This is a genomic window from Arthrobacter sp. UYP6 (assembly GCF_040547315.1).
Classification (GTDB): domain Bacteria; phylum Actinomycetota; class Actinomycetes; order Actinomycetales; family Micrococcaceae; genus Arthrobacter_B.
Genome location: NZ_JBEPPM010000002.1, coordinates 56276 through 111889 on the forward strand (window position 1 = coordinate 56276; position 55614 = coordinate 111889).

At 63.8% G+C, this 55614-nt stretch carries 57 protein-coding genes, 1 pseudogene and 1 riboswitch (2 of these 59 only partly in view); of the genes and pseudogenes, 33 read left to right on the forward strand and 25 right to left on the reverse strand.

The window, feature by feature from the left end:
* Both ABIB35_RS02055 and ABIB35_RS02060 read left to right on the forward strand, forming a co-directional pair.
* Nucleotides 1-660: the 3' portion of a zinc-dependent alcohol dehydrogenase family protein gene (locus ABIB35_RS02055; RefSeq protein ID WP_354178476.1), read on the forward strand. It extends 396 nt beyond the left edge of the window; 660 of the gene's 1056 nt are visible here — the last part of the coding sequence; the start codon falls outside the window, past its left edge; the stop codon is at nt 658-660.
* Nucleotides 661-828: 168 nt separating this feature from the next.
* Nucleotides 829-1845: a zinc-binding dehydrogenase gene (locus ABIB35_RS02060; RefSeq protein WP_354178477.1), complete on the forward strand. Its 1017-nt coding sequence runs from the start codon at nt 829-831 to the stop codon at nt 1843-1845.
* Between the two features lie 73 nt (nt 1846-1918).
* On the opposite strand, the gene ABIB35_RS02065 is transcribed toward ABIB35_RS02060, so the two are convergent.
* Complete coding sequence (locus ABIB35_RS02065) at nt 1919-2533, reverse strand: NADPH-dependent F420 reductase (RefSeq protein ID WP_354178479.1); 615 nt, start codon at nt 2531-2533, stop codon at nt 1919-1921.
* Between the two features lie 150 nt (nt 2534-2683).
* Between ABIB35_RS02065 and ABIB35_RS02070 the strand changes: the two genes are divergently transcribed.
* The 4 genes from ABIB35_RS02070 to ABIB35_RS02085 are packed head-to-tail and all read left to right on the forward strand — an operon-like array spanning nt 2684 to nt 6349.
* Nucleotides 2684-3325: an ABC transporter permease gene (locus ABIB35_RS02070; RefSeq protein ID WP_354178480.1), complete on the forward strand. Its 642-nt coding sequence runs from the start codon at nt 2684-2686 to the stop codon at nt 3323-3325.
* Nucleotides 3318-4541 (forward strand): ABC transporter ATP-binding protein, encoded by a 1224-nt coding sequence (locus tag ABIB35_RS02075; RefSeq protein WP_354178482.1) that lies wholly within the window; start codon nt 3318-3320, stop codon nt 4539-4541. Before ABIB35_RS02070 ends, ABIB35_RS02075 begins: the two co-directional genes overlap by 8 nt.
* Nucleotides 4538-5350 carry an ABC transporter permease gene (locus ABIB35_RS02080; protein WP_354178484.1) on the forward strand — a complete coding sequence of 271 codons (813 nt, stop codon included), beginning with the start codon at nt 4538-4540 and terminating at the stop codon, nt 5348-5350. The genes ABIB35_RS02075 and ABIB35_RS02080 overlap by 4 nt, the downstream gene beginning before the upstream one ends.
* Nucleotides 5351-6349, forward strand: a complete 999-nt coding sequence (locus ABIB35_RS02085; RefSeq protein ID WP_354178485.1) for a glycine betaine ABC transporter substrate-binding protein — start codon at nt 5351-5353, stop codon at nt 6347-6349.
* A gap of 140 nt (nt 6350-6489) precedes the next feature.
* Here the strand turns inward: ABIB35_RS02085 and ABIB35_RS02090 are convergent, their stop codons facing one another.
* Complete coding sequence (locus ABIB35_RS02090) at nt 6490-7449, reverse strand: alpha/beta fold hydrolase (protein WP_354178487.1); 960 nt, start codon at nt 7447-7449, stop codon at nt 6490-6492.
* Nucleotides 7450-7713: 264 nt separating this feature from the next.
* Nucleotides 7714-8256: a hypothetical protein gene (locus ABIB35_RS02095; protein WP_354178489.1), complete on the reverse strand. Its 543-nt coding sequence runs from the start codon at nt 8254-8256 to the stop codon at nt 7714-7716.
* Nucleotides 8257-8498: 242 nt separating this feature from the next.
* Between ABIB35_RS02095 and ABIB35_RS02100 the strand changes: the two genes are divergently transcribed.
* On the forward strand, nt 8499-9395 hold the full coding sequence (locus ABIB35_RS02100; RefSeq protein WP_354178491.1) for a phosphodiesterase: 897 nt from the start codon (nt 8499-8501) through the stop codon (nt 9393-9395).
* Nucleotides 9396-9443: 48 nt separating this feature from the next.
* Here ABIB35_RS02100 and ABIB35_RS02105 read toward each other — a convergent pair whose 3' ends face one another.
* Nucleotides 9444-9881, reverse strand: a complete 438-nt coding sequence (locus ABIB35_RS02105; protein ID WP_354178494.1) for a pyridoxamine 5'-phosphate oxidase family protein — start codon at nt 9879-9881, stop codon at nt 9444-9446.
* A gap of 150 nt (nt 9882-10031) precedes the next feature.
* Here ABIB35_RS02105 and ABIB35_RS02110 point away from each other — a divergent pair, with 150 nt between their 5' ends.
* Nucleotides 10032-11705, forward strand: coding sequence for a catalase (locus ABIB35_RS02110; RefSeq protein WP_354178496.1), 1674 nt, complete (start codon nt 10032-10034; stop codon nt 11703-11705).
* 82 nt (nt 11706-11787) lie between these two features.
* Here ABIB35_RS02110 and ABIB35_RS02115 read toward each other — a convergent pair whose 3' ends face one another.
* Entirely contained in the window at nt 11788-13356 is a 1569-nt protein-coding gene (locus tag ABIB35_RS02115) for a stealth family protein (protein WP_502915705.1), read from the reverse strand.
* A 234-nt stretch (nt 13357-13590) separates the two neighbouring features.
* Between ABIB35_RS02115 and ABIB35_RS02120 the strand changes: the two genes are divergently transcribed.
* The 4 genes from ABIB35_RS02120 (at nt 13591) to ABIB35_RS02135 (ending at nt 16719) form a co-directional block, all read left to right on the forward strand.
* Nucleotides 13591-14238, forward strand: a complete 648-nt coding sequence (locus tag ABIB35_RS02120) for a hypothetical protein (RefSeq protein WP_354178498.1) — start codon at nt 13591-13593, stop codon at nt 14236-14238.
* A gap of 137 nt (nt 14239-14375) precedes the next feature.
* Nucleotides 14376-14885 carry a DUF6318 family protein gene (locus tag ABIB35_RS02125; RefSeq protein WP_354178499.1) on the forward strand — a complete coding sequence of 170 codons (510 nt, stop codon included), beginning with the start codon at nt 14376-14378 and terminating at the stop codon, nt 14883-14885.
* A 58-nt stretch (nt 14886-14943) separates the two neighbouring features.
* Nucleotides 14944-15840 (forward strand): hypothetical protein, encoded by an 897-nt coding sequence (locus ABIB35_RS02130; RefSeq protein WP_354178501.1) that lies wholly within the window; start codon nt 14944-14946, stop codon nt 15838-15840.
* A gap of 195 nt (nt 15841-16035) precedes the next feature.
* On the forward strand, nt 16036-16719 hold the full coding sequence (locus tag ABIB35_RS02135; protein ID WP_354178503.1) for a DUF6318 family protein: 684 nt from the start codon (nt 16036-16038) through the stop codon (nt 16717-16719).
* 53 nt (nt 16720-16772) lie between these two features.
* Here the strand turns inward: ABIB35_RS02135 and ABIB35_RS02140 are convergent, their stop codons facing one another.
* The 3 genes from ABIB35_RS02140 to ABIB35_RS02150 form a co-directional block, all read right to left on the reverse strand.
* Nucleotides 16773-17567, reverse strand: coding sequence for an MSMEG_6728 family protein (locus ABIB35_RS02140; protein WP_354178505.1), 795 nt, complete (start codon nt 17565-17567; stop codon nt 16773-16775).
* Between the two features lie 12 nt (nt 17568-17579).
* Entirely contained in the window at nt 17580-18131 is a 552-nt protein-coding gene (locus ABIB35_RS02145) for a GNAT family N-acetyltransferase (RefSeq protein ID WP_354178507.1), read from the reverse strand.
* Between the two features lie 266 nt (nt 18132-18397).
* Nucleotides 18398-19033, reverse strand: coding sequence for a DUF1684 domain-containing protein (locus tag ABIB35_RS02150; RefSeq protein WP_354178509.1), 636 nt, complete (start codon nt 19031-19033; stop codon nt 18398-18400).
* Between the two features lie 22 nt (nt 19034-19055).
* Between ABIB35_RS02150 and ABIB35_RS02155 the strand changes: the two genes are divergently transcribed.
* Nucleotides 19056-19808, forward strand: coding sequence for a TSUP family transporter (locus ABIB35_RS02155; protein ID WP_354178511.1), 753 nt, complete (start codon nt 19056-19058; stop codon nt 19806-19808).
* A 134-nt stretch (nt 19809-19942) separates the two neighbouring features.
* Nucleotides 19943-21229 (forward strand): cell division protein PerM, encoded by a 1287-nt coding sequence (locus ABIB35_RS02160; RefSeq protein ID WP_354178513.1) that lies wholly within the window; start codon nt 19943-19945, stop codon nt 21227-21229.
* Here the strand turns inward: ABIB35_RS02160 and ABIB35_RS02165 are convergent.
* A complete protein-coding gene (locus ABIB35_RS02165; protein WP_354178515.1) occupies nt 21187-21702 on the reverse strand; it encodes a signal peptidase I in 516 nt (171 codons plus the stop codon). The two genes, ABIB35_RS02160 and ABIB35_RS02165, sit on opposite strands and share 43 nt — an antisense overlap.
* Before the next feature lie 26 nt (nt 21703-21728).
* Nucleotides 21729-22166 (reverse strand): hypothetical protein, encoded by a 438-nt coding sequence (locus tag ABIB35_RS02170; RefSeq protein WP_354178517.1) that lies wholly within the window; start codon nt 22164-22166, stop codon nt 21729-21731.
* Nucleotides 22167-22205: 39 nt separating this feature from the next.
* Here ABIB35_RS02170 and purN point away from each other — a divergent pair, with 39 nt between their 5' ends.
* Nucleotides 22206-22790 carry a phosphoribosylglycinamide formyltransferase gene (gene purN / locus ABIB35_RS02175; RefSeq protein ID WP_354178518.1) on the forward strand — a complete coding sequence of 195 codons (585 nt, stop codon included), beginning with the start codon at nt 22206-22208 and terminating at the stop codon, nt 22788-22790.
* 14 nt (nt 22791-22804) lie between these two features.
* Here the strand turns inward: purN and ABIB35_RS02180 are convergent, their stop codons facing one another.
* Nucleotides 22805-24157 carry an MFS transporter gene (locus tag ABIB35_RS02180; RefSeq protein ID WP_354178519.1) on the reverse strand — a complete coding sequence of 451 codons (1353 nt, stop codon included), beginning with the start codon at nt 24155-24157 and terminating at the stop codon, nt 22805-22807.
* A 407-nt stretch (nt 24158-24564) separates the two neighbouring features.
* Between ABIB35_RS02180 and ABIB35_RS02185 the strand changes: the two genes are divergently transcribed.
* From ABIB35_RS02185 to ABIB35_RS02195, 3 genes are all read left to right on the forward strand, one after another.
* Nucleotides 24565-26049, forward strand: coding sequence for an HNH endonuclease (locus ABIB35_RS02185; RefSeq protein ID WP_502915713.1), 1485 nt, complete (start codon nt 24565-24567; stop codon nt 26047-26049).
* Between the two features lie 152 nt (nt 26050-26201).
* Nucleotides 26202-27815, forward strand: coding sequence for a bifunctional phosphoribosylaminoimidazolecarboxamide formyltransferase/IMP cyclohydrolase (gene purH, locus ABIB35_RS02190; RefSeq protein WP_354178523.1), 1614 nt, complete (start codon nt 26202-26204; stop codon nt 27813-27815).
* Nucleotides 27816-28012: 197 nt separating this feature from the next.
* Entirely contained in the window at nt 28013-29233 is a 1221-nt protein-coding gene (locus ABIB35_RS02195; protein ID WP_354178525.1) for an NADP-dependent isocitrate dehydrogenase, read from the forward strand.
* A gap of 230 nt (nt 29234-29463) precedes the next feature.
* On the opposite strand, the pseudogene ABIB35_RS02200 reads toward ABIB35_RS02195, so the two are convergent.
* The 3 genes and pseudogenes from ABIB35_RS02200 to ABIB35_RS02210 form a co-directional block, all read right to left on the reverse strand.
* Nucleotides 29464-29871: pseudogene (locus tag ABIB35_RS02200) on the reverse strand (Hsp20/alpha crystallin family protein); the annotation flags it as partial.
* 193 nt (nt 29872-30064) lie between these two features.
* Entirely contained in the window at nt 30065-31522 is a 1458-nt protein-coding gene (locus ABIB35_RS02205; protein ID WP_354178528.1) for a glutamate-cysteine ligase family protein, read from the reverse strand.
* 108 nt (nt 31523-31630) lie between these two features.
* On the reverse strand, nt 31631-32170 hold the full coding sequence (locus tag ABIB35_RS02210; protein WP_354178530.1) for a hypothetical protein: 540 nt from the start codon (nt 32168-32170) through the stop codon (nt 31631-31633).
* A 267-nt stretch (nt 32171-32437) separates the two neighbouring features.
* On the opposite strand from ABIB35_RS02210, the gene ABIB35_RS02215 reads away from it, so the two are divergent.
* Genes ABIB35_RS02215 through ABIB35_RS02225 form a run of 3 tightly spaced genes read left to right on the forward strand, consistent with a single transcriptional unit; the run spans nt 32438 to nt 34250 of the window.
* A complete protein-coding gene (locus tag ABIB35_RS02215; RefSeq protein WP_354178532.1) occupies nt 32438-33238 on the forward strand; it encodes a hypothetical protein in 801 nt (266 codons plus the stop codon).
* The gene (locus tag ABIB35_RS02220; protein ID WP_354178534.1) at nt 33238-33657 is read left to right on the forward strand and encodes a phage holin family protein; all 420 of its coding nucleotides are present in this window, start codon (nt 33238-33240) and stop codon (nt 33655-33657) included. The genes ABIB35_RS02215 and ABIB35_RS02220 overlap by 1 nt, the downstream gene beginning before the upstream one ends.
* Nucleotides 33654-34250, forward strand: coding sequence for a DUF3618 domain-containing protein (locus tag ABIB35_RS02225; protein ID WP_354178536.1), 597 nt, complete (start codon nt 33654-33656; stop codon nt 34248-34250). Before ABIB35_RS02220 ends, ABIB35_RS02225 begins: the two co-directional genes overlap by 4 nt.
* A gap of 106 nt (nt 34251-34356) precedes the next feature.
* Here the strand turns inward: ABIB35_RS02225 and ABIB35_RS02230 are convergent, their stop codons facing one another.
* From ABIB35_RS02230 to purU, 6 genes are all read right to left on the reverse strand, one after another.
* Complete coding sequence (locus ABIB35_RS02230) at nt 34357-35352, reverse strand: Gfo/Idh/MocA family protein (protein WP_354178538.1); 996 nt, start codon at nt 35350-35352, stop codon at nt 34357-34359.
* A gap of 120 nt (nt 35353-35472) precedes the next feature.
* The gene (locus tag ABIB35_RS02235) at nt 35473-36552 is read right to left on the reverse strand and encodes a substrate-binding domain-containing protein (protein ID WP_354178539.1); all 1080 of its coding nucleotides are present in this window, start codon (nt 36550-36552) and stop codon (nt 35473-35475) included.
* A 68-nt stretch (nt 36553-36620) separates the two neighbouring features.
* Nucleotides 36621-37913, reverse strand: a complete 1293-nt coding sequence (gene mmsB / locus ABIB35_RS02240) for a multiple monosaccharide ABC transporter permease (protein ID WP_354178541.1) — start codon at nt 37911-37913, stop codon at nt 36621-36623.
* Between the two features lie 13 nt (nt 37914-37926).
* Nucleotides 37927-39570: a multiple monosaccharide ABC transporter ATP-binding protein gene (gene mmsA, locus ABIB35_RS02245; protein WP_502915706.1), complete on the reverse strand. Its 1644-nt coding sequence runs from the start codon at nt 39568-39570 to the stop codon at nt 37927-37929.
* Nucleotides 39571-39660: 90 nt separating this feature from the next.
* Nucleotides 39661-40185, reverse strand: a complete 525-nt coding sequence (locus tag ABIB35_RS02250; protein WP_354178544.1) for a gamma carbonic anhydrase family protein — start codon at nt 40183-40185, stop codon at nt 39661-39663.
* Between the two features lie 43 nt (nt 40186-40228).
* Nucleotides 40229-41116, reverse strand: a complete 888-nt coding sequence (purU, locus tag ABIB35_RS02255) for a formyltetrahydrofolate deformylase (RefSeq protein WP_354178545.1) — start codon at nt 41114-41116, stop codon at nt 40229-40231.
* A 46-nt stretch (nt 41117-41162) separates the two neighbouring features.
* Between purU and ABIB35_RS02260 the strand changes: the two genes are divergently transcribed.
* A complete protein-coding gene (locus tag ABIB35_RS02260) occupies nt 41163-41705 on the forward strand; it encodes a GNAT family N-acetyltransferase (protein ID WP_354178547.1) in 543 nt (180 codons plus the stop codon).
* Here ABIB35_RS02260 and ABIB35_RS02265 read toward each other — a convergent pair.
* Nucleotides 41630-42745: an NAD(P)-binding domain-containing protein gene (locus ABIB35_RS02265; protein WP_354178773.1), complete on the reverse strand. Its 1116-nt coding sequence runs from the start codon at nt 42743-42745 to the stop codon at nt 41630-41632. The two genes, ABIB35_RS02260 and ABIB35_RS02265, sit on opposite strands and share 76 nt — an antisense overlap.
* 152 nt (nt 42746-42897) lie before the next feature.
* Nucleotides 42898-42985: riboswitch (ZMP/ZTP riboswitch) on the forward strand.
* Between the two features lie 105 nt (nt 42986-43090).
* On the opposite strand from ABIB35_RS02265, the gene glyA reads away from it, so the two are divergent.
* From glyA to ABIB35_RS02290, 5 genes are all read left to right on the forward strand, one after another.
* A complete protein-coding gene (glyA, locus tag ABIB35_RS02270) occupies nt 43091-44374 on the forward strand; it encodes a serine hydroxymethyltransferase (protein WP_502915707.1) in 1284 nt (427 codons plus the stop codon).
* A gap of 110 nt (nt 44375-44484) precedes the next feature.
* Entirely contained in the window at nt 44485-45378 is an 894-nt protein-coding gene (locus tag ABIB35_RS02275) for a bifunctional methylenetetrahydrofolate dehydrogenase/methenyltetrahydrofolate cyclohydrolase (RefSeq protein WP_354178776.1), read from the forward strand.
* Nucleotides 45379-45456: 78 nt separating this feature from the next.
* A complete protein-coding gene (locus ABIB35_RS02280; protein WP_354178548.1) occupies nt 45457-46422 on the forward strand; it encodes an ABC transporter ATP-binding protein in 966 nt (321 codons plus the stop codon).
* Nucleotides 46415-47314 carry an ABC transporter permease gene (locus ABIB35_RS02285; RefSeq protein WP_354178549.1) on the forward strand — a complete coding sequence of 300 codons (900 nt, stop codon included), beginning with the start codon at nt 46415-46417 and terminating at the stop codon, nt 47312-47314. The genes ABIB35_RS02280 and ABIB35_RS02285 overlap by 8 nt, the downstream gene beginning before the upstream one ends.
* A 2-nt stretch (nt 47315-47316) precedes the next feature.
* Entirely contained in the window at nt 47317-48144 is an 828-nt protein-coding gene (locus ABIB35_RS02290; RefSeq protein ID WP_502915714.1) for an ABC transporter permease, read from the forward strand.
* On the opposite strand, the gene ABIB35_RS02295 is transcribed toward ABIB35_RS02290, so the two are convergent.
* A complete protein-coding gene (locus ABIB35_RS02295; protein ID WP_354178551.1) occupies nt 48110-48691 on the reverse strand; it encodes an O-acetyl-ADP-ribose deacetylase in 582 nt (193 codons plus the stop codon). The genes ABIB35_RS02290 and ABIB35_RS02295 overlap by 35 nt on opposite strands.
* Nucleotides 48692-48876: 185 nt before the next feature.
* On the opposite strand from ABIB35_RS02295, the gene ABIB35_RS02300 reads away from it, so the two are divergent.
* The 6 genes from ABIB35_RS02300 (at nt 48877) to ABIB35_RS02325 (ending at nt 53216) form a co-directional block, all read left to right on the forward strand.
* A complete protein-coding gene (locus ABIB35_RS02300) occupies nt 48877-49629 on the forward strand; it encodes an SDR family NAD(P)-dependent oxidoreductase (protein WP_354178552.1) in 753 nt (250 codons plus the stop codon).
* Nucleotides 49630-49690: 61 nt separating this feature from the next.
* Nucleotides 49691-50053: a VOC family protein gene (locus ABIB35_RS02305; protein ID WP_354178554.1), complete on the forward strand. Its 363-nt coding sequence runs from the start codon at nt 49691-49693 to the stop codon at nt 50051-50053.
* An 84-nt stretch (nt 50054-50137) separates the two neighbouring features.
* Nucleotides 50138-50653 carry a hypothetical protein gene (locus ABIB35_RS02310; protein WP_354178555.1) on the forward strand — a complete coding sequence of 172 codons (516 nt, stop codon included), beginning with the start codon at nt 50138-50140 and terminating at the stop codon, nt 50651-50653.
* A gap of 91 nt (nt 50654-50744) precedes the next feature.
* Nucleotides 50745-51593, forward strand: coding sequence for an exodeoxyribonuclease III (locus ABIB35_RS02315; RefSeq protein WP_354178557.1), 849 nt, complete (start codon nt 50745-50747; stop codon nt 51591-51593).
* A gap of 11 nt (nt 51594-51604) precedes the next feature.
* Nucleotides 51605-52636, forward strand: a complete 1032-nt coding sequence (gene trpS / locus ABIB35_RS02320) for a tryptophan--tRNA ligase (RefSeq protein WP_354178559.1) — start codon at nt 51605-51607, stop codon at nt 52634-52636.
* A gap of 4 nt (nt 52637-52640) precedes the next feature.
* Entirely contained in the window at nt 52641-53216 is a 576-nt protein-coding gene (locus ABIB35_RS02325) for a 2'-5' RNA ligase family protein (RefSeq protein WP_354178560.1), read from the forward strand.
* Here ABIB35_RS02325 and ABIB35_RS02330 read toward each other — a convergent pair.
* The 3 genes from ABIB35_RS02330 to sdhA form a co-directional block, all read right to left on the reverse strand.
* Nucleotides 53213-53998 (reverse strand): alpha/beta hydrolase family protein, encoded by a 786-nt coding sequence (locus ABIB35_RS02330; RefSeq protein WP_354178562.1) that lies wholly within the window; start codon nt 53996-53998, stop codon nt 53213-53215. The two genes, ABIB35_RS02325 and ABIB35_RS02330, sit on opposite strands and share 4 nt — an antisense overlap.
* A gap of 91 nt (nt 53999-54089) precedes the next feature.
* On the reverse strand, nt 54090-54866 hold the full coding sequence (locus tag ABIB35_RS02335) for a succinate dehydrogenase iron-sulfur subunit (protein WP_354178563.1): 777 nt from the start codon (nt 54864-54866) through the stop codon (nt 54090-54092).
* A protein-coding gene (gene sdhA, locus ABIB35_RS02340; RefSeq protein ID WP_354178565.1) for a succinate dehydrogenase flavoprotein subunit crosses the window boundary here: on the reverse strand, nt 54866-55614 show its final stretch. 1018 nt of this gene lie beyond the right edge of the window; only the last 749 of its 1767 coding nucleotides appear in the window; its start codon lies off the right edge, out of view; the stop codon is at nt 54866-54868. The genes ABIB35_RS02335 and sdhA overlap by 1 nt, the downstream gene beginning before the upstream one ends.

A 55614-nucleotide genomic window follows, 5' to 3' on the forward strand; every position in this document is an offset into this window, starting at 1 on the left:
TATGCGGACACCTCGCTGTACCACCTGCCGGAGAATGTGTCCCAGGAACACGGGGTGCTGCTCAGCGACATCTTCCCCACCGGCTTTGAGATGGGGGTGCAGTACGGGCAGACCAAACCGGGTGACGTAGTGGCCGTCGTCGGCGCCGGGCCGGTGGGCCTGGCCGTCATCGCCACCGCGCGGCTCTACGGCGCCGCGAAGATCATCGCCGTGGACCTGGACGCCAACCGGGTGGAGCAGGCCCGCAAATTCGGGGCCACACACGGCGTGAATTCCGGCGACGGAGACTGGCGCGAACAGATTATGGCTCAGACCGACGGCTACGGAGTGGACGTCGCCGTCGAGGCGGTGGGCATTCCCGTCACGTTCGAGATGTGCACCAGGATTGTCCGTCCCGGCGGCAACGTGGCCAACGTGGGAGTGCACGGCAAGCCCGTCAGCTTGGAGCTGGACCGGCTGTGGATCGAGAACATCGACATCAGCATGGGGCTGGTCAACACCAACACTCTGCCGATGCTCCTGAAGCTGGTGGCGGAGGGAAAGCTCCCCGCTGAGGAGTTCATCAGCCACCGGTATCCGTTGCACGACATTCTGACGGCCTACGACACGTTCTCCCGGGCCGCGGAAACGGACGCGTTGAAGGTGATCCTGCAGGCCTAGCCGCGGTGCCCGCAGTGCCGTGGCACACACGGTGATGACTGCCATATCACGGGCCGCAGGCCGCCGATCCGCTGGCGGTCTGCGGCTTTTTGTGGCATCCGGGGCACAGGAACATAATGGGGGCGGCAGCAGGACCAGCCGCTGCCATCTTCGCGAAAGAGGTTTGCCATGTCCGCCGGCACCATGATTGCAGGACGTCTCAACGTTGAGACCAAAGAGTTTGCGCTTCAGGAAGTTCCGATTCCCGAACCGGGCCCCGGTTTTGTCCGGGTGAAGGTGGGAGCCGCCGGCGTCTGCCTCTCGGATGTTCATTTGATCCAGGGCCTGCTGCGCCCGCAGTTCCTCAAGGGAAACGAAGTGACCCTGGGACACGAGGTGGCCGGCACCGTTGATATGCCCGGTCCGGGCGTCACCTCCGCCACCGCCGGGGACCGCGTGGTTATCCAGGCCGGGTACGAATACAACGGCGCCACCCTCACCATGGGCGTGGATTACGACGGCGGCTGGGCCGAGTACGTTGTGGTTCCCGCTGGTGTCCTGGTGCCGTTGGGGGATGACATTCCCTTTGACCAGGCCTCCATCATTCCGGACGCTGTGTCCACGCCGTGGGGTGCCATCTCCTCCACGGGTGATGTGCGCGCCGGAGAAGCCGTGGGCGTCTGGGGTGTTGGCGGGCTGGGCGCCCACGGCGTTCAGCTGCTGCGCCTCATCGGGGCCGCGCCCATCATCGCAGTGGATCCGATTGCCGAGGCACGCGAACGCGCCCTGGAATTCGGTGCCGATATTGCCCTGGACCCGATGGCCGAAGGTTTTGCCGAGGCCATGAAGGTAGCCACCGCGGGCAAGGGCCTGGACGTGGCCCTGGATTTCGCCGGCGTTGATGCTGTGCGGGCGCAGGCCGTTAAATGCCTGGGGCGGCGAGGCCGGCTGGTCCTCGTGGGCCTGAGCGGCACTCCGATCACTATCGCCGACAGCACCGGTTTCTCCTACGCGCGCAAGCAGATCCTGGGCCACTACGGCTCCGAGGCCCACCATGTACCGCAGCTGGTGAACCTGACCCGGCTGGGGCGGCTGGATTTCGCCAAGTCCATCAGTGCGCGCATTCCCCTGGCTGATGCTGAGCAGGCGGTCAAAGCGCTGGACGCCAAGGAAGGAAACCCCATCCGCCTGGTCCTGGTGCCGTAGCTGTAACTGCCAGAAAAAGGAGCCTCCTGCGTTTCAATGCGGGAGGCTCCTTTTATAAACGGGGCGCGGCAGGCTACGGCATGTCCGCGTAGCGGACGGCTTCGGCGAGGGCCTGCTCCAGTCCTGCGGCGTCCAGGGCCGTAACGTAGGCCGGGGTGTCCCGCTGCCAGCGCCAGCCTTCGGACAGCGGTCCCGCATCCACCACGTCGAACCCGAATTCATTGATCAGAGCGGCCACCAGTTCCTTGGCCGCGGCGTCATCGCCGGCAATCGGCAGGGCGCGCCGGTTCGGTGTGCCTGCGGTGGCACTCTGGCTGGTGAGGTGGTCCGCAACAATGTTGTTGAAGGCCTTCACCACATGTGAGTCCGGCAGATGCGCCTGGAGCAGCTCGCTGGTGGTGGTTGATTCGCGGTCGAGCTCTTCAATGTTTCCGTCCCGCTGGGGATAGTAGTTCATCGTGTCGATGACCGTCTTGCCTGCCAGCTCCGCCACGGGCACCTCGCCGAGAGCCTTCAAAGGAATGGTGACGACGACGGCGTCCCCGGCTTTCGCCGCCTCTGCCGGCGTAGCAGCGCTGGCATGATCGCCCAGTTCCACGAGGAGCGGCTGCAGGGTTTCGGGTCCCCGCGAATTGCTGAGGATGACGTCGCAGCACAGGGCCCGGAAAATTCCAGGCTCTGTGCGCATTTTCGTGGATCTTAACGGCGGCGGCATCAAAAAGCCCACCCGGCCTTACCTCCAAGGCGGTTGCCGACGGGCTGGGCACTGCCCATCAGAGCTGGCCCGGTTTACGCTGGAAGAACCGTAGTCCCACCCAATATGTGAAGTGGGTTTGGCGTGACAGACTTCGTTTCGCAACGCTGGAACGACATCCTGTTTTCCAGTTGGCAGCATTTCAGTATGGTTTTCCAGTGTCTGGTGGTTGCCGGGGTCCTTGCTGTGCTGGCGGCGGCGCTGACGTATCAGCGGCCGGCGTGGCGCTCGGCGGCGGACAGCATCAGCGCAGTGGGCCTGACTATTCCGTCCTTCGCACTCATCGGTCTGCTCATCGCACCGCTGGGATTCGGGGTGCTTCCGGCGGTCGTCGTCGTGGGCTTCTATGCCCTGCTGCCCATCCTCCGCAACGCGATTGTGGGGCTGGCGGGGGTTCCGGTGAGCACGGTTGAAGCAGCCCGCGGGCTGGGTATGGGGCGGCGCCGGATCTTTTTCCGGATAGAGCTCCCGCTGGCCTGGCCGGTGATCCTTGCCGGCATCCGGGTCTCCGGGCAAATGGTCATGGGCATTGCCGCCGTGGCTGCTTATGCCCTGGGCCCCGGCCTGGGAGGCTTCATCTTCTCCGGCCTGTCCCGGCTGGGCGGCGCCAATTCCCTGGAGTCGGTGGTGACTGGGGTAGTGGGGGTGGTGCTGCTGGCCCTCATCCTGGACCTGCTCCTGATCGGCCTGGGCCGGCTGAGCATTCCGCGAGGTATCCGTGTCTGAAACTCCTTCTTCCCTCGACCAGCACGCCGCCGGCATTCTGCTCCGGGACGTGACCAAGCGCTTCCCCGGCCAGGACCGCCCGGCCGTGAACCGGCTGAGCATGGACATCCCGGCCGGTGACATGGTGATGCTCGTGGGCCCTTCCGGGTGTGGAAAAACCACCACCCTGAAAATGATCAACCGGCTCATCGAGCCAACCTCCGGGCAGATTCTGCTTGGCGGAAAAGACATCACCGCTGCCAACGGGGACCAGCTGCGCCGCGGCATCGGGTACGTGATCCAGGCCGGCGGTCTCTTTCCGCACATGACCGTGGCTGCCAATATTGCCGTCGTGCCCGCCATGCTCGGCTGGGACAAGGCGCGCACCACCCGGCGAATCGATGAGCTGCTGGAGCTGGTCTCCCTGGACCCCCAGCAGTACCGCGACCGCTATCCCAAGGAGCTTTCCGGCGGGCAGCAGCAGCGGGTGGGGGTGGCCCGGGCGCTGGCAGCCGACCCGCCGGTATTGTTGATGGACGAGCCGTTCGGAGCCGTGGACCCGATTACCCGCGAACGGCTGCAGGATGAGCTGCTCAGCATCCACGCGGACCTGAACAAGACAGTGGTTTTTGTGACCCATGACTTCGATGAGGCCGTCAAGCTGGGGGACCGGATTGCCGTGTTTGCCGAGGGCGGGCATCTGGTGCAGTACGATTCCCCGGAGCGCATCCTGGCCGAGCCGGCCAACGACTTTGTGCGCCAGTTCATCGGCTCTGGAGCCGGCCTCAAACAGCTGGGCCTGGCCCGCGTCAGCAACGTTTCTCCGCTTCCTGTTGTCAGCGCAACGGCGGCGGAGGGACCGCAGGCGTTGCTGGCACAGGCCGTGTCCGCCGGTCAGGACGCCGCAGCGGTGGTGGACGGCACCGGGAGGCCGCTGGCCTGGTTGTCCGTGGCCCAGCTGGAAGGACTGCGGCTGCTGCCCGCAGAACGGGCACCTCAGCTGCCAACTGTGCAGGCCGCAGACACCCTTGCCGATGCGCTGAACGCCATTCTGGTGTCCGACGCCGGCAGCGCGCTGGTCACGGACGCCAAGGGGAGGCTGGTCGGGAGGATCGACGCGCAGCTGATTCTGGCGGCCGTGCGGGCGCAGCGGGACGCCATATCGTCCGTTCCGCAGCCGCCGGCGGCAGGCTCGCCACAATCCCCGGCCAGCTCAACAGATGCGGGGCGGCCATGAGCATTGTGGCAGGGAAGGCCGGAGCAGCGCCGGGCACCCCGGGTGAGGGGCGGCTCACCCGGACCGAAGCTTCCTCACCGGTCCGGGAAAACTCCCGGCGCGGCCTGATCTGGCAGCTGGCCGGAATCGCTGCGGCGCTGGGGGTCCTGCTGTTCTGGCTTTCGGCAACAACGCTGACCCAGACGGAGCTGACCACCTTGGATCCGGCGACGCTTTGGGTTTACACCGCCGAACACCTCCGGCTGACCGCGCTGGCTGCGGTCATAGTGCTGGTGGTGGCTCTTCCGCTGGGCGTGCTGCTGACCCGAAAGCCGCTGCGCTTCCTGACCGGCCCGGTGCTGGCGGTGGTCAACATTGGGCAGGCCGCTCCTGCCATCGGCCTGGTGGTGCTCCTGGCCTTCTGGCTGGGCTTCGGATTTAGGACGGCGGTGGTGGCCCTGGTCCTCTACGCCCTGCTCCCGGTGCTGCGCAACACCATGGTGGGTCTGGACAACGTGGATGCGCGGCTGGTGGAGGCGGGGCGGGGGATGGGTATGAGCGCTTCACGGGTGCTGTTCCGGGTGGAGCTTCCCCTGGCGGTGCCGTTGATGCTGGCCGGAATCCGCACCGCCCTGGTGCTGCTGGTGGGAACCGCGGCCCTGGCCACGTTCATCAACGGCGGCGGGCTGGGTGTGCTGATTACCACCGGTGTGAACCTGAACCTGCCCCGGGTGTTGATCAGCGGTGCCGTCATGGTGGCCCTGCTGGCTCTGACGGTGGACTGGCTCGGAAGGGTCGTGGAGCACATCGCCCGGCCCAAGGGCCTGTAGATGCGTACGGTACTGCGTTCCCGGGCCGCTGCCGCGCTGGCAGCCGCGCTCGCCGTCGTCGTTCTGCTGCTCTCGGGATGTGGACTGCAGCCAGCCGGGTCCTATGTTCCGCCGGTGGCACCGGGCAGCATCCAGCCGATTGAAGGCCTGCCCCAGGACGCTTCAGTCACCGTGACCTCGAAGAACTTCACCGAGCAGCTGATCCTGGGCAAGATGGCGGTCCTGGCCTCGAAGGCTGCCGGATTCGAGGTCACTGATCTGAGCAATGTGCCCGGGAGCCTGCCCGCCCGCGAACTGCTGCGCAGCGGCCAGGCGGACGTGATGTGGGAATACACCGGCACCGCGTGGCTGACCTATCTGGGAAACGAGCAGGGAATTTCGGACCAGCAGGAACAGTGGCAGGCGGTGCACGACGCCGACCTCGCCAATGGCCTGACATGGGGAGCACCGGCGGAGCTGAACAACACATACGCGCTGGCCATGAGCCGGACGCGGGCCGAGGAGCTGGGCGTCAGCGCCATCTCCGACCTGGCGAACCTGCCGGTGGAGGAGCTGACCTTCTGCGTGGACGCCGAGTTCAACTCCCGGCAGGACGGTTTCAACCCCATGCTCGAGCTCTACGATATTCCGCGGGGCACTGTGGTCCCGGAACGGAACATAGGCATCTATGACACAGGTGCCATCTACGGTGCGGTGGACCAGGGAGAATGCACAGTGGGCGAAGTCTTCGCCACCGACGGCAGGATCGATGCTCTGGACCTGCTGGTGTTGGAGGATGACCGGGGCTTCTTTCCGGCCTACAACGCAGCTCCGGTGATCTACACCGAGACACTGCAGAAGTATCCGGAACTGGAAGCGGTGCTGGAACAGGTGGCGTCAAAGCTGAACGATGAAACCATGCGGTCCCTGAACCTCAAAGTGGACGTGGAGGGCCAGGAGCCGGAGCAGGTTGCCTACGACTGGATGGTGGCCGAGGGACTGGTTAGCCCGGCGGAGTGATGGCGCCGCTTTCTTCCTGACATGGGCGTTTGCTTTACTTCCGTTGTGTTGGTGGGTTTGGATGAAGGGGACGCACGCCCACTCATCTGGTGGACTGCACCGTGACACTGCCCAGCACCGAACCAAGTACAGGGACTGTACTAGAAGAACGCGAGCATCTCGGCCAGAACTTCCTCCGGAGCTTCTTCGGGAAGATAGTGCCCGGCGTCCACGGCCCTGCCGGTGGCGCCGGGCACTGCTTTGCCCCAAAGCGCCAGCGGATCAAACTGTTTCTCGATGACCCCGTGCGCTCCCCATAGCACCCTCAGCGGCACGTCGGGGGTGCGGCCGGCGTCGCGGGCCGCCCGGTCGTGGTCCAGATCGATGGTTGCGGCGGCGCGGTAGTCCTCGCACATGGCATGGACCGCGCCGGGGGAGGAGAGGGCCTGGACATAGGCGTCCAGCACCGGTGCCGGAAACGGCGCCAGCCCGGCGTAGCGGCTCCCGATGATGTTCTCCACGTAGGCCCGCGGGTTGGCTTCGATCAGGGCCTCGGGCAGCGGCTCCGGCTGGATCAGGAAAAACCAGTGGAAATAGGCTTCTGCGAAGGCCCGGTCGGTTCCGGCGTACATGTCCAGGGTGGGGGCAATGTCCAGGAACATGGCCTTCCTAATCCGCTCCGGGTAATCGGCCAGCAGACGATGTCCCACACGGGCTCCGCGGTCATGGGCGCAGAGGACAAAACTGCCGAACCCCCGTTCGGCGCCGAAATGTTCCATCAGCAGCACAGCGTCCTTCGCCATTTCGCGTTTGCTGTACGTGGAGTGGTCCGGTTCGCCGGCGGGTTTGGAGGAGCCGCCGTAACCGCGCAGATCCGGAGCCACCACGGTGTAGTCCGCCGCCAGTGCGTCGGCGATCCGGTGCCACATCAGGTGTGTTTCCGGATGCCCGTGCAACAGCAGCAGGGCCGGTTTGGTACCGCTGCCTCCGGCATTTCCGCTGGCCTCTGCGCTGCCGTCCACACCGCCATTGTCACGGGACACGCGGCCGGTGGCCGTAATGCCGTTGACCTGCACGGCGAATTGATCAAAGCGGCTGAATCCTGGCAGCTCAGCGGCCATGACGGTGTTCCTTTCACGGAGCCGGGTTTCTTTCGCAGGGCCGTCCCGATGGGGCGGACCGCTCGGACGGAGTCTCCCACTGTTGACCCGTGCAGGTGGGCATAATCAGGCCGGGCACGGCACCGGTGCCGGCCGGCTGGATGTGCGAAATCAGGGTCACTGCTTCCGGATAGGTAAGCAGGTTGCCACGCGACCGGCGGTCGCGTGGCAACAATGCCGGCAACGGCGTGAAACCCACTGGATCATCGGGCCGGGCACACCGTGCTACTTCGATTTCTTGCTGTCTTTGTGACCTTTGTGGTGCTTAATGTCCTTGGCCGCTTTGACGGCCACGGCAGCCGCCCCTGCCTTGATCGGAGCCGGAACTTTGGACTCTTTGTGCTTGGTAACTTCCTTGACCTTGGTCCGGTTCTTACGGTCCAAAAGCAGCGAAGCGGCAATGCCCGCCATCCAGACGTCCTTGGCCAGCGGCGTACCCTGCGCTGTGGGGCGGATGCCGTCTTCTTCGGTCAGACCGGGGGTCTTTAGATACATCGTCACCATGCCGCCGGAAAACGCTCCAAGCACCAGGCCCGCAAGCCGGCTGGGCACAAACGGCGTCAGCAGGGTCAGCCCCACCGTAATCTCCGCTGCACTGAGCAGCTTGCCAAACCGGGCAGGGTCCAAATCCATCACCTGGGGAAAGGCATTGGCCGCCATCTGCTGCAGGCCGGCTGCACTTTCCTCGTCTAGGTGGCGTTTCCCCAGACCGGAGTTCAGGATGTAGGCGCCAGTGGCCAGGCGCAGCGGAATGTGGCTGATTCTCATGAGGGGTCCTCCCGTGAAGTCGCTGACATCCCCGAGCCTACGGGCGCCAGGGGCAGCGCGCCAGAGCAGGCAATTTAACTCGGTCCGGGATCAGGACAGGCCCGCCTGTCGACGGTCCTGCGGGTTACCTGCCCTAAGCGAGTGGGGAACACGCCGTGCAAGGTTCACCCTGGCCTCGAAACTCTGCTTTGATGGAACAGAAGGAACGCAGTACCAGCTGTCGTCGACACAAGAAGGTCCTCATGGATTTCCTCCCGGCCGAACACCCCCGGCCGCGACATTTCATTCTTCATCTCAGCGACACGCACCTGCTCGCCGGCCCCGATCCGTTGTACGGGGCGGTGGACAGCCGGGCCAGATTGGCAGAACTTTTTGCCAGGCTGGAGACATCCGGGCAAAAGCCGGAAGCCATTGTCTTCACCGGCGATCTGGCCGACAAAGGCGAACCCCAGGCGTATGCCAAGCTCCGGGACATTGTTGCGCCGGTGGCCGAGCGCATGGGAGCCAAGCTGATCTGGGCCATGGGAAACCATGACAACCGGGAAAGCCTGAAGGCCGAATTACTGGGAGAAACGCCGGACATGGCGCCGGTGGACCGCGTCTACATGGTCAACGGGCTACGGATCATCACTCTGGATTCCACCGTGCCCGGCTACCACCACGGTGAGGTGAGCGGCGCCCAGCTTGACTGGCTCCGGGATGTTCTGAAAACCCCGGCACCGGACGGGACGCTTTTGGCCCTGCACCATCCTCCGGTGCCGAGTGTGCAGGACCTGACGGTGCTGGTGGAGCTGCGCCATCAGCAGGACCTCGCGGCGGCGCTCGCGGGGACCGATGTCCGGTCCATCATCGCCGGGCATCTGCACTACTCAACGTTCGCCACGTTTGCCGGCATCCCTGTATCGGTAGCCTCGGCGACCTGCTACACGCAGGACCTGACCACGCCGGGCAGCCGGGGCCAGGACGCGGGGCAGGCCTACAACATGGTGCATGTCTACGAGGACTCGGTGGTGCATTCGGTGGTTCCGCTGGATGAGGACAAGACAGTCGGTGAGCGCGTGGACGAGGCGGAAACCGCCCGCCGCCTGGAAGCGGCGGGCGTGCGGATCCTGGATGCGCAGCAGCTGGCCTCCGCCTAAGAGCTTCCTCCGGGCAGGGTTTTTCCGGCGGGTATTGTCCCGGGCGGGTTAGATTTCCTCCGGGTACCGTTCCGGTTCCGGGCCCAGATTGAAGAACCTTCCGGTAACTGTTTCCGGCTGGATCTCCACATACCGGTACTTCAGCGTCCGCACCCACGGCTGCAGCGGAAGCTCGTCCGCGGCGTCGATCTCGCTCTGCGCTTCGAGCATGCGGGTGGTGCCTTTGACCACCACTGACCAGGCCTGATCGCTCAGGATCCCATCCGCCTCGAACGCCACATGGTCGTTCACAGTCAGCTCTGCCAGTTTGGTGCCGGGGCTGGTACGGAAGAGGATGACGCCGTCGTGCGCGTAGTAGTTCAGCGGATAGATACTGGGCTGGTTATCCACGCTCACCGCCAGCCGTCCGTGGAAGGTCTTCTCCAGGTACTGCCAGCACTGTTCAGGGCTCAACTCGACAATGGGGGGCCGCTCTTCGGTAGTCATGGCCCCCAGTCTGCCAAGGGCAGACCGATGCCGCCACTACAAGGGACCCCGAACCAGTCTTGACGGGTGATGCAGCACACTACAAGAGTGGAGATAAGTAGGAGAATCTTCACCCTGATCAACAGCGACCTCACAACAGAGAGAACCGTGATGACAGACGCAGAGAACCCGAACCCCGCCGAGGGAGAAGAACACGCCGCCGTCCACCAGCACCTCACCACCCGACAGGGCCATCCCGTCTATGACAACCAGAACAGCCGGACCGTGGGTCCGCGCGGGCCGGCCACGCTGGAGAATTACCCCTTCCTGGAAAAGATCAGCCACTTCGACCGCGAGCGCATTCCTGAACGGGTGGTCCATGCCCGCGGGTTTGTGGCCTTCGGTGAGTTTGAAGCCTCCGGCAAATGGGGCGACGAGCCCATTGACCGCTACTCCCGGGCCCATCTGTTCTCCGAGCCGGGGAAGAAAACAGATGTCGCCATCCGCTTCTCCACCGTGATCGGTGGCCGGGATTCTTCGGAGACCGCCCGTGACCCGCGCGGGTTCGCGGTGAAGTTCTACACCGAGGAAGGCAACTGGGATCTGGTAGGCAACAACCTGGGCGTGTTCTTCATTCGGGATGCCATCAAGTTCCCGGACGTCATCCATTCCCTGAAGCCGGATCCCATCACCTTCCGCCAGGAACCGGCCCGGATCTTCGACTTCATGTCCCAGACACCCGAGTCCATGCACATGCTGGTGAACCTCTTCAGCCCCCGGGGGATCCCCTCGGATTACCGCCATATGCAGGGCTTCGGCGTGAACACCTACAAGTGGGTGAATGAACAGGGCGAGACCAAGTTGGTGAAGTACCACTGGCTGCCGAAACAGGGCGTGAAGTCTCTGACGGAGGAGGACGCCGCGAACATCCAGGCCGGCGACCTCGGCCACGCGTCCAAGGACCTGTACCAGGCCATCGAGACGGGCAATTATCCCCGGTGGGACCTGTACGTGCAGATGATGGATGACAACGATCATCCGGAGCTGGACTGGGATCCGCTGGATGACACCAAAACCTGGCCGGAGCAGGACTTCGTGCCCAAGTACGTGGGCACCATGACCCTGAACCGGAACATCACCGACCACCACAACGAGGCGGAGCAGATCTCCTTTGGCACCGGTGTCCTGGTGGACGGCCTGGACTTCTCCGACGACAAGATGCTGGTGGGCCGCACCTTCAGCTACTCGGACACCCAACGGTACCGGGTGGGTCCGAACTACCTGCAGCTGCCGGTGAATTCGCCCAAGCATGCTCCGGCGGCCACCAACCAGCGCGGCGGCCAGATGTCCTTCTTCACCGATCTGGCGCCGGGGCAGAACCCGCACGTGAACTACGAACCCTCCATCACCGGCGGCATTCCGGAGGCAGCCAAGCCGGCTCATGAGGAGCAGGGCCCGGATCTCGCCGGAAGGCTGACCCGGGCACGGATTCCGCGCACCAACGACTACGTCCAGGCCGGCCAGCGATACCAGCTGATGGAGCAGTGGGAGAAGGACGATCTGGTGGGCAACTTTGTGGCCAACATCGGGGAGGCCGAACGCCCGGTGCAGGAGCGCATGCTCTGGCACTTCTACATGTGCGACGACGAACTCGGCGCGCGTGTGGGCGAGGGGCTGGGCATCGGTTTGCCGGAGGTCCGGGACCTGGGGCCGCTGTCCACCCAAACCCTGTCCGACGCTGAGGAGGCGTGGATGAACAACCTGGGCTCCAACGGGCCGCGGAATGTGGAGGGACTGACCATGACCCACTGTGTTCCCGACGAACACGTGGTGGTCACGCGCTAACTGCTCGCGCTGCACAGCCTTACCCACAGACGACGACGGCGGAGCCCACCTCAGGCGGGCTCCGCCGTCGTCGTTCTGTCGTCTATTTCTCCCAGGGTGCCTTGATGGGGAAGAACTTCTCGAGGAAGTCGGTGACCCGTTCCATGCGTTCTGCGGCCGGGACTTCAGGGAAGCTGCCGTCGTTGAGGCAGAAAAGGTCCATGTTTCGCTTGGCCAGCAGCTTGTCCATGGTCTTCAGGCCGGCATAGGACGTGGTGTCCACGTATTTCACCCTGGCGGTTTCCTGCGTGACAGCGCGCCCCGTGAGCAGCGCGTAGTAGTGGTACAGCGAGTTGGTGACCGAAATATTGTCCTTGGCACGGAAGGTGCTCGCCGCCGTGGCCGCAAACTCGTTCGGGAATTCCGCTTCCATCTCCAGCAGCACGCTCTTGCGCAGCGGAGCGGCGGCGTGTTCCAGATGGCGGGTGGTGATCCGGCCGAACCGCTCCCAAAGCAGGCGGCGGTTCACGCGTGCCGCGTTCTCGAAACCGCTGCGTTCGGAATCATTGGCGCCCAGACCAATCCGGGTGCTGGCCTCGATGAACTTGGTGATGCCGCCGGGGGAGAAGAACAGGTCCGGGCCCACCGGGCGGCCAAAGAACATGTCGTCATTGGAGTAGAGGAAGTGCTCGGCCAGACCGGGAATGTGCTGGAGCTGGGACTCCACGGCCTGCGAGTTGTGCGTCGGCAGGACGGAGGGATCCTTGAAATGTTCCTCGGCGCGGACAAAGGTCACTGAGGGATGGTCAGCCAGCCAGTCCGGGCGGTCCGAATCCGTGGCGATGAAGATCCGGCGGATCCAGGGCGCAAACATGTAGACCGAGCGCAGGGCGTACTTGAGTTCGTTGATCTGGCGGAAACGGGCCTCATGATCATCGCCCTCGCCAACCACGGCATCCTTCATCCGCGCGGCGCGGGCTGCCTGGTATTCGGCCGAGCTGCCGTCCACCCAGGAGAAGACCAGGTCCACGTCAAAGTCGATGTCCGTGGCGTGGTCGGCAAACATGTTCTCGATGGTGGGCCAGGTCAGTCCGTGCTTTTCCACGGTGCCGCGGACCACTTCGTTGGCGGGCAGGGTGCGGCGGGTCAGCGAGTTTTCCACGGGCAGGGTGATTTCCGGGCCGGTGAGGTCCCACAGCTCCAGCTGCACCCCGGCCGACGGGCCGAAGGTGAGGTTGGTTCCGCTGACGGCCCTGGGACGGTAGACCCTGATGATCCGGGACCGCTCCGAGGGCGAGAGTACACCGTCGGCAATCAGCAGGGTGCGGGTCTTTTTCGTATCCACGCTGCGTGAATAGAAGGGCTCCTCCCGGCAGGCTTCCACCATGGCGCGGCGGAGCTGCTCCCGGTGGGCCAAATCGACCGCGATGACCGGGCGCTGATCATTGCCGCGCACCAGCAGGTAGGTGACGCCGGCGTTCTCCAGGACTTTGCGGACAAACATGAGGTCCTCGACCATGGCCTGGTTGGGTGTCAGGCCGGTGTCCATGAGGGTCAGGCGGCCCTTGACCTTGACGACGTCGGGCCGGTGCTCCACCCGCTGCACCACGGCAAGGGACGCGGTTTGGAGGTCTTCGCTCTCATGCTCGGGTTCGGGGGTGCCGAAATACACATCGTGTTCTGCTGCTATATCTGTAATCGGAACCTCCAATAAGTTCGTGTGCGGGGTCGGCGGCCGCGCAGAAGGCGCGCGGCTCGTGCGGCTCTGCACGTAGATGTACTGCTGGCCTGCCGGGTCGTGGCCCGGGGATGCCGGGCGCTTCCCGGAAAGACCGGATGCTCTGGGCTCGGGTGCCGCTGCACAGGTAGCATTGAGTGCTAGCGCGGACATCTCCGGGGAGCTGATGTGAGCTACCGTAACACCACGCTGGCGGCGGCGACGCTGCTTGTGCTCAGTATGTCATCCTGTGCCGTTCCTGCGGACACCGGGGAACCTTCCTCTGCCCCGGGCAACTGGCCGTCCTACGCCACCCCGGACGGGGCACTCGCCTTTGAACACCGTGCCGACTGGACGGTGGAGGAAGTCCAGCCGCTGGCCAATGATCCCGCCGGGGGCGTGTCGATCCAGGTGAACGACGCCGGGGGAGACCTGATTGCCCGGCTGGACACCGGGATCATTACCGATCTTGTATGCGCCGACCCGGATGAGGCGGTGCAGTACACGGAGTACGACTCCCAGCCGATGCCGGAGCTGGGATCGGCGCAGGGCACGGACCAGAGGTTTGTCTACCGCTCCGTTGCCTTCTCCACCCCGGAGCGGGGTGAGCCGGTGGCCACCTATGCGGTGGTCAGTGAGATCGGCGACCGCGGCCAGTGCGGGCTCTTCGATTTCTTCACCTTTACGGAATCCAGCGGCGGCCGTTTTGCGGGCATGTATCCGGTGGAGGCCCTCTCTCCGGGCCAGTCCTATCTGGATGCTGCTGCTGAATACAAGGAGAGCCCGGAATTCCGCGATGTGAAGCGGATGCTGATGTCGCTCCGGGATATGGACTGACTGCAGGAGCCGGGCTCGGATGTGGGCGCTTTTCTGTTTTCTCTGGCGTGCTGTGGATAACTCCGTATGCTGTGGCGCAGCCTCGTACTATTGGCGTCACGTCCAGTCCCGCACCATTTTTGTCCTGGGGGTTTTTGATGTTCCGCACTCGCGCCCGTTCTGTTGTTCCTGTTTCTGCCCGCCTTTCTGCCCGCTTGGGCGCTGCCGGGGTGGCGGCTGTCCTGGTTTTGGGTGGGTGTTCCGGCTCCGGTGCTGAGCCTGATGCGGAGGCCGCCGAGCAGAAAGTCACTTCCAGCGCCTCGCCGAGCGGGAGTGCCAGTCCCAGCGAGGCTGCCACTCCGACCGTGACGCCTACTCCTACTCCTACTGCTGCTGCTTACAAGCCGGCAACCGCTGAGGGTCCTGCGGAGAATGTTCCGCTGCCAGTGATGCCTGAGTTGGCGAAGGAGAAGTCGAAGGAAGGGCTGGAGGCTTTCGCGGAATACTGGTACTCCCTAATTAATTACGGGTATGAGACAGGTGATCCGGAGCCACTTAGAGAGATTACCGGTTCAGATTGTTCACTCAAGAGGACTTGGAGTTCTATGGCCCTGGGGGCATTCACTATGGATCAAAGGATGGTATCTATTCACCGGCAGTACAGTTGATCGAAGCCTCCTATGGGAATGGCTCCTGGTATGCAGTACTAGTTGAAAATATATAGAAATGAACGTTATTAAGAACATCTGGCGTAGCGTTGCCGTATGGACTGTATGTGTTCTCTTGATGCTCTGCGCCAGCGCTCCTTCCATCGCCAAAGTTGAGGGCGGGGGAAATCTCGAAGATGGCAAGGTTACCGGGACATGGACTAGGCACGAAGGTAGTGGTGTCTGGACCTCGGCTGAGATTGGGCTTGCTGAGGACAAAAATGGGTATTATTTCGAACTGGAATGTTTTGACGGGGACGTCGGATATATCGATTGCCTCCGCGGCATAGCGGGCGATTGCAAGCTTGGTCCGGATGGACGCTTGGTGTGGTGGTATTCAGGGCTACTGGTAACTCCCATGGCAGAGTGGCAGCGCCTGCCGGGTGGGCCTTGGTGCGTCTATTCAGTTAATCCGAATGTAGTGGCAGAAATAGAAGGCAGAATTGAAACTGATTTTCAGGAGCGACCCATTGCTTCTAGCAATTTTGTAACACAACCAAATCCTCACAGCTTAGTGGGTATGGAAAACAACATGTATATCAATGCTGAGGTGCAGCCTTTCGATATGACCCTTCTGGGGCAAGACATTCGGATAGTGGCTACCCCTACTGAATTCGAATGGCACTATGGGGATGGCAGCTCGTATGGGCCGGTCTCGTTCGCTGGTGCCGCCCTGCCAGCGGAGCGATTAGGGGAACCGACAGCCACTAGTCATGCCTATTTGTCCCCAGGAGATTACCTGATTTCCATCGTCGTATATTACACCGGGACTTATTCCATCAATGGTGGTCCTATGATCCCAATAGACGGACGGGCATCGGTGGAGAGCGATCCCCAGACTCTGCGCGTTTGGAAATCTGAGTCGCAGAACGTTGCTGACGATTGCCTCGTAAACCCCAACGGCTTCGGTTGTTAGTTTTAACGCTGCGACATAAAAGCTCTTCGGGGTTTGGTAAGAGTGCAGGTATCATCTCCGGGTCGAAACTTCCTCCTTCTTATTTGGTTGCAGATTTGCGCCAGAGTGCTGTGGATAACTCCAAGGCCGAAGTGCAGCCACGTACTGTTGGCATCACATCCAGTCCCGCACCATTTCTGCCATGGGGGTATTTTGATGTTCCGCACCCGCGTCCCTTCTGCTGCTCCAGCTTTTGTCCGCCTCGGTGCCGCCGGTTTGGCTGCCGTCCTGGTCCTGGGCGGCTGCACGAGTTCCGTGGAGCCACAGGTTGAGGCTGCTGAGACTGGCTCTTCGAGCGCATCACCGCCAACTGGGACTGCTGATCCCAGCGAGACCCCAACTCCGACCGCAACGCCGACACCTACTGCGGCGTATAAGCCGGCAACCGCTAATGGTCCTGCGGAGAACGTTCCGTTGCCGGTGATGCCTGAACTTGCGAAGCAGGAGTCCAAGGAGGGCTTGGAATCTTTCGCGGCGTACTGGTTCAGCCTGGTGAACTATGGATATGAAACCGGAGATACATCCCATGTGAGGGAGCTAAGTGGGCCCGAGTGTGAAATCTGCGAATCGTTCTATGTATCAATGGAAAAGGGCTATGTCGATGACGATTGGGTGCAGGGCGGGACACTGACCATCCTGGATCATAATAGCGCGTTTGTATTAACGCCGAAGGGGCGCTATCAGGTAATTTTGAGCATTCAAGAAAACAATAGCTACAACCGTGGCCCAAATGGGGTTTTGTATAGTCAGAACTTTGCGTCTAGATATTCATTTGATCAAATAATGGAAGCAACATATACGGATGGTCGGTGGATCGTGGACCTCGTGGACACTATCTAACAAACGTCGGTCTAGAGCGGAAACCTAACTCAGGCGGGCCTGCCCCATATGTGTTAGAGAGAAGCGGGACGGGGGACCCGAAACAGGGTTCGGGGGTCCTGCAGTAAAGCAGGGTACTTGAACGCCACCCGGTGAACGTTGCCGCGGACCGACACGGTCCGCCTGGCTGTGTCGTTGGTCAGAGATGCCGGCCCAACAGTGCCGACGCACAACACGGAACGGTCGGCACCCAGGACGACGACGTCGTCGCCGTCGTCCATGTCCTCCAGGAACGCCGCCAGCTGGCGGCCCTTCTTACCCGTTATGGGTGTTCCCTTCACTGACAGCATCGGCAGCTCGATCACCGGAGCTCCAGTCGCCTTGTCCAACGGCGCCCGGGCCACCCAAACGCCGTCGCCGGCGGGGTCGGAGGGGAGCGAGGGATGCTCGGGCTCGGGCCACACGTACGGCAGCCCGCCGGGAGTATCCGGGAACAGCGGCGCGTAGACCTCGGGAGATTTTGTGATCAGGTTGGACCGGTGGCTCTCGTGGAACGCGGCGTCCCCAAACCACGGGGGAAGCACGACGTCGGTATCCGCAGCGTCCGGCGCAAACTCCAGGAGCTGCTCGTAAACAGTGTCGGCGTGACCGCGGGAGAGCCACTCATTGGTCATCGCCAGCCCATAGGCGGTCAGGGCCGGAACGTAGCCCATCCACATCCTCATGGCCGGATGGCTCTGCCAGCCGTAGTCCGGGATCACGAGCGCGCGGAGTACCTGCAGGGTTTCCACACGCTGCTTGCCCAGCCGAGCCTGGTCCAGGACCTTGGCGCTGCGGCTGAAACCGTCGTAGGGGAGGAACGTCTGCACGGAATCAGTGTGTCATTTGTCCCCGACGGGGAGCGGGAGGGCGAGGATGAAGTCGCGGAACATATGTCCGCCCACAGTGAAGTTCTTCCTACCAACCTCGCTGAAACCGGACTTGCGGTAGAACGCCTGGGCCCGCAGGTTCAGGTCATTCACTCCCAGCCACAACGTTCGGCAACCGGATACGACGGCGGTGTCCATGGCTGCCTGCATCAGTGCACCAGCCGTCCCGGTGCCGTGGGCAGCGGGATGGACATAGCACTTGGACAGTTCCGCTGCCGGACCGGGCAGCTGCTGCAGGGCTTCAGTGACCTCCGGATCGCTGGGCGGGGAGAAGACCAGCAGTGCGTAGCCGATGAGGTCGCTGTCCTGCCTGGCAGCCAGGATCTTCTTGGAGTCGTCGGCCAGATAGTGCACGAAGGCGTCTTCGGACAGATGTGCGGCAACGAAGGCGGCACTGTCCTCTGCGGTGACGGCCGGCGGACAGGCGAGGGGAAAGGTCAGCGCGGCCAGCTTTGCCAGTTCCTGTGCGTCGGCGGGAGTTGCTGGGCTAACAGAAGTAGTCACGGGTCCAGCTTAGGCATGCGGCGTAATCCTTGGTGAAGATTAAGGGTGTTGCGAAGGATTCCTGAACATTGGAAAAGGCGTCGCGCGGGAGTCCCCGGAGCGCAGGTTCCCACTCTTTGATACCTCGTGGGGCCAGAGTGACCCCAGCAGAAACACCAGCCACAAAGAGTGGGAACGCGTGCTGGCCCCAGGCCTGCCCGCGGCTGAAAAGCGTCGAGAGCCAGACCAGAGCCCGCCCTCCGTCGCCCCCCGCCCGCAGTCCTCCGTTAGTACTCCGCGTACATTTCCCCAACCGCCAACGGCGCGTCCGTCCGGTTATCCGGGCCGGGCAGCGGGCAGGCCCATGCCTCGTCGTAGGCGCAGGACGGGTTGTACAAAAAGTTGAAGTCCAGGACCAGGCTGCCCGGAGCCGCACCCAGCCCAAGATCCGCACCCTTGATGGTGTCCAGCAGGTACCGGCCGCCGCCGTAGCTTCCGCCGTCCGTGCCGGAGAGCGCATCACGGACGGGCAGGAAGATCCCGCCACCGTACGAGGCCAGACGCCACACCGCCAACCGACCCACGCCGTCGGCCGCCACGGTACCCAGCCGGACAAACGGCACCACGCCGTCCGTTCCGGTGGGCACCTCCATCCGTTCCCCGGCGCCGTCGTCGTCGATCAGTGCATCGCAGCGCAGGTCCGGGTTGTAGGCGGCCACTTCCAACCCGCGGAAACGTTCCCGGGCGTGCGGCTTCAACGGTGAGACGGGGTGCTCGGCGAAGAGTCGGTCCCGTTCGGCGCGCCACAATTCGTGGGCGTACGACGGCGACACCTCCTGGGCGGTGAGGCGCACCTGGGCGTACAGGCCGAAAACGCGTTGGCGCCAGTCCGCTGTCTGCAGGACCGTTACGGGGGAAACCATCTGTCCAGCGTAGTGTGTTCGGGTGACTACCGGACTCCTCATCGTCGTACTCGTTGCCATTTTCATCGGCGCCATTGCACAGCGCATCGCCGGCCTCGGCTTTGCCCTGCTCATTTCTCCGTTCCTGGTGATCCTGCTGGGATCTCACGGCGGCGTGCTGATGGTGAATGTGTGCGGTCTGGTGTCCTCGGCGCTGATCATGCTGCGGGTCTGGAAGGACATTGACTGGAGCATGTACCGCTGGCTGGCCGTCCCGGCAGTCTTCGGCAGCATCCCCGCATCGGTTGCAGCCGTGTACCTGCCGGCAGCACCCATGGCCGTGGTGGTGGGTGCCATTGTGCTGGTTGCGCTGACCGCATCGCTGGTGATGCAGCGTTCCTCGGTGACGGTGACCGGCAATGCACCGAAGGCTGTTGCGGGGTTTCTGTCCGGAGTGACCAACGCGGTGGCCGGGGTGGGCGGACCGTCGGTCAGTGCGTACGCGCTGATGGCCCGCTGGCCCCAGCGTCCCTTCGCCGCCACCCTGCAGCCGTTTTTCGTCACCATTGCCATTGTCACCCTGACCTCCAAGCTGTCTCTGGACCCGGGCCAGATGCCGCCGTTCGAGCCCTGGGCCTGGGGGCTGATCGCCCTGATGATCATCGGCGGGATCTACGCCGGCGAGAAGCTGCAACGCTTCATCCGCGATGACCAGGCACGGGCCGCCGTGGTCATCATTGCGTTCATCGGTGCCGCAGCCGCACTGGCCAAGGGGATTTTCGACCTGGCCGCCTGAGCACGGCAGCTCGACCTGGCCGCCTGAGCACGGCAGCTCGACCTGGCCGCCTGAGCACGGCAGGCCCTTCGCAGCAGCCGACTCGCGGCAGCTCCTGAACGGCCCGCCGCGCACCGGGTGGGACGATAGGAACGATGAAACTTTCTACCCGCCCAAAAACTCCGGGTGTACTGCCCATGCCCCTGTGGCTGCAGGGAGTGGTCGAGCTCGGCCAGGCTGCAGTCCTCTCCGCCCTGATGATTTTCCTGCCGCTGATCGGCGTCTGGTTTGCCAGCGGCTTCACCGACCGTGACTTCGCCTCGTTGGCCCGGCTCGGCGGACAGGGATGGCTCCTGATCCACGGGGTGCCGCTGACCCTGACCTTTCCCGCCGGAACCGTGGCCACCGGGGTAACCTCCGGTGTGCTCTCGCTGTTCCCGCTGGGCCTGACGCTCATTCCGTTCTTCCTGTCCTGGCGCGCCGGCCGCCGGCTGGCCAAGGCGTCCTACACGGACCAGCTCTGGCAGGCGCTGCTGGGGGCGCTGGCAACCTACGCCCTGCTCGGCGGTGCGGCGGCTTACTTCTCCGGCAACGACGACGTCGCCGTCTCGGTGACTGCCGGGGCCCTGATTCCGCTGATCTCGGCGGGACTGGGACTAATCGTCGGTGCCCGCCGCGAGTCCGGGTCCTGGGTGCGGCTGATCGGCGTGGACCTGACCGACTGGATCTCCCGCACCAGCCAGCACTCGCGCTGGGCCGGCTCGTACGTGTGGGCCGTCATCCGCGCCGGAGCGGTGGGTATCGTCGCAGCGCTGGGCTTCTCCGCCCTGCTGGTGACGGTGGCGCTGGCCATGAGCTGGGCTGAAATCGTCACTGTCTACCAGCACCTGGATGCCGGAATTATCGGCGGGGTGGTACTGACCGTCGTCGAGCTGGGATTGATGCCCAACTTTGTGGGCTGGGCACTGGGCTGGACCTCGGGAGCCGGCTTCTCGCTGGGAACCGGGAGCCTGATCAGCCCGCTGGAAACAACCGTTGGTCCGCTGCCGGCCGTTCCGGTGCTGGCCGCGCTGCCCGCCGGCGGAGCGGAATATGCCGTTGCCGTGCTGATCCTGCCCGTTATCGCGGGCTTCCTGGCCGGCTGGTGGTTCCTCCGCGAAGGAGAAAACCATTTTGATGAATGGCTCTCGCTGAAGATCCGGGCACGCTGGTTCACCGCAACCGTCTCCACGCTCCTGCTGGGCGCTTTCGTGGGTCTGGTGTCCGGGATCCTGGCTGCCGCCGCCGTCCTGATCTCGGGAGGGTCTGCGGGCATCGGCCGCTTTGTTGACATAGGCGCGGACCCGCTATGGACGGGCCTCTGGATTGCTGCCGAAGTGGCTGTGGGCGTGGTGGTGGGTTACGCCGTCGGGCCCTGGCTGGAGCGCGAGGAGCGCCGCTGACGGACGTGCTGGAAAAACAGCAGCGCGGCGTAACCAAACATCGCCAGGCCAAGCGCCGGGCGGAGCCAGCCCAGGTCGCCGCGCTGCGCCAGCAGGTCCGGATATCCCAGATAGGGGAGCGTAGCCACCACCCTGCCCTGAAGGGCTGATGGCGGGACCGCCGGATCGGGCAGCGAATTCGCGTCGCCCTGCAAAACCAGCTCACGCGACCCATCTGCGGCCGCGGCGAAACCGGTCAGCCGGTGCGTGATCGGAAGCGCATCGGGCGCAGCACCGGCGGGCAGATAGGTCAGGATCTCACCCACCTGGACGGTAGCCGGATCCACCTCACGCACCAGCACCACATGCCCCGGGCGGAGCGAGGGCTCCATCGAGGAGCTCAGAACGGTCAGCGGGCGCAGCCCCACGAGCGGGGGACCGGCCACCAGCCCGAACAGTGTCACCAGGAGGCAGGCCGCCGCCAGCTTCCCCATCAGCGGGAAGATCCCGCGGCCGTTTTTCAGCGTTGAAAGAGTCCGTTACTGAACTCGGACTGGCACTGGTCCTTGGCTTCCATGGTCAGCGCGTTGCGCATGCAGTTTTCAAGCTTTTCGGTACTGTCCCACGTGGCAACGGCCAGTCCAAGACCAAGCGTCATCACCACAGACGCCACCAGGCCAAGAGAGGTCACAAACATCTGCACCGGGCCGGTGCTGAAGCGCAGCACCTTGACCAGCGTCATAATGCCGACGACGACGGCGGCCACTCCCAGCACCAGCGGCACCACTTTCCACGGCAGGGCGAGCCCCGAGGTGAGCAGCAGGGCAACAACCAGGGCACCGAAAACCCGCAGGTAGCCGCGGGTGCTCTGCTTCTGTTCGTCGGTGGCGGGGGTCTTTTTGGGTGCCTGCTGCAACGGCGGGGGAGTCTGGTCAGGGGCACGGCCGTCGTTGTTCATGGTTTAACCCTAGGCGACGGCTGAGCCTAAGGTTGACGCATGCGCATTGTTGTTCTCGTGTCCGGCACCGGATCCAACCTTCAGGCCGTTTTGGACGCCGTGGCGGAGGGGAAGCTCGACGTCGATATCGCCGCCGTCGGAGCCGACCGACCAGGCACCCTTGGTGTGCAGCGTGCAGCCGACGCCGGCTTCGAGACGTTTGTGGTGAATTTCCGTGACTATCCGGTGCGCTCGGAGTGGAATGCGGCCCTGACGGAAACAGTGGCCTCCTATCACCCGGACATCGTGCTGTCCTCGGGCTTTATGCGCATTGTGGACGAGCATTTCATCAGGGCTTTTGAAGGCCGCTACCTCAATACGCATCCGGCGCTGCTGCCCGCTTTCCCCGGGGCCCACGGGGTGCGCGATGCTCTGGCCTACGGGGTCAAAGTCGCCGGCTGCACCGTGCACATTGCCGACGCCGGGGTGGACACCGGTCCGATCCTGGCGCAGGCTGCCGTGGAGGTTCTGGACGACGACACCGAGGAAACCCTGCACGAGCGCATCAAGGTCCAGGAACGTCGGCTGCTGATCGAAACGCTGCGCAGGGTCAGCGCCGAGGGCCTCCCTGCGCTGAACAAGTAGGCGGCCGGTTCCCCTTAGTCCAGGGCAGCGCCCCGGGTTTCCGGCGCAAACCGCATCATCCAGATCACGGCCAGCACCACCAGGGCACCGGCAAGTCCAAAGGACAGCGGCAGGCCCAAATAGGGCCAGCTGATGGAGACGAAGATCAGCGGACCAAAGCCTGCACCAATGCGCGAGACAGTGGAAGCCCAGCCAAATCCGCTGCCGCGCAGCTCGGTGGGGTACAGCTCGGAGACATAGGCGTACAGCACCGGGATGGCTACCTGCACCACAAATCCGTAGGCCAACAGCCAGCCCGTGGCCGCTGCCGGCACGTCCAGCACCAGCGCAACAATCACGAGGATGAGCGCGGAGAGCGGGCCGGTGACGGCCAGGATCCACTTGCGTCCCACACGTTCAACCAACAGGGCGGCAACAATCACTCCCAAGAGTCCGACGGCGGCCATCCCCGAGGTGGTCAGGAACGCTGCGTATTCCTTGAAGCCCGAATCCACGAGGATCTTGGGCATCCAGGTGAGCGCGAGGTAGTAGACCAGCAGCACGGTGAAGAAGAGGGACCATGCGGTCAGCGTGATCTTCCAGCTGTACCGCCAGAGGTCCGTCAGTTGGGTCCCGACGGCCCGCAGCGACAGCTTCGCGGGTTCCTCCGGCTCGGGCAGCCGCCAGCGGGTCACCGTGGAACCGGTGCTCTTGATGAGCCCGTTGATGACCGTTTCGGCTTCCGCTGTGCGTCCCTTGCGGACCAGGAAGAGGGGAGATTCGGGCACGGACCGCCTGACCCAGAAGACAAGCAGTGCCGGCAGCACCATGATCAGCATGGTGAACCGCCAGTCGGCCAGGGTGGCCATGATCAGCGCCGAGGTTGCGCCGCAGAGCGCTGCGCCCACCGGCCACCAGCCGTCCATCGCCGTCAACACCCTGCCTCGCTGTTTACGGGGGGTGAACTCTCCCACCAGGGCGTAATCCACGGGGACGCAGCCGCCAAGGCCGAAGCCTGCCATGAAGCGGAAGATGCAGAACCAGATGATGTCCGGGGAGAAGGCGCCCAGCACGGTGAAGAGTGAAAAGACCAGCAGGGTGGCGGTGAAGGCTCTCTTGCGGCCAATGGCATCGGCAATTGAGCCCCAGACAAACGCCCCGATGGCCATGCCCAGCAGGTTCGCGGTGCCGATCCATGCGGCCTGGGCAGGCACCAGGTCCCACTGCTTGGAAAGCAGCGGAATGAGGACCCCGTTCAGGGTCACGTCCCAGGCGTCGAACATGAAACCCAGGCCGCCGATGATGAAGATGCGTCCCTGCACTTTCCACTTCCACGGCAGGTTTTGGACCACCTGATCGCCCGTAGGCAGGGTGTCGGTGGTTGTCATGGGAAGGCCTTCCAAGCGGCGGAGGTGCGGGGATTGGCCAGCCCTCGCGGCAGGTCCGAAGAAACTGTACATCGCGGGCCGGATGATGTGGGAAACCGGAGGGGAGTTGTCTGCTTGCAGAGGGGTAGCAGTAACGAGGTTCACCGGTCGACGGCGTGCAAAGGCCGGCAGCTCTTGGGAAATCCAATGGGGGCAGGTAATCAGCAAAAATATTCGAGTGTTTTTCTTGAAATGTCCCGTAACTAAACACGGCTCACTTCATGATCTACATCACTAAAATAGAAGACATGTACTACTCACCCGCTCATGACAGGGCTCCTAGCAGGGCTATTGGCAGGAGCAGCACAAACCCAGGTCCGGCCTCCGCGGCGGCCAGCGAACGCTGTAACACGTCGGACGCCGCGGCGCTGGAAGCTGCAGAGACCTCGGTAAGAGCACAGTTGATCGATCACATCCGGGTGTTGGAAGAACTCAAAGGCAGTATTTGTGCCGCGCAGGCTCGCGCTGCCGCGGTTTTTGACGAGTCATCCAGACGGAGCCAGGCGCGTGCTGGAGTGAAAGCGGAGCAGCTGGGCCGTGGGGTGGCAGCGCAGGTTGCGCTGGCCCGGCGCGAGTCTCCGAATAACGGTGGCCGGCTGCTGGGGCTGGCGCGCATCCTCAGTACTGAGATGCCGCATACCCTGCGCGCTTTGAGCCGCGGAGTCATTAGCGAATGGCGGGCCACCATTCTGGTGCGGGAGACTGCCTGTCTGACCCTGGTCGATCGGCAGAAGGTCGACGAGCTGATCGCCGGTGACCAGGACAGACTTGAGCAGCTGGGAGACCGGAAACTGATTGCCGCGATCAAATCCCTGTCCTACGGACTGGATCCGCTCAGCGTGGTGAACCGGGCGGCAAAGGCTGCTTCGGATCGGTTTGTATCCTGTCGTCCGGCACCGGACACCATGACGTACGTGAGCGCGCTGCTGCCGGTAGCCCAGGGCGTGGGAGTGATGGCGGCATTGACGCGGACGGCCGACCGGGCCCGAGCTGGGGGAGATCCCCGTTCTAAGGGCCAGGTCATGGCCGATACCTTCGTTGAACTGTTGACCGGTCAGGCCCGAGCGGAGGACCTGCGGGTGGAAGTGCAGCTGATCATGACGGACAGGACACTGCTGCACGGAGTCCTTCCGGCCTCTGGTGGCCCGGCTGATCCGGGTGGCCCGGCTGAGGCGTTCGTGCCCAACGGGGCGGAGCCAGCCGTGCTGGCCGGGTACGGAATTGTCCCCGCGCAGTGGGCGCGGGACCTGATCCGCAGCAGCAATAAATACAAGAGCGACAGCGGGAAAACCAGAAGGACCAGAAGGACCAGGAGAATCGAAATAGACACGGAACAGGTACGAGAGGCTGAAGAGGGCAGCAACCGCAGTTTGCAGTCCCGCCCTGTCCGCAGGGAGCCCCGCACAGAGGTGTGGCTTCGCCGGCTCTACACGGCACCGGACAGCGGTCGGCTCACCGCCATGGACTCCCGCGCCAGGCTGGTTCCGGACGGTCTGGCCCGGCTGATAGCCGCCCGCGACCAGATCTGCCGGACACCGTGGTGTGGGGCGCCGATCCGGCACTATGACCACATCAAACCATTCCGCGAGGGAGGCCCCACCAGCGCAGAGAACATACAGGGGTTATGCGTGGCCTGCAATCAGGCTAAAGAAGCGCCAGGATGGACAGCCCGGAGTGAAGGAGCACCCGCATCCTTCGCAGTCCAAGGCCCCGCAGTCCAAGGCCCCGCAGTCCCAGACCACGCAGTCCGAGACCGGGCGGGCCATCCGCCAGACCGGCACAGCGTAGTAACCACTACGCCAACCGGCCACATGTACCGCTCCACCGCTCCGCCGCTTCCGGGCCAGTGGTAGGACTGCCGCACCAATCCGGCGCAGCTCGTCATCGTGTGGCAGGCGTTCACACTGCCGGAGCTTCACACTCGGCCTGAGCTTCACACTCTGCCCGCCAGGGCACTGTGACCTAAACTGTAGCCACCGACACCCTCTTACTTTGGAGATATTGCGTGAGCTCTCAGCCGCTGAACCGTGTACCGATCCGCCGGGCCCTGATCTCGGTCTATGACAAGACCGGCTTGACGGAACTGGCTCAGGGCCTTTCCGCTGCCGGCGTCAGCATCGTGTCCACCGGTTCCACCGCCAAGCAGATTGCCGCTGCAGGCGTGCCCGTCACGGAGGTCTCCGAGATCACCGGGTTTGCAGAATGCCTGGACGGACGGGTCAAGACACTGCACCCCCGCGTACACGCCGGTATCCTGGCCGACCGCCGCCGCGAGGACCACGTGGCCCAGCTCGCTGAAATGGACATTGAACCCTTCGACCTCGTGGTGGTGAACCTCTACCCGTTCGTTGAGACCGTGAAGTCCGGAGCCAGCCAGGATGAAGTGGTGGAACAGATCGACATCGGCGGACCGTCCATGGTCCGGGCCGCCGCCAAGAATCACCCTTCCGTTGCCGTGGTTGTTGACCCGGCCAAGTACGCCGAGGTTGTCACCGCAGCTGCCGAAGGCGGCTTTGACCTGGACCAGCGCCGCCGCCTGGCCGCCGAGGCCTTCGCCTCCACCGCCGCCTATGACACTGCAGTGGCAGCCTGGACGGCGGACCAGTTTGGTGACGGAACCGAGGAAGGCACCACCTGGCCGGCCTACACCGGCCTGGCTCTGGAACGGTCCGAGGTACTGCGCTACGGCGAAAACCCGCATCAGGAGGCGGCCCTGTATGTGGACAAGAGCGCACAGCCCGGCGTGGCACAGGCGGACCAGCTGCACGGCAAGGCGATGTCCTACAACAACTACGTCGATGCCGACGCCGCCCTGCGCGCTGCCTTCGACTTCAGCGAGCCGGCCGTCGCCGTCGTCAAGCACGCCAACCCGTGCGGCGTGGCAGTGGCATCCCCGGACGCGGCCGATCCGATCGCCGATGCCCATGCCAAGGCGCACGCCTGCGATCCCGTTTCCGCCTTCGGCGGCGTGATCGCGGCCAACCGCACAGTCACCGCAGGCATGGCCAAAACAGTCAAGGACATCTTCACCGAGGTGGTCATTGCTCCGGACTTCGAGCCCGAAGCAGTGGAGATCCTCTCCGCCAAGAAGAACATCCGCCTGCTGACCCTGCCGGACGGCTACGGCCGCAGCGCGGCCGAATTCCGCCAGGTCTCCGGCGGCATGTTGATCCAGAAGTCGGACAAGATGCAGGCAGAAGGGGACCAGCCCGAAAACTGGACGCTGGTTTCCGGACCCGCAGCCGACGAAGCGATGCTCGCTGACCTTGCCTTCGCCTGGACGGCGGTCCGGGCGGCAAAGTCCAACGCCATCCTGCTAGCGCATAACGGCGCATCGGTGGGCGTGGGTATGGGCCAGGTCAACCGGGTGGATTCCTGCCGCCTCGCCGTGGAGCGGGCCAACACCCTGGGTGGACCCGAGGAGCAGCGCGCACGCGGTTCCGTGGCTGCATCCGATGCTTTCTTCCCGTTCGCCGACGGCCTGCAGATCCTCCTCGATGCCGGTGTCCGCGCCGTCGTCCAGCCCGGCGGATCCATCCGTGACAACGAGGTGATCGAAGCGGCGAATGCCGCCGGCGTCACCATGTATTTCACCGGTGCACGGCACTTCTTCCACTAAAACCCTGCGGTCGGCGGCTGGGAGGATGAGGTTCCCAGCGCGCCGGAACTCCGGGACGGTACGCGTCATCAGCGGTCCCGGAGTTTAGGGCGGCCCTAGTGGGCTGTGGCATAGTTGGTCTCAAATACAAGCCTAAAAGACGGGCTCCGCCATGCCACAAGACATGGCCGGCGCCCACCAACACACAAGGAGATCGTGTGGCTGAGAAAATCAAGGTAGTGGGTTCTGTTGTAGAACTCGACGGCGACGAGATGACCCGCATCATCTGGCAGTTCATCAAGGACCGTCTGATCAACCCGTACCTGGACGTAGATCTGAAGTACTACGACCTCTCGATCCAGAACCGCGACGCCACTGATGACCAGGTCACCATTGACGCTGCCAACGCCATCAAGGAACACGGCGTGGGCGTCAAGTGCGCCACCATTACCCCCGACGAGGCACGCGTTGAGGAATTCGGCCTGAAGAAGATGTGGGTTTCCCCGAACGGGACCATCCGCAACATCCTCGGCGGCGTGGTCTTCCGCGAACCGATCATCATCTCCAACATCCCGCGTCTGGTCCCGGGCTGGAACAAGCCGATCATCATTGGCCGCCACGCCCACGGCGACCAGTACAAGGCCACCAACTTCAAGGTTCCCGGTGCCGGCACCCTGACGCTGACCTACACCCCCAAGGACGGCGGGGAAGAAATCAAGACCGAGGTTGTCACCTACGGTGACGACGGCGGCGTCGCCATGGGCATGTACAACTTCAACGACTCGATCCGCGACTTTGCCCGGGCTTCCTTCGCCTACGGCCTGCAGCGGAACTACCCGGTGTACCTCTCCACCAAGAACACCATCCTGAAGGCCTACGACGGCCAGTTCAAGGATCTGTTCCAGGAAGTCTTCGACGCCGAGTTCAAGGACCAGTTCGAAGCAGCCGGCCTCACCTACGAGCACCGTCTGATCGATGACATGGTTGCCTCCGCCATGAAGTGGGAAGGCGGCTACGTCTGGGCCTGCAAGAACTACGACGGCGACGTCCAGTCTGACACCGTGGCACAGGGCTTCGGCTCGCTGGGCCTGATGACGTCCGTGCTGATGACCCCGGACGGCAAGACCGTCGAGGCCGAAGCAGCACACGGCACCGTGACCCGTCACTACCGCCAGCACCAGCAGGGCAAGCCCACCTCCACAAACCCGATCGCTTCGATCTTCGCGTGGACCCGTGGCCTGATGCACCGCGGCAAGCTGGACAACACCCCCGAGGTCATTCGCTTCGCCGAGACCCTTGAAGACGTTGTCATCAAGACGGTCGAGTCCGGCAAGATGACCAAGGACCTCGCGGCCCTGGTGGGCCCGGACCAGGCATACCTGACCACCGAGGAATTCCTCGCTGAGCTCGATGCCAACCTGAAGACCCGCCTGGGCTAGTCTCCAGACGCTTCAGCGCACAACGATGGCGGCGCCCCACCTTTGCTGGTGGGGCGCCGCCGTCGTTTTGAGGGGAGCTGCTAGATCCCGGAACCCTGGTCGCCGGAGGAACCGGACCCCATTGAGCCGGACCCCATTGAGCCGGAGCCCGAGGAACCGGACCCTGAGGACGAGCCGGAGCTGCTCGATGAGGTCACCGATTCGGTAGAAGCGTGACCGCTGATGGTGTCGCCACCCGTGTAGGAGGAGGACACCTCAATCTTGCGCGGTTTGGCGCGTTCACTGACCGGAATGAGAACGCTGAGGACACCGTTCTCGTATTTCGCGGAGATTCCCTCAATGTCGATTCCCTGCCCCAGATTGAGCTGGCGGAGGAAGGTTCCGGACTCACGTTCCCTGGTTAGCCACGTGACGGTATCGGCGGCCTGAATAGTGCGCTCTGCCCTGATGGTCAACAGCTGGCCGTCCACATCCACGTCTACTGAGCCCGGATCGATGCCCGGCAGATCGGCATTCAGAATGTAGTGGTCACCCTCGCGGTACAGATCAATGGGCATCAGCCGCAGCCGCTGCCGGGGATCAAGCAGGGCTCCTGCCATCCGGTCGAGCTCGCGGAATGGATCGAACTTCATGGCCATTATCATCAACTCCTTTTACGCCCACCTGCTGGGCAGGCGAATCATCATTCGGAACTTCTGAAGGGTCGCTAACTTGAGTCTTACCGACTCAAGAATGAAATTAGGCTAGCACTCGCCGGATATGAGTGCCAGAACGCGATCCGAAAAATGACCTCAGGAAGCCAAGATTACTTGCCGCTGGTTTCGCAGCGTTTTAGTCGACCGGCCACTCGTGGACGGGAGCATTCGAGTGCATGTTTTCCCAGTACCTGCGGGTGAGTTCGGCCAGCGCGGGCCTGCGCTCCATGCCCTGGCTCTCCAGACGGCGCAGATACGCGATCTGCCAGGAGGCACCGTTCTGTTCGGTGCGTGCCCGCTCCCGCACAACATCCAGGTACCGGCCGATCAGCTGCTGGTCCACTCCCAGCTCCTGGAGTCCCGCGGCTGCCTGGGGAACCAAATGCCTGATGATCAGTTCGGCAACGGGGGTTTCGCCGATGCCGGGCCAGTACACCGTGGCTTCGAGGCCGTTGCGGGCGCAGGCCTCGAAGTTATCCGCGGCACTCTGGAAGGCGAGCCTGCTCCACAGCGGGCGGTCGGCGGTGCGCAGGTGCTGGACCAGGCCATAGAAGAAGGCTGCGTTGGCAACCACGTCCAGCACCGTGGGACCGGCGGGGAGGACCCGGTTCTCCAGCCGCAGGTTGGGTGTTTGTTCCCCCGGATCGTAGATCGGCCGGTTCCACCGGTACACCGTGCCGTTGTGCAGGCGAAGTTCCGGCAGCAGCGGCGCCCCGGTGGGGGTGGAGCCACCGCTGCTGCGGGAGAGCTCCGGGAGCAGGGCTGGAAAATACCGGACATTCTCTTCGAAGAGGTCAAAGATGGAAGTGATCCACCGTTCCCCGAACCACACACGGGGGCGTACCCCCTGGGTCTTCATCTCCGGCGGGCGGGTGTCGATGGCCTGCTTGAAAAGTTCCACCCGGGTCTCATGCCACAGGATGCGTTCCATGAAGATCGGAGAATTGGCGGCAAGGGCCACCTGGGGAGCGGCAATGATCTGGGCGGCGTTCCATGCCGGCGCAAAGTCTTCGGGGCTCACCTCCAGATGGAGCTGCACGGAAGTGCACGCCGCTTCGGGGGAAATGTTCTTGGCGTAGAAGGACAGCGACTCCACGCCGCGCAGATCCACGTGCACGTCCTCGCCGCGTGCCTGCAGTACAGAGGTGTTCAGGGCGGCATAACGCTTACCTGCGCTGAGCCACTCCTTGTTTTCCAGCAGGCTCGGCCGCAGCGTCGGGAGGATTCCGGCCATGAGGATTTCTGTCTTGACCTCCGCGGCCCGGGTGTCCGCCCGGTTGAGCTGGAACCTGAGGCTGTTTTCGAGATCCCTCAGGCCGGCACCGCCGATAGACAATGCCGGATGGTTCATCTCGATGTTGAAGGCACCGATTTCGGTCTGGAAGGAGGGATCGGCAATCTGCTCCAGAACGGCCGCATTGCGAAGTGCGGGGGAGAAGTCCTGGTTTGTCAGGTTCAGCTCCAGCTCAAGCCCAATACTGGCTGTGTCGGCGAAGGTTGCCGTTGACAGGTACCCGGCAAATCGGTCGAGGTTTTCGATGAGCCGCTGGCGGTACCGCGTCCGCTGCTCGCGGCTGTATGTTTTGCTGTTCACTTCGGCGCCCATCGTTTGAAGATAACCATGGGCACCGAAGGTTGTATAGCGTGGGCCGGGGCGTGAGACGAAATATGGCGTTCCGACGGACGGAGCTACGGGTCCGGGTTAGGACTGCAGCAGGCCCTTGAAGACGTTGGTGGCTCGCTGCATTTCTCCGTGCTGGGCGCCCATCACAATGACAGCTCCCGATAAGACCGGAATGCACCACTGCACCACCTTCAGCTGCCGCTGGGCCGACTGCAGTTCCTTTGAGGTGCCGGGGTGTGGCTCAGTGGCACCAGCCGCGCCTTCCTCGGAATACTTGTCCACCTTCCGCCCCAGCATGCCCGCGTAGAAGGTGAGGAGGGCGCCGGTAACTGTCACTCCGGTCTTGTAGGCAGTCAGTGACCCGACGCCGTCCTGCTTCGCGACCCGGCCTTTGTTTTCCCCAATGATGGCCAGCCCAGCAAGGAAGTGGGCGATGATGGCGACCGCCTGCAGCGGGGCCCATTTCTTCCATCCCAGGCTCGAAAGCCTAGTGCGTTCCGCCGGATCCCTTGCTTCGGCGGCGGCGCCGTTCAGGCCCACCGCGCCCATCAGTGAACCTCCAAACCAGGCGGCTGCACTGAGGTCGTGTACGGACCGGGCAAATAGATTTCCTGCCACGTGAATCTCCTTGTTGTATCCAGCCGGAACGGGCACCACCTCCGGACTGGAACCCGGGGTGATCAAGCCGCCAGCCAAGCACGTGCCGCAGGAGGCTGCAAGGGTATTGGGGGCTCCCAGCAAAGTCCGGCGGGGATCATGATAAGCATACTTACTTTTACTCTTCTAAATTATAGTAAGTATGCTTATGATCGTGATGTTAGTCCGGTTGATTCTCATCGGCAGGATTCTGATTCTTCATCCGTAACGATTTAGGAGAGAGCGACGATGACAGAGAACGAGTGGCCCAGAGACGGAAGCCATGCCGCTACCGCGACGCAGGGCACTTCAGCGGACACCAAAACCGCTGGGGCCGGAGCGGCAAAGGATGAAGCTGCAGGAGTAGCCCAGGATGCGGCCGGCAGCGCGGCCCATGTGGCGGAAACCGCCAAGACCGAAGCCGCCGGCGTCGCCTCCGAGGCAGCAGCCAGTGCCAGGGGTCTATTTGAACAGGCGCGGACTGACCTGACGGATCAGGCAGGCGCCCAGCAGCAGAAAGTTGCCGAGGGACTGCGGTCCGTCGCCGGTGAGCTTCAGTCCATGGCTGATAACTCCGACCAGTCCGGAGTAGCCACTGATTTGGTGCGCCAGGCAGCAGAACGGTCCTCATCAGTTGCCTCCTGGCTGGACAACCGCAATCCGGGATCGCTGGTGGATGAGGTCAAGAGCTTCGCCCGGCAGCGTCCGGTGGCTTTTCTTGCCATAGCCGCCGGTGCCGGGTTCCTTGCCGGCCGGCTGAACAAGAGTTTGAGCGCGGGAGTGCCGGATCAACAGCCTGCCGCCGGAGTACCTTCAGCGGCTGGCACCCGAACCCCGGCGGGCAGCACCACTCAGGAAACGATCTACCCGCCCGAACCGCCCGAGCAGCCCACCTACGCTGCCGGTACGGGGACTGTGAACGCCGGTGGAGTGTCTAACGACCCCTTTGCGGAGCCCACTGTTCCGGCGGGGCGTCCGCCGGCTTCCGATGACCAGCTTCCCGGGACGGGCACGCGGGCCAACGATCCGTTCAGCGGTGGTCGGCACTGATGAGCACCGAAATTCCCGAACCGTCCACCGCAAAGGCCGAAGGTGCCTCTCTGGGTGATCTGTTGGGGCAGGTCACCCAGGATATGTCGACCCTCGTGCGCCAGGAAGTGGAACTGGCGAAGGTTGAACTAAAGCAGTCGGCCACCCGCGCAGGTAAGGGAGCGGGCATGTTTGCGGGCGCTGCCGTGGCCGGCTATTTTTTGCTCCTGTTTCTCTCGATCGCCCTGTGGCAGGCGCTCGGTCACCTGATCGGCCTTGGCTGGTCCGGACTTGTAGTAGCCGTGATTTGGGGCATTATTGCTGCCGTCCTAGCCGTGCGTGGACGCACGGAGATGCGCAAGATCAAAGGAATGCCGCAGACCGCGCAGACGCTGCAGGAAATCCCTGGAACCCTGAAACCGAATGAGGACCCACGATGAGCGACAACCCGGACGCCATACGCGCAGACATAGAAGAGACCCGCCGCAGGCTTGGAAGCAACGTGGACGCCGTCGCTGACAAAGTGACGCCGTCCCACATTGTCCAGCGTCAGACGGACAAGGTGAAGGACGCAGTTTTTGGCGTCAAGGACAAAGTGATGGGAGCAGCAGATCAGATGACTGACAAAGTACAGTCCGGCACCGGTTCCGCGTCCAAGGGCATGACCGGCGCCGGCTCGGCGGTGGGGGACGCCCAGCAGAAGCTCGCCGGTAAGGCACAGGGAAACCCGATGGCCGCAGGCCTGATCGCCTTTGGCGCCGGGCTGCTGGCGGCGTCGCTGATCCCGGCCAGCGAGAAGGAACGAGTTGCAGCGGACAACATCAAGACTGCGGCCGAGCCCCTGACCAACCAGGTCACCGAGGCGGCTAGGGAAGTGGCGCAGGGCCTTAAAGAGCCTGCCCAGGAAGCCATGGAAAATGTCAGGGCAACGGCAGCGGATGCGGCCCAGAACGTCAAGCAGGAGGGTCAGAGCGCTGCCGAGGATGTGAAGGGCAGGGCGGCGGATGCGAAGGATAACGTCCGTAACGCCTGACTTCCGCACACGTCGCCTGACGTCTAAGAACGTGGCAGTCTGAGGGAACACTAAGGCAAAAGCGGTCCTGCATCCTGCAGGGCCGCTTTTGCCTTACCGCGGCTAGCTATCCGGAGCGGGCCGGGGAATCGTTGGCGTACAGCACGCCGATCTGGCGCCTGGCGTCGTCGAACAGCCGCATTGCCGCCAGCGAGTGCTCCCAGCTCATGGTGGGAGATTCCGTCAGGCCGGCCTGGATGCACCGGGTGACTTCGCGCAGTTCGTAGGTATATCCGTTTCCCACTTGGGGAAACCGTTCCACCCGCTGTGCGCCGGGATACGGATGCACGGTCAGCTCCACCGGATTATGCAGCGGTGCCCCGGTCCGCAGCCACCCCCCGGTTCCGGAAATTGTGGCTGTGCGGGTGCCTTCAGAAACCAGGGAGGACACCAGCTGCGCCGAGGCCCCCGATGGATACGCCAGCAGCAGCGCATTCTGGATGTCGACGCCGTCGGCGTTCACTGCCCCAACGGCATCTACCCGGTGGGGAAAACCAAGCGCACCCACCGCAAGCGTCAGGGGAAACACGCTAAGGTCCAACAATGCTCCGCCGCCCGTCTCCGGATCCCAGAGCAGGCTGGCTGGATCCGGCGGGGCACGGAAGCCAAGATCGGCCTGTACCCAGCGGACGTCCCCCAATTCGCCCAGGGCGAGGATCTCCCAGATCCGGTTGATGCAGGGCAGGAACCGCGTCCAGACTGCCTCCATCAGGAACAGGCCGCGCGAGGACGCCAGCGCTATGAGGTCTTCAGCCTCCCTGGCGTTGATGGTCAGGGACTTTTCGCACAGCACATGTTTTCCGCTCACCAGGGCATCCCGGGTGATCCCGTAATGCTGGGCATGCGGAGCCGCAACGTAAACAACGTCCACCTCCGGGTCCTCGATCAGGTGCCGATAGCCCTTGGCCCGATGGTCGTCGAAGTAGGCGCGGGTGAAACCGAACCGCTCCGCAAACTCTGCCGCCGCCGTCTCGCTGCGGGAACTGACCGCGTGCAGCACTGCATCTTCCAGCCGCGCAATGTCCTCAGTGACCTTTGCCGCGGCGTTTCCCGTGGCGACCACACCCCACCGTAGGGTCCTCCCGGTCTTCTGGACTGGGTTCGGTGCCCCCGGGACAGCACATGGCGGGGCGGGAATATACGGGAAATTCATGGTGATCTTCTCCGCCGGCTACCGGCAGGATCACTGCACGAGTTCGGACAGGACGGGGTCATTCGCGTAGGACTGAGCAGCGTTCTCCTTGGTAACGATCACCGGCTCCAGCAGGTAGGCGGGGACGTCCTTGACGCCGTTGTTGGAATCGGTGTTGTTCGTTTCAGGTTGTTCACCGGAACCGAGGGAAGTGACCATGTCAATGGTCTGGCTGACCAGTGCCCGGGTGTCCTTGTTGATGGTGGAGTACTGCTTGCCGTCCATGATCAGTTTGACGGACTCCACCTCCGAGTCCTGGCCCGTGACGGTAGGCAGCGGCTTTCCGGCGGACTCGACCGAGGTCAGGATGGCCCGTGCCAGGGTGTCATTGGGGGAGAGGACCCCGTCCAGGTCCTCCGACGCGTAGTTGGCTGAGAGCAGGGTGTCCATGCGGTTTTGCGCGTTCTCTGCCTTCCATCCCTGGGTGGATGCGTTCTCGAACGCGGTCTGCCCGGACACGACCACCAGGTTTCCGCTGTCGATTTCCGGCTGGAGGATACTCATGGCGCCTTCGAAGAAGACCGGGGCGTTGGCGTCGTCGGGTGAGCCGGCGAAGAGCTCAATGTTGTAGGGTCCCTCGCCCTTCTCGGCCATCCCCGCCAGCAGTGCCTGGCCCTGCAGGGTGCCCACCGTGTAGTTGTCATAGGCCGCGTAGTAGTCGACATTCTCCGTGTTGGTGAGGAGGCGGTCATAGGCGATGACGGTGATGCCGGCGTCCTTGGCTTCCTGCAGCTGCGTGCCAAGCTGGCTGCCGTCCACGGCGCCGATCACCAGGACCTTGGCGCCGTTGGTGATCATGGCGCTGATTTGGTTCTGCTGCTCGGAGGCACCACCGTTGGCGAACTGGACCTGGGGGTCATAGCCGGCTTCGGTGAGCCCGTCATTGAAGAGACCCTCGGCAAGGACCCAGTTCTCCGAGGTTTTCTGCGGCAGGGAAACGCCAATGACGGTTCCGTCTCCAAAACCGGCAGACGTTTCTGATTCAGTGGATTCATCGGAACGGCCGCAGGCGGACAGCGACAGTGCGGTCACGGTTGCAGCGACGGCTAGGGTCTTGGCAAGTTTACGCATCTGGATTCTCTCTCTGGGTTGTGGTGCCGATCGGGTTTAACGGGGAGGGGGAGCTGCCCGCGGAAGACTCAGACATCGGTGCCGATGACAGTTTTGGTTTCCGTGGGCAGGGGGTCGGGCGCGGCCGCGGATGCCGGTTCCTTGGTTTTGGGTCCGCCGCCGAAGTTCCGCATAATCAGCCCGGTCAGGGACGGTTTGCCCTGGGTCTTGTTCCACACATCCAGAGCCACCGCCAGCAGCAGCACCAGGCCCTTGATGATGGAGGTGCGTTCCGTGCCGATGCCGAGCAGCTGCAGCCCGTTGTTCAGCACAGCCATGACCAGGCCGCCAACCACAGAGCCGACGACGGTGCCGACGCCGCCGCTCACGGCAGCGCCGCCGATAAACACGGCGGCAATGGCGTCCAGTTCCCAGCCGGTCCCGTCGGCCGGACCGGAGGCGGTGGCACGGGCAATGAAAATCATGCCGGCCAGCGCCGCCAGGATGGACATGTTCATCATGACCAGGAAGTTGACCTTCTTGCTTTGGACACCGGAAAGCTCCGCAGCATGGCGGTTGCCGCCCACGGCGTAGATATGACGGCCAAAGATGGTCTTGTTGGAAATGAAGGCGTAAAAGATGACCAGCACGCCCAGGATGATCCCGGAGATGGGGAAGGATGTCCCCGGCCGGCCGGTCGCGAAGAGGTAGGTCGCATACAGGATGGCCGCGCACAGCAGGCCCGTCTTAACCACTGAGACCCACGTGGGCGGGTTCTCCGAGCCGCGGCGCGTGTTCCGCCGCCGTTTGCGGATTTCTCCGGTGACGACTGCCGCGCACAGTCCCAGGCCCAGCAGAACCGTGAGGTTGTTAAAACCCGTGTCGGGGCCGACTTCCGGGAGGTAGCCCGAGCCGATCGCCTGGAATTCCGGCGGAACGGGGACCGTGTTGGAGCGGCCCAGCCACTGGTTGGCGCCGCGGAAGATCAGCATGCCCGCCAGCGTGACAATGAAGGCGGGTATTCCGACGTACGCCACCCACATCCCCTGCCAGGCACCTATCAGTGCCCCTACCGCCAGACCAAGCAGGATCCCGCCGTACCAGGGCAGGCCCCAGTCCCGCATGGCCATCGCCACCACGATTCCGGTGAACGCTGCGACGGAGCCAACAGAGAGGTCAATGTGCCCGGCAATAATGACAAAGACCATGCCCACGGCAAGGATGAGGATGTAGGAGTTGCCGTTGAAGAGGTTCATCACGTTGGTGGAGGTGAGCATCTTTCCGCCGGTGGCAATCTGGAACACCGCCACCAGCGCCACCAGCGCCAGGACCATTCCGAACTGGCGGCCGTTTCCGCCGAGGAGCTGCTTCAGGGCTTTCATGCCGTAGGTGCTTTCATGCGGGCTCTCCTTGAGCGGCGGCGCCGGCGGGTTTCCGGCCGGACGAGGTCATCAGCCTCATGAGGTTTTCCTGGGTGGCCTCGGCCCGGGACACCTCACCGGTGATGGCGCCTTCAAAAATGGCGTAGATGCGGTCCGAGAGTCCCAGCAGTTCCGGCAGCTCGGAGGAGATGACGATGATGCCTTTGCCCTGATGGGCCAGCTGCGAGATGATGCCGTAGATCTCATATTTGGCACCAACATCGATGCCCCGCGTGGGCTCGTCCAGAATCAGCAGGTCCGGATCGGTGAACATCCACTTGGACAGCACCACTTTCTGCTGGTTGCCGCCGGAGAGTTTGGAAACCCCCTCATCCACCGACGGTGCCTTGGTGCGCAGGCTCTTGCGGTACTGCTCCGCGAAACGGTATTCGGCGTCGTCGTCCACCACCAACCCGTTGGTGATCTTCTGCAGGTCCGCGGACACCGTGGTGGCCTTGATGTCGTCCAGGAGGTTCAAACCCAGGGATTTGCGGTCCTCGGTCACATAGGCCAGACCGTTCCGGATCGCGGAGGTGACGGATTTCAATGCCACCTCCCGGCCGTCCTTGGTGATGGTGCCGGAAAGAAAGTTGCCGTAGGACCGGCCGAAGACGGACCGGGCGAGCTCGGTGCGGCCGGCACCCATAAGTCCGGCAAAGCCCACAATCTCACCGCGGCGGACGTGGAAATTTGATCCCTTACAGACCAGGCGGTCGGCGATCTGGGGGTGGCCCACCGTCCAGCCGCGGACCTCAAAAAAGGTTTCGCCGATCTCCGGTGTGTGCTCGGGGAACCGGGACTCCAGGGAACGCCCCACCATCCCCTTGATGATCCGGTCTTCGTCCGCCCCGTCGGCAGCCACGTCGATGGTTTCAATCGACTTTCCGTCCCGGATGATGGTGATCGAGTCGGCGATCCGTTCGATTTCATTGAGTTTGTGGGAAATCATGATGCACGCGATGCCCTTGGCGCGCAGCCCGGCGATCAGGTCCAGCAGATGCTGCGAGTCGGTTTCGTTCAGCGCGGCGGTGGGCTCGTCCAGGATCAGCAGCTTGACCCGTTTACTGAGGGCCTTGGCGATTTCCACGAGCTGCTGCTTGCCCACGCCAAGGTCCTTCACGGCAGTGGTGGGATCATCGCTCAGGCCTACCCGCGCCATCAGCTCGATGGCCTCGTTGTTGGCGGCGTCCCAGTTGATGACTCCGAAGCGGCCGGGCTCATTGCCCAGGAAAATATTCTCCGCAATGGAGAGCTCGGGGATCAGCGCGAGCTCCTGGTGGATGATCACAATTCCGGCTGCTTCGCTGGAACGGATGTCCCGGAACCGGACTTCGTGACCCAGGAAGATAATCTCCCCGGTATACGTGCCGTAGGGGTGAACGCCCGAGAGCACCTTCATCAACGTTGATTTGCCGGCACCGTTTTCTCCGCAGATGGCGTGGATTTCGGCTGCGCGGACGGTCAGCGAGACGTCGGCAAGGGCTTTGACACCGGGGAACTCTTTGGTGATGGAGCGCATCTGCAGGATGGTGGGGCTAGCTGACGCTGCTCGCATGGGTGCCTCCCAGAGGGACTTCATTGTCACGAAGCAGTCCGGGATTACCCGCCAAGATCCCATGGGCCGATACGCCAGTAAAACCCCGCCGGAAAGACGTGGTCAACATCGGAACGCATCCGGCGGGCTTAAACCCGCGCATCGGCCCCGGGTTCAGCTATCCAGCAGAGCGTCCCGGTGCGCGGCCGCCGTGGCCAGGTAGTTGGCGGCGTTCTGCCGCACGCCGTCGAACTCCTCATCAGTGAGTTCGCGGCGGACCTTGGCCGGCACGCCCGCCACCAGAGAGCGCGGCGGGATGACTGTTCCTTCCAGGACCACCGCTCCGGCAGCGACGAGTGAACCCGCCCCCACCACGGCACCGTTCATGACGGTGGCGCTCATGCCAATCAGGCAGTCGTCCTCCACGGTGCAGCCGTGGACAACGGCGTTGTGGCCCACGCTGACCCGCTCGCCCACCGTGGTGGGAAAGCCCGGGTCCGCGTGCAGCACCACGTTGTCCTGCAGATTGCTGCCTGCACCCACGCGGATGGAGTTGGAGTCCCCGCGGACACACACGCCGTAAAAGGCGCTGGAGCCCGGACCCATGATGACGTCACCGATAAGTGAAGCCGTGGGCGCGAGGAAAACGGAGGGATCTGACTGCGGAGTCTTGCCCCGGAGCGTAATTACGTATGCCATCCCGCCAGCCTAGCCGGGGCGGCGGCAGGGGAAGCTACAGGGGTCAGTTGAAGACGATGGTCCGTTTGCCGTCCAGCAGGACCCGGTGCTCGGCGTGCCACTGCACGGCTTTGGAGAGCGTCCGGCCTTCGACGTCGCTGCCCAGGGCCGCCAGCTGCGCGGCCGAACGGGAGTGATCCACGCGGATGACTTCCTGTTCAATGATGGGCCCCTCGTCCAAGTCGGACGTGACGTAGTGCGCGGTGGCGCCGATAAGCTTCACGCCGCGGGCATGGGCCTGGTGGTACGGCCGGGCTCCCTTAAAGGAGGGCAGGAAGGAATGGTGGATGTTGATCGCCCGGCCGGAAAGGTCACGGCACAGTTGATTGCTCAAGATCTGCATGTAGCGGGCCAGCACCACCAGATCAATGTCCAGGTCCTGCATGAGGATGCGCAGCTGCTGCTCCGCGTCGTCCTTGGTGTCCGGCGTCACCGGGATGTGATGGAAGGGAATGCCATAGAAGGCTGCCAGCCCCGCCAGGTCCTGGTGGTTGGAGACAATCGCGGGGATTTCGATCGGCAGCGTTCCGGCCCGCTGACGGAAGAGCAGGTCATTGAGGCAATGACCTGATTTAGAGACCATGATGAGCGTGCGCACCGGGGCGCCGGCCGGATGCAGCTGCCAGTCCATGCCGAAGGCCTCGGCCACAGGTGCCAGCGCATCCCGTACCTCCGCATGGGAACCGGGCGCGGTGAAGTCCACCCGCATGAAGAATGTTCCCGTTTCCGGGCTGCCGTACTGCTGGGATTCCGTAATATTTCCCCGGGCGGCCACCAGCCCTCCGGACACGGCATGGACAATGCCGGGCTGGTCCGGGCAGGACAGGGTGAGGGTGAAGGCGGAAGCGGCGTTAGACACGGCTGCGGCGGGGGCGGCGGGGAATTCAGTCACGGTTCCAAGGTTACCTGCCCGCGAAGTGCTCGCTTAGGCTAAGGAGATGGACGTAACCTTCATGCAGCTCTCCGACAGGGACGATGAAGAGCTGGTCAAGTTCCTGACCACCAACAGCTTTCCTTATCACAGGATCACCGCGCCGTCCCAGGAGATGGTCCGCCAGCTGATTGTCGACGGCAGGTTTGAGGCCGACGGCGTCTGCACCTACTGGGTGTTCGGAGACAACCAGCGGCTCGGGCTGGTCATCCTGGAGCGGCTCCAAAGCGGGTGCCCCACCTTTGACCTCCGCCTGGTGGAAGAGGCCAGGGGCCGGGGCAGCGGCGTGCCCGTGCTGCGTGCCCTGACCGGGCTGGTGTTCTCCGACCGGCCCGGGGCGCACCGTTTCGCCGGCAGGACCCGCGAAGACAACATCGCCATGCGGAAGACCTTCCTGCGCTCCGGGTTCCTGAAGGAAGCCCATTACCGGGAGGACTGGCCGCTGGACGACGGGCAGTGGATCGCCTCCGTCACCTACGCCGTGCTGCGCCGCGACTGGGAACTGGACACCGTGACGGAGTTCGCCTGGGAGGACGTGGACCAGCCCTGAAGCGCGGCCATGGCCGCGGCCCGTCCGGCGCGGGTGGCGCCCAGGGTGGAGGAGGATTCCCCGTAACCCACCAGGAACAGCTGCGGCAGCTTCACCACCCGGGGACCGTCCATCCGGATGCCGCCGCCGGCCTCACGCAGATGCAGGGAAGCCAGATGGTCCAGGGACGCCCGGAAACCGGTGGCCCAGAGAAACACGTCGGCAGCGATGGCACTACCGTCCGCAAACTCCGCGCCGTCCGGGGTGAGCCGGGTGAGCGGTCCGCGCGAGAGCAGGACGCCGTCGTCGATCCCCTGTTGATACTGGGCGGTCAGCGGCAGCTTGGTGGCTGCGACCACACTGAGCGGGGGAAGCCCGGCACGGGTGCGCTCGCTGACGGCCTGCTCAACCCCGCGCCCCCATTCGGCGTCGAACGGCCTGCGGGTAAATTCCGGCGGCCTCCGCGTGGACCAGACGGTCCCGGCTCCGGCGTCGTGCAGCTGAAGCAGGAACTGCACCGCTGACGTGCCCCCGCCCACCACCAGAACACGGCGGCCGGCAAAGTCGGCGGCGCTGCGAAAATCGCGGGTGTGCAGCTGTGTTCCGCGGAAGTCCCGCTGACCCGGATAGCTTGGCCAATAGGGCTTGTCCCAGGTGCCGGTGGCATTGATGACAAACCGCGCCACCCATTCCCCGCGGTCGGTGCTGATCCGCAGCCGCCCGTCAGCAGTTTGTGAAACGCCCAGCACACGGACGGGCCGCTGGACGGGCAGCGCGTGTTCGGTTTCGTAGGCGCCGTAATACCGGCTTACCACCGACGACGCCGGCTCCCGGGGATCGGGGGTGCCCAGGGGAAAGCGCGGCAGATCGTGAATACCGTGGGCGGAACCGAGAGTGAGCGAATCCCAGCGGTGACGCCAGGCGCCGCCGGGACCGTCATTGGCATCCAGGACCACAAACCCGGACTCCGCGGCCAAGCCCCGGTGCTTCAGGTAATACGCGGCGCTCAGCCCGGCCTGCCCCGCGCCGATGACCGCCACCTCAACGTTGTGTTCGCGCATCGTTGCCCCGCTGTCCACAGTCATCCCCTTCGAAACCACAACACCTATCCGTGTACCTCCAACCCGCCTGTCCGGCCACCTATTCCGCGCCGGCGCAGCCCCGCCCCTTTGGCAGGACACATTCGGCAGCTGCGCAGTGCTGTCCGTTACGATAGGTACGTCGCAACTGGCGTTAGGTGGGCCACCACCAGGGAGCGGCACAGCAGTACAGACCACGGATCGCACGCCTGGACCGAAGGTCAAGCCTTCATCTGTTTGTCATGCCCGAACTGTTTTTTGCGAACAGAGGCCGGGGGTGTCCGGCAGGTAGCCTGACCCATAGAACCCCTTCCCCAGGAGATCCTTGTGAGACTTTCCACCCAGCCCGTCACGGACGCCAAACTGTCCGATGTCGATCCGGAAATTGCCGCCGTCCTGAACGATGAGCTGGCCCGCCAGCGCAATACGCTGGAAATGATCGCCTCAGAGAACTTTGCCCCGCGGTCCGTCCTTGAAGCCCAGGGATCCGTGCTGACCAACAAGTACGCCGAGGGATACCCCGGCCGCCGGTACTACGGCGGCTGCGAGCACGTGGACGTGGCGGAGAACCTCGCCATTGAACGGGTCAAGGCACTCTTCGGCGCAGAATTCGCGAACGTCCAGCCGCATTCCGGTGCGCAGGCGAACGCTGCCGCGCTATCCGCGCTGATCAAGCCCGGGGACAAGCTGATGGGCCTGAATCTGGCCCACGGCGGGCACCTGACCCACGGCATGAAACTGAACTTCTCCGGCAAGCTCTATCAAGTGGCTGCCTACGGGGTGGATGAGCAGACCTACCGCGTGGATATGGACAAGGTCCGCGAGCAGGCGCTGGCCGAGCGGCCGCAGGTCCTGATTGCCGGCTGGTCCGCGTACCCGCGCCAGCTGGACTTTGACGCGTTCCGATCCATCGCCGATGAGGCGGGCGCCTACCTGTGGACGGACATGGCTCACTTTGCCGGGCTCGTGGCCGCCGGGCTGCACCCGAACCCGGTGCCCGCGTCCGACGTCGTCACCTCCACCGTGCATAAGACCCTCGCCGGCCCCCGCTCGGGGATGATCCTGGCCAAGGAGCAGTACGGCAAGAAACTGAACTCCAGTGTGTTCCCGGGCCAGCAGGGCGGTCCGCTGATGCACGTCATTGCCGCCAAAGCCGTGGCGTTCAAGATCGCCGGGTCAGAGGAATTCCGGGAGCGGCAGGAACGCGTGCTGGAAGGCGCACGGATCATCGCCGAGCGCCTGAATGCGCCCGACGTCGCTGAGCACGGCGTCTCGGTGCTCACCGGCGGCACCGACGTCCATTTGATCCTGGTGGACCTGCGCCATTCAGCCCTGGACGGCAAGCAGGCCGAAGACCTGCTGCACTCCGTGGGCATCACGGTGAACCGCAATTCCGTGCCGTTTGATCCCCGCCCGCCCATGGTCACCTCCGGCCTGCGGATCGGCACGCCGGCCCTGGCCACCCGCGGCTTCGGCGCCGCGGAATTCACCGAGGTGGGCGAGATCATCGCCGCCGCGCTGAAGCCGGCCCCCGACGTCGAGGCATTGCGGGCCCGGGTCACCGCGCTCGCCGAGAATTTTCCGCTGTATCCCGGACAGGAAGAGTGGTAACGAAGATGGAGAAGGGCAACAACATGAATGGTTCCGTTCCGGAAACCCCCGAAGATGACAGTGTCAACCTGGGCTGGGAGAAGAAGGAGAGAACTGACTTCGGCACTCCGGTGGCCGCGCAGATCCTGGACGGGCGCAAGGCCGCCCGCGAGATCAAGGACGAACTTACCGAGCGTGTGCGGGTCCTGAAGGAGAAGCACGGCGTCACTCCGGGGCTGGGAACGGTGCTGGTGGGGGCGGACCCCGCCAGCCACTCCTACGTGGGCGGCAAGCACAAGGACTGCGCGCAGGTGGGCATCAACTCCATCCGCCGTGACCTGCCCGAAGACATCAGCCAGGCTGAGCTGGAAGCGGTCCTCGACGAGCTGAACGAGGACCCGGCAACCACCGGCTACATTGTTCAGCTGCCGCTGCCGGCGCACATCGACACCAACGCCATCCTGGAACGGATCGCTCCGGAAAAGGACGCGGACGGGCTGCATCCGGTGAACCTGGGCCGGCTGGTCCTGAACGTCAGCGAACCGATGACCTCTCCGCTTCCCTGCACCCCGCACGGGATTGTGCAGCTGCTGGTCCGCAACGGCATCTCGCTGAACGGCAAGAAGGTGCTGGTGGTGGGCCGCGGCGTTACCGTGGGCCGCCCGCTGGGGCTGCTGCTGACCCGCCGTCCGATCAACGCCACGGTAACCCTGGCGCACACCGGAACCGTGGACCTGTTGGAGCACCTGCGCGAGGCCGACGTGGTGGTGGCGGCTGCCGGTTACCCGGAAATGATCAAGGCCGAGGATTTGAAGGCCGGCGCGATTGTGCTGGACGTGGGCGTCACCCGGGTCACCGATCCGGACACCGGCAAGACCACCCTCACCGGCGACGTAGAGAAGGCTGCCGCCGACGTCGCATCCTGGATCTCCCCGAACCCCGGGGGCGTGGGGCCGATGACCAGGGCCATGCTGCTCTCCAACGTAGTGGAGGCGGCCGAGCGCGCAGCGGGAGTCCTCGCCTAACCGTCTCGTCGAAGCAGTGCGGCGGGCCGGATCGTGGTGACACGCTCCGGCCCGCTCTTTGTCCACTATGCTGTCCTAGTGCCGCAGATCACAGCAAACAAAAAAGCCCCTGTCACCAGCTCCGATTTTGTTATTTCCGCCCGGGACCTGACCAAGTCCTACGGCGATTTCACCGCCGTCAACGGCATCTCCTTTGACGTCCCGCCGGGGGAATCCTTTGGCCTGCTGGGCCCCAACGGTGCCGGCAAATCCACCACCATGAAAATGATCGGCGGCGTCTCCCAGCGCAGCTCCGGCCACCTGAACATCATGGGGCTGGATCCGAACACCTACGGACCCGAGGTCCGGGCGCATCTGGGCGTGGTACCGCAGCAGGACAACCTCGACGAGGACCTGCGGGTCCGCGACAACCTGCTGGCCTACGGCCGTTATTTTGGGCTGCCCATGAGCTACCTGCAGCCCAAGGCAGATGAGCTGCTGGAATTCGCCCAGCTCACCGACAAGGCCAAATCCCGCGTCGACTCGCTCTCCGGCGGCATGAAACGCCGGCTGACCATCGCCCGGTCGCTGATCAACGACCCCAAAATCCTCCTGCTGGATGAACCCACCACCGGACTGGACCCGCAGGCCCGCCATATTCTGTGGGACCGGCTCTTCCGGCTGAAGGAAGCCGGCGTGACGCTGATCCTCACCACGCACTACATGGACGAGGCGGAGCAGCTTTGCGACCGCCTGATTGTGGTGGACAAGGGTGCCATCATGGCTGAAGGTTCGCCGGCAGCGCTGATCCGTGAGCACTCCACCCGCGAGGTGGTGGAGCTGCGTTTCGGTTCGGAGCGCAACACCACTGTGGCCCGGGAACTGGAAGGAATCGGGGAACGGCTCGAGACCCTGCCGGACCGGGTCCTGATCTACGCGAACGACGGCGAGGCGGCACTGGAAGCGGTCAGCTCACGCGGGCTGCATCCCGTGACGTCGCTGGTGCGCCGCTCCTCGCTGGAGGACGTGTTCCTCCGGCTCACCGGACGGAGCCTCGTTGACTGAGCAACAGCTTTCCGGCCCCACCCCCGCGGAGGCCAACCACCACACAGTTCTTGGACTGCGTTCGCCGCTGACCCCGGCACAGACGGCCGCGCGTGCACGCCGCTTCGGAGCCGTCTACTACGCCGAACACTGGATTCGGCGCATGCGCGGCTACGCCTGGACCGTGCTCATGACCGCTGTGGGAACACCCCTGGTGTACCTCTTCGGGATGGGCGTGGGTCTGGCCTCCCTGGTGGATACCAAGGGAGCCGCGTTCGACGCCGGTGACGGCACCACAGTCTCCTACCTTGTCTTCGTGGCACCGGCACTGCTGGCGACAGCCGCCATCATGGTGTCCAGCGAGGAAAACACGTACACGGTGATGGGCGGCTTCAAATGGCACCGGACGTACTACGGTCCCAATGCCTCGCCGTTGTCCAGCGAGCAACTGGTGGGCGGGCACATCATCGGATTCACTGTGCGCCTGCTGATCACCACCGGAACGTATTTCGCTTTCCTGCTGCTGTTCGGAGCGGTGGAACAGCCTGCCACCGGCTGGCTGATGATCTTCACCGCTATCCTCGGCGGACTGGCCTTCGGTCTGCCGCTGATGGCCTTCAGCGCCTCACTTGTTGAGGACAAGGGCCAGTTCGCCATGGTGCAGCGCTTCATTGTCATGCCGCTGTTCCTGTTCTCCGGTACCTTCTTTCCGTTGGAGTCATTGCCGCTGGCCGTCCGGTGGATCGGTTGGATCTCGCCCTTGTGGCATTCCACGGAGTTGGGTCGGATCCTGAGCTACGGCTACGCGGAACCCGCGGCCCTGACCGCTGTTCACCTGGCCTACCTGGTGCTGCTTGCAGCAGTGGGCTGGTTCCTGGCACGCCGTAATTACACCCGGAGGCTGGGAAAATGAGCATGCAGAACCGTCTGGCGCCGACCAGCCTGAAACCGACTGACCGCCTTCTGGGTTCCCTGTACGCCCGCAACATCCGCTCAGTGTTTGCGCGCGGGCTCAAAGCCACCTGGGGCAGCAATTGGGCCGTGATGGTGAGCGGGTTCGTGGAGCCGGTGCTCTACTTGGTGGCCATGGGGATCGGGCTCGGTTCCCTGATCGGCACCGTGGCCGGTCCGGGCGGCGAGCAGATCGGTTACGCCAACTACATTGCCCCGGCCCTGCTGGCCGTCTCGGCCATGAACGGCGCGGTCTACGACTCCACCATGAACGTGTTCTTCAAGCTGAACTACGCCAAGCTCTACGAAGGCATGCTTGCCACCTCGCTGGGTCCGCTGGACGTGGCACTGGGCGAAATCCTGCTGGCGCTGCTGCGCGGGGCCATGTACGCCACCGGGTTCACAGCGGTGATGGCTGCCATGGGGCTGGTCACGTCCCCCTGGGCGCTGCTGATGATTCCGGCAGCCGTGGTGGTGGCCTTCGGCTTTGCCTCCTTTGGCATGGCGATCACCAGCTACATGAAGACGTTCCAGCAGCTGGACTGGGTGGGCTTTGTCATGCTGCCCATGTTCCTGTTCTCCGCGACGTTTTATCCGCTGAGTGTCTACCCCGAAGGTATCCAGTGGTTCATCCAGACCCTGCCCCTCTGGCACGGAGTGGAAATGATGCGGCAGCTCAGCGTTGGCATGCTGACCTGGGCAACCGCCGGGCACCTGCTCTATTTTCTGGTGATGATTGCGCTGGGGCTGGTGGTGACTACCCGGCGTCTTCGGGCCCTGTTCCTGAAGTAGCCGCTCCGGGGTCGGACCCGCCTGACAGGGCCGCCAGGTCCTGCCGGGCGGAGCGGAAGATCTGCTCAACGGCAGGGCTAAAGAGCACAAATTCCACGGTCCCCACGGAACGGGCGGGGTAGTCCCGGACTGTCCGGAGGGCGATGTCAGCCACGGCTGCCGGATCCCATCCGTACACTCCGGCGCTGATTGCCGGAAAAGCTACGGATTCGGCGCCGAGTTCCTCGGCAACCTCCAGCGAGCGGCGGAAACACGAAGCCAGCAGAGCCGGATCCCTCTGCCCGGCCCGGGCATTGGGGCCCACAGTGTGGATCACCCAGCGGGACCCAAGACCAAAGGCCGGGGTGGCCACGGCATCACCGGCGGGCAGACCCTGCGCGTAGGCTCCGGCCCGCAGTTCCCGGCAGGCAGCCAACAGGGCCGGCCCCGCTGCCCGGTGGATGGCTCCGTCCACTCCTCCGCCGCCCAGCAGGGAGGAATTGGCTGCATTGACAATGGCGTCCGCGGTGCTGGAGGTGATGTCTCCGCCGGAGATCCTGATCTGCATGCGGCCCAGTGTTCCACTTTCCCTACGCTGCCCGCCAGTTCGGTGCTGCCCGGTCCGCACCTGCCCTGTTCCCTTCCGCATCGACAGGTCGAACGGGATCATGGACGAGAGGAGGCCGGGGGCTGGGCCGTCCTGAGCGAAGGCAGCATGCCCGGCAGCGCCGGGAACCAACCGGAGGAGTACCAATGGCTGATCAGTTCACGGGGAAAACTGCACTGGTAACAGGCGCAGGTTCAGGGATCGGCAAAGCTGCGGCGGTGGCGCTGGCAGCGGAGGGTGCCAACGTCGTCGTCAATGATCTGGACCTGGAAGCGGCGCAGGCCGTGGTGAACCAGATTGTGGAGGCCGGAGGCACCGCGGTGCCTTCCGTCGGCGATGTGGGCACGGCCGAGGATGTGAAGGGTGCCGTGGATACTGCCGTCAGCGAGTTTGGCGGTTTGCATTTGGCCTTCAACAACGCCGGCATCAGCGGTCCGCTGGGGCTGCTCACCGACATCGATCTGGAAGGGTACCGCCGGGTCATCGATGTGAACCTCAATTCCGTCTTCTACGGGATGTACTACCAGATCCCCCAGATGCAGAAGGCCGGGGGAGGGGCCATCGTGAATATGTCCTCCATCCTGGGAATGGTGGGTTCCGCCACTGCGGTGCCGTATGTCACCGCCAAACACGGCGTGACGGGGATGACCCGGGCCGCAGCCCTGGGATACGCAGACCAGGGCATCCGGGTGAACTCGGTGCATCCCGGATACATCGACACCCCGCTCCTTGAGGCCCTGCCCCGGGAGGTCTATGCCTCGCTGGTGGGGCTGCATCCGGCCGGCAGGCTGGGCACCGCCGCCGAAGTGGCACATGTGGTCCTTTTCCTTCTCTCGGACAAAGCAGCCTTTGTCACGGGAGCGCAGTACTCAGTGGACGGGGCCTACACCACCCAGTAAGCGCGGCAGACCCGCTGCCAACCCAGGTGGCGGGCGCAGCCCGGGCGTGAGGAGAACACTGATGATCGGATCGTGGCACGCAACCGTGATTGACTGCCCGGACCCGGATTCCCTGGCGTCCTTTTACGAATCCCTGCTGGGCATGATCCGGGTTGAACATGAGCCGGACGGATCCTGGGTCACCATCGGCGACGCCCCGGACCGCCCCGCGCTCGCCTTCGCCCAAGTCACCGGCTACGCCCCGCCGCAGTGGCCCGGGCCGGACCTTCCCCAGCAGCTGCACCTGGATGTCCGGGTGCATGAACTGGACCTGGCCGAAGCGCAGGTCCTGACGCTGGGGGCCACAAGCATGGACAGCGGCAGCCCGTCATTTAGGGTGTTCCTGGGTCCGGCCTTGCATCCGTTCTGTCTGGTTGCCTGGTAACGGTGGAAACGGCCGGGCAGCCTCCGATTTCGCCGGGGGTGGACGCTTTACCGGCTTCGGGCCCGAGTTTGAGACAATGAAGCCATGCAGTCGCTCCCTCACGGCAAGATGCCGCAGCCCTCGTCCAAGCCCCGCCGCGGGGTGAGCCAGAAGATGGCCACTTTCGGCATGACCCTGATGCTTTTTGTGTTCCTGGTTGCCGTGGTGTTTGCGGCCAACGAGAACGACGTCGTCGGGTGGCTGGTTGTCATCATCTCGCTGGGCTGGCTGCTGCTCTTTACCTTTGTGGTCTTCAGTGTCCGCGGCGCGGCCCGCAAGGCCGGCGCAAAGCTGGCCGAAGCACAGGACACGCTGAACCGGGCGGCCGGCGTAACGCCGAGCGTGCAGGTCATTGACGAAGCCACCACCATCCGGGATCAGAAGCTGGACCACAGCTTCAAGATCGTCCAGGTGCAGGCCCGCGTCATCCGGGAGAACCTGGGCAAGGATGAAGACCAGGTGAACCGCGCGCTGGAAACCATCGAAATTACCTCGCACAATGCGCGTTCCATGATCAAGAAGGACGACGGCGGCCCCGTAGAGGGCACCCTGGTGGACTAACAGTCCCGGGAACGCAACCCGCCCGAACGGGCGCAGCGCGCCCGCGCGCCCCAAGATGAACCACAGGCTACTGAGGAGTATGGTTATTCGCGTGAGTTTGGCATCAGCAGGAGAATCCGAAGTCCCGGCAAGGGCGCTGCGTATTGCGACCGTGAACGTGAACGGCATCCGTGCCGCGTACAAGCGGGGAATGGCCGACTGGCTGGCGGAACGGGACGTTGACATCCTGTGCCTGCAGGAGGTTCGTGCCCCGGACGCCGTGGTCCGTGAGCTGCTCGGCGACGAGTGGCACATCCTGCATGCAGAGGCCGAAGCCAAGGGCCGGGCCGGTGTGGCCATAGCGTCCCGGATGACCCCGGCGGCAACGCGCGAGCATATTGGTGATGAGTACTTTGCGACGTCCGGACGCTGGGTGGAAGCGGACTTCAAGGTGAGCGTTGACGGCGCCGAGAAGATGCTGACCGTGGTGAGCGCCTACGTCCACTCCGGAGAAGTTGACACCCCCAAGCAGGTGGACAAGTACCGTTTCCTGGATGTGATGACCGAACGGCTGCCCGCGTTGAAGCAGCAGAGTGACTTTGTCCTGGTGGTGGGTGACCTCAACGTGGGCCACACCACCCTGGACATCAAGAACTGGAAGGGCAACGTCAAGCGGGCCGGATTCCTGCCGGATGAACGCGCCTACTTTGACCGTTTCTTCAGCGAGGAGATTGGCTACACGGACGTAGCCCGGAAACTGGCCGGCGACGTGCCCGGGCCGTACACCTGGTGGTCCTGGCGCGGACAGGCCTTCGACAACGACAGCGGTTGGCGTATTGACTACCACCTGGCCACACCCGGGCTGGCCGAACGTGCCGTTACCGCCGTCGTGGACCGGGCCGCCACCTATGACAGCCGCTTCTCAGACCACGCCCCCGTTGTGGTCGACTACCAGTTCTAAGGGTTGAATCCATGAGCACCTCCACTCCCTCCCGCCAGCGCATCCTATCCGGGATGCAGCCCTCCGCGGACTCGCTACATCTGGGCAACTACTTGGGCGCACTGGTGAACTGGGTCCGTCTGCAGGAACAGTACGACGCCTACTTCTTCATCCCGGACCTGCACGCCATCACCGTGCCGCAGGACCCCGCGGACCTGCGCCAGCGCACCCGCGTCACCGCAGCGCAGTACATCGCCGGCGGCGTGGACGTGGACAAGGCAACACTGTTTGTCCAGTCGCAGGTTCCGGAGCACGCGCAGCTGGCCTGGGTCCTGAACTGCCTCACGGGCTTCGGCGAGGCCTCCCGCATGACGCAGTTCAAGGACAAGCAGCAGCGCTTCGGCGCGGACGCAGCGTCCGTGGGGCTGTTTACCTATCCGATCCTGCAGGTTGCGGACATTCTGCTCTACAACCCCCATGGCGTCCCCGTGGGGGAGGACCAGCGCCAACACGTGGAGCTCAGCCGGGACCTGGCCAAGCGCTTCAACTCCCGCTACGGCGAGACGTTCACCGTTCCCGAGGTGTTCATCCAGAAGGACGCCGCGAAGATCTATGACCTGCAGAATCCGTCCGCCAAAATGTCCAAGTCTGCGGCGTCGCCCGCCGGGCTGATCAACCTGCTGGATACGGACAAGGTCATTGCCAAGCGCATCAAGTCCGCTGTGACCGATGACGGCGCTGAAGTGCGTTTTGACCGGGAAGCCAAGCCCGGTGTCTCCAACCTGCTGTCCATCTACTCGCTGATTTCGGGGCGGAGCGTGGAAACACTGGTGGAGGAATACCAAGGAAAGATGTACGGACACCTCAAGGGGGACCTGGCGGAGGTTGTCACCGAACATGTCCGTCCCATCAGGGAACGGGCCCTGTACCTGCTCGAAGATCCGGCCGAACTGGACCGCCTGCTCGCTGTGGGTGCCGCCAAAGCCCGGGAAACTGCGTCGGCTACACTGGCCGATGTGTACAACAAAGTTGGTTTCCTGCCTTTGGGTTCCACTGCGGTCTGATTCGATGAGTCTCTGGAATCCGATTCAAGCGGCCACCGTCGAGGACGACGACGGCGGGACTCACGCGCCTGAATGCACCTGTGTGGGCATCGTGATAGGCGTGCCGGAACCCATGGCCACAGAGCTGCGCCAGGCACGGGCATCCTTCGGCGATCCGATGGCCGCAGTCATTCCGGCGCACATCACGGTAGTCACCACCACGGAAACTGATGACTGGGAAGCAACAGCCGCGCATGTGCGCAAGGTAGCGGCAAACCATGCACCGTTTGAGGTGACGCTGCGCGGCACAGCAACGTTCCGTCCCGTCTCACCGGTGGTGTACCTGCAGCTCGATGAGGGGTACGACGAGTGCACTGCGCTGCATAAGGAAATGCAGAGTGGGCCGCTCGCCCGGGACCTGCCCTTCCCCTACCATCCCCATGTCACGGTGGCGCACGACGTCAGTGACGCCGGTATGGATCATGCCATGCAGTCCCTGCGGACCTACCAGGCACGGTTCACCGTACGCACCATCGGACTCTACGAACACGACTCCACTGGTCTCTGGAAGTTCTGCGAAGAAGTGGAGCTGAAGGCTTAGGCCCCTTCTGCGGGGTCGGCAGCGGGCAGATAGACGGCAGACCAGGCGGCAATAATGTCTGCGGCACGGCTGGTCTGTGCACGATCCACCATCAGGTGGTCTGAGCCCTCCAGCGAAATAAAGTTCCGCGGATGCCTCGCGGTGGAAAAGATTTCGCTGGCGTTATCGATGCCCACCGTGTTGTCGGTGGGGGAGTGCATCACCAGCAGGGGGCGGTGGAGTTCCCGAATGCATCCGGTGAGGTCGTGAGCGGCCAGATCCTGCAGTAGTTCATCTCGGATCTTCAGGCTGCCTCCGCCCAGGTCCACCTGCGCGGACCCCTCGTTCCGGATGGTCTGCATCTCTTCCTCAAAGAGGTGCAGGACGTGGGATGGTCGGAACGGAGCAGCGATGGTGACCACGGCATCAAGTTCCGGAAGATCAGCGGCAGCGGCCAGGACAGCTGCTCCGCCAAGGGAATGGCCGATCAGCAGCGAAACCTCGCGCCCCTGTCCGCGGAGGAAGGCAACCGCGCTGTGGATATCCGCCACTTTGGTGGTGAAGGTTCCGTCTTCCCAGGCTCCGGTGGATCCGCCCAGGCCCGCGGCGTCGTAGCGCAGCACTCCAATGCCGTGCGCGGCAAGAGCTTTGGAGATCCTGGACGCGGCAGCACTGTTTTTGCCCAGCGTGAACCCGTGGCAGAACACTGCCCAGGCCCGGGCTCCGCCGTCGGGCACGTCAATGGTGCCGGCCAAAGTGGTGTTGTTGACGCCGGGAAAGGACACCGACTCGAATGCGGGCATGAAAACCAATCGTAGATCTGTAACGGACGAAGGCGGCGTCCGGCAGCCCTCAGGGCTACCCGACGCCGCCTCCGGCGGGTGGAGCGAACTGCTAGACGGAACGGCTCAGGATGGCCTGCTTGACCTCGGCAATTGCCTTGGTCACCTGGATGCCTCGCGGGCATGCTTCGGAGCAGTTGAAGGTGGTGCGGCAGCGCCACACGCCCTCTTTGTCATTGAGGATCTCCAGGCGCATGTCTCCGGCGTCGTCACGCGAGTCGAAGATGAAGCGGTGGGCGTTCACAATGGCTGCCGGACCAAAGTACTGTCCGTCGGTCCAGAACACCGGGCAGGATGAGGTGCACGCGGCGCACAGGATGCACTTGGTGGTGTCATCGAAACGCTCGCGGTCCTCGGGGGACTGCAGGCGTTCCTTTGTGGGCTCGTGACCCTTGCTGACCAGGAACGGCATAACTTCGCGGAAGGACTGGAAGAACGGCTCCATGTCCACAATCAGGTCCTTCTCCACCGGAAGGCCCTTGATGGGTTCCACCGTGATGGGCTTGGACGTGTCAAGGTCCTTCAGCAACGTCTTGCAGGCCAGGCGGTTGCGGCCGTTGATGCGCATGGCATCGGATCCGCAGACGCCGTGGGCGCAGGAGCGGCGGAAGGTGACGGAACCATCATGCTCCCACTTGACCTTGTGCAGGGCATCCAGCACGCGGTCCGTTCCGTACATGGTGAGCTTCCACTCGTCCCAGTATCCTTCGTCGGATACCTCGGGGTTGTAGCGGCGGACCTTGAGCGTGATCTCGAAGGAAGGGATTTCCCCGCCCACGGACTCCGGGAGCTTGATCTTGGATGCCGGCTCGGCGATTTCCGTTGTCATTAGTACTTCCTCACCATCGGCTCGTAGCGCGTGAAGATGACCGGTTTGGTGTCCAGCCGAATGCCGGCGGTGTGCTCGGCGTTCTCGGCTTCGTCAACTTTGTAGGCCATCGAGTGCTTCATGAATTTCTCGTCGTCGCGCTCGGGGAAGTCCTCGCGGAAGTGTCCGCCGCGGGATTCCTCGCGGTGCAGGGCCGCAACGGTCATGACCTTCGCCAGTTCCAGCAGGAAGCCCAGTTCCACGGCCTCCAGAAGGTCCAGGTTGAAGCGCTTGCCCTTGTCCTGGACGCTGATCTTCTGGTAGCGCTCCTCGAAGGAAGCGATGTCGGTCAGCACCTGATTGAGCGTGTCTGCGGTGCGGAACACCTGCATGTTGGCATCCATGGTGTTCTGCAGGTCCCGGCGGATCTCGGCAACCCGCTCGGTGCCTTCTGAGTTGCGGACGTGGTCCAGCAGCTCAATGGTGGTGCCTTCCGGGTTTTCCGGCAGGTCAACGAAATCAGCGGTCAGGGCATACTCGGCGGCATTAATGCCGGCGCGCTTGCCAAAAACGTTGATGTCCAGCAGAGAGTTGGTGCCCAGGCGGTTGGAGCCGTGCACGGACACGCAGGCAACTTCGCCGGCGGCATACAGGCCGGGAATTACGGTGTCGTTGTCCTGCAGGACCTCGGCCTTGATGTTGGTGGGGACGCCGCCCATGGCGTAGTGCGCGGTCGGGAAGACCGGCACCGGCTCGGTGTAGGGCTCCA

Excerpts from the sequence above, each read along its gene's own strand:
- ABIB35_RS02335 (WP_354178563.1), bottom strand. The coding sequence starts at position 54,866 with ATGACAACGGAAATCGCCGAGCCGGCATCCAAGATCAAGCTCCCGGAG.
- ABIB35_RS02260 (WP_354178547.1), top strand. The coding sequence starts at position 41,163 with ATGGACGTAACCTTCATGCAGCTCTCCGACAGGGACGATGAAGAGCTG.
- ABIB35_RS02105 (WP_354178494.1), bottom strand. The coding sequence starts at position 9,881 with ATGACTACCGAAGAGCGGCCCCCCATTGTCGAGTTGAGCCCTGAACAG.
- ABIB35_RS02125 (WP_354178499.1), top strand. The coding sequence starts at position 14,376 with ATGTTCCGCACTCGCGCCCGTTCTGTTGTTCCTGTTTCTGCCCGCCTT.
- ABIB35_RS02165 (WP_354178515.1), bottom strand. The coding sequence starts at position 21,702 with ATGGGGAAGCTGGCGGCGGCCTGCCTCCTGGTGACACTGTTCGGGCTG.
- ABIB35_RS02090 (WP_354178487.1), bottom strand. The coding sequence starts at position 7,449 with ATGGCCGCTGAGCTGCCAGGATTCAGCCGCTTTGATCAATTCGCCGTG.
- ABIB35_RS02110 (WP_354178496.1), top strand. The coding sequence starts at position 10,032 with ATGACAGACGCAGAGAACCCGAACCCCGCCGAGGGAGAAGAACACGCC.
- trpS (WP_354178559.1), top strand. The coding sequence starts at position 51,605 with ATGAGCACCTCCACTCCCTCCCGCCAGCGCATCCTATCCGGGATGCAG.
- ABIB35_RS02180 (WP_354178519.1), bottom strand. The coding sequence starts at position 24,157 with ATGACAACCACCGACACCCTGCCTACGGGCGATCAGGTGGTCCAAAAC.
- ABIB35_RS02250 (WP_354178544.1), bottom strand. The coding sequence starts at position 40,185 with ATGGCATACGTAATTACGCTCCGGGGCAAGACTCCGCAGTCAGATCCC.
- ABIB35_RS02080 (WP_354178484.1), top strand. The coding sequence starts at position 4,538 with ATGAGCATTGTGGCAGGGAAGGCCGGAGCAGCGCCGGGCACCCCGGGT.
- ABIB35_RS02160 (WP_354178513.1), top strand. The coding sequence starts at position 19,943 with ATGAAACTTTCTACCCGCCCAAAAACTCCGGGTGTACTGCCCATGCCC.
- ABIB35_RS02065 (WP_354178479.1), bottom strand. The coding sequence starts at position 2,533 with ATGCGCACAGAGCCTGGAATTTTCCGGGCCCTGTGCTGCGACGTCATC.
- ABIB35_RS02215 (WP_354178532.1), top strand. The coding sequence starts at position 32,438 with ATGACAGAGAACGAGTGGCCCAGAGACGGAAGCCATGCCGCTACCGCG.
- ABIB35_RS02150 (WP_354178509.1), bottom strand. The coding sequence starts at position 19,033 with ATGGTTTCCCCCGTAACGGTCCTGCAGACAGCGGACTGGCGCCAACGC.
- ABIB35_RS02290 (WP_502915714.1), top strand. The coding sequence starts at position 47,317 with ATGCAGAACCGTCTGGCGCCGACCAGCCTGAAACCGACTGACCGCCTT.
- ABIB35_RS02295 (WP_354178551.1), bottom strand. The coding sequence starts at position 48,691 with ATGCAGATCAGGATCTCCGGCGGAGACATCACCTCCAGCACCGCGGAC.
- ABIB35_RS02085 (WP_354178485.1), top strand. The coding sequence starts at position 5,351 with ATGCGTACGGTACTGCGTTCCCGGGCCGCTGCCGCGCTGGCAGCCGCG.
- ABIB35_RS02130 (WP_354178501.1), top strand. The coding sequence starts at position 14,944 with ATGAACGTTATTAAGAACATCTGGCGTAGCGTTGCCGTATGGACTGTA.
- ABIB35_RS02170 (WP_354178517.1), bottom strand. The coding sequence starts at position 22,166 with ATGAACAACGACGGCCGTGCCCCTGACCAGACTCCCCCGCCGTTGCAG.
- ABIB35_RS02060 (WP_354178477.1), top strand. The coding sequence starts at position 829 with ATGTCCGCCGGCACCATGATTGCAGGACGTCTCAACGTTGAGACCAAA.
- ABIB35_RS02300 (WP_354178552.1), top strand. The coding sequence starts at position 48,877 with ATGGCTGATCAGTTCACGGGGAAAACTGCACTGGTAACAGGCGCAGGT.
- mmsA (WP_502915706.1), bottom strand. The coding sequence starts at position 39,570 with ATGGGATCTTGGCGGGTAATCCCGGACTGCTTCGTGACAATGAAGTCC.
- ABIB35_RS02220 (WP_354178534.1), top strand. The coding sequence starts at position 33,238 with ATGAGCACCGAAATTCCCGAACCGTCCACCGCAAAGGCCGAAGGTGCC.
- mmsB (WP_354178541.1), bottom strand. The coding sequence starts at position 37,913 with ATGAAAGCCCTGAAGCAGCTCCTCGGCGGAAACGGCCGCCAGTTCGGA.
- ABIB35_RS02225 (WP_354178536.1), top strand. The coding sequence starts at position 33,654 with ATGAGCGACAACCCGGACGCCATACGCGCAGACATAGAAGAGACCCGC.
- ABIB35_RS02135 (WP_354178503.1), top strand. The coding sequence starts at position 16,036 with ATGTTCCGCACCCGCGTCCCTTCTGCTGCTCCAGCTTTTGTCCGCCTC.
- ABIB35_RS02095 (WP_354178489.1), bottom strand. The coding sequence starts at position 8,256 with ATGAGAATCAGCCACATTCCGCTGCGCCTGGCCACTGGCGCCTACATC.
- ABIB35_RS02235 (WP_354178539.1), bottom strand. The coding sequence starts at position 36,552 with ATGCGTAAACTTGCCAAGACCCTAGCCGTCGCTGCAACCGTGACCGCA.
- ABIB35_RS02100 (WP_354178491.1), top strand. The coding sequence starts at position 8,499 with ATGGATTTCCTCCCGGCCGAACACCCCCGGCCGCGACATTTCATTCTT.
- ABIB35_RS02305 (WP_354178554.1), top strand. The coding sequence starts at position 49,691 with ATGATCGGATCGTGGCACGCAACCGTGATTGACTGCCCGGACCCGGAT.
- ABIB35_RS02325 (WP_354178560.1), top strand. The coding sequence starts at position 52,641 with ATGAGTCTCTGGAATCCGATTCAAGCGGCCACCGTCGAGGACGACGAC.
- purN (WP_354178518.1), top strand. The coding sequence starts at position 22,206 with ATGCGCATTGTTGTTCTCGTGTCCGGCACCGGATCCAACCTTCAGGCC.
- ABIB35_RS02310 (WP_354178555.1), top strand. The coding sequence starts at position 50,138 with ATGCAGTCGCTCCCTCACGGCAAGATGCCGCAGCCCTCGTCCAAGCCC.
- ABIB35_RS02330 (WP_354178562.1), bottom strand. The coding sequence starts at position 53,998 with ATGCCCGCATTCGAGTCGGTGTCCTTTCCCGGCGTCAACAACACCACT.
- ABIB35_RS02265 (WP_354178773.1), bottom strand. The coding sequence starts at position 42,745 with ATGCGCGAACACAACGTTGAGGTGGCGGTCATCGGCGCGGGGCAGGCC.